This is a genomic window from Micromonospora sp. WMMD1155 (assembly GCF_029581275.1).
Lineage (GTDB): Bacteria > Actinomycetota > Actinomycetes > Mycobacteriales > Micromonosporaceae > Micromonospora.
Genome location: NZ_CP120742.1, coordinates 7,132,043 through 7,189,713, shown reverse-complemented (window position 1 = coordinate 7,189,713; position 57,671 = coordinate 7,132,043). Strand labels below are relative to the sequence as shown.

The 57,671-nt window shown below is 70.9% G+C and carries 49 protein-coding genes (2 of these 49 running past the window's edge); 20 read left to right on the top strand and 29 right to left on the bottom strand.

Annotation, left to right across the window (positions count from 1 at the left end; genetic code table 11):
- Window positions 1-1,051 carry the 3' portion of an asparagine synthase (glutamine-hydrolyzing) gene (gene asnB, locus O7617_RS32795; RefSeq protein WP_282260501.1) on the top strand. It extends 785 nt beyond the left edge of the window, so 1,051 of the gene's 1,836 nt are visible here — the last part of the coding sequence; its start codon lies off the left edge, out of view; the stop codon is at window positions 1,049-1,051.
- 11 nt (window positions 1,052-1,062) lie between these two features.
- Here asnB and O7617_RS32790 read toward each other — a convergent pair whose 3' ends face one another.
- From O7617_RS32790 to mce, 6 genes are all read right to left on the bottom strand, one after another.
- Entirely contained in the window at window positions 1,063-2,601 is a 1,539-nt protein-coding gene (locus O7617_RS32790; RefSeq protein ID WP_282260499.1) for a glutamine synthetase family protein, read from the bottom strand.
- Between the two features lie 13 nt (window positions 2,602-2,614).
- Entirely contained in the window at window positions 2,615-4,015 is a 1,401-nt protein-coding gene (locus O7617_RS32785) for an amidase family protein (protein ID WP_282260498.1), read from the bottom strand.
- Window positions 4,008-5,501, bottom strand: a complete 1,494-nt coding sequence (locus O7617_RS32780; protein ID WP_282260497.1) for a hypothetical protein — start codon at window positions 5,499-5,501, stop codon at window positions 4,008-4,010. Before O7617_RS32780 ends, O7617_RS32785 begins: the two co-directional genes overlap by 8 nt.
- Before the next feature lie 242 nt (window positions 5,502-5,743).
- The gene (locus O7617_RS32775) at window positions 5,744-6,154 is read right to left on the bottom strand and encodes a GNAT family N-acetyltransferase (RefSeq protein WP_282260496.1); all 411 of its coding nucleotides are present in this window, start codon (window positions 6,152-6,154) and stop codon (window positions 5,744-5,746) included.
- Window positions 6,141-7,448 (bottom strand): adenylosuccinate lyase, encoded by a 1,308-nt coding sequence (purB, locus tag O7617_RS32770; RefSeq protein WP_282260495.1) that lies wholly within the window; start codon window positions 7,446-7,448, stop codon window positions 6,141-6,143. Before purB ends, O7617_RS32775 begins: the two co-directional genes overlap by 14 nt.
- Before the next feature lie 164 nt (window positions 7,449-7,612).
- Entirely contained in the window at window positions 7,613-8,059 is a 447-nt protein-coding gene (gene mce / locus O7617_RS32765) for a methylmalonyl-CoA epimerase (protein ID WP_282260494.1), read from the bottom strand.
- Window positions 8,060-8,446: 387 nt separating this feature from the next.
- On the opposite strand from mce, the gene def reads away from it, so the two are divergent.
- A complete protein-coding gene (gene def / locus O7617_RS32760; RefSeq protein ID WP_282260492.1) occupies window positions 8,447-9,166 on the top strand; it encodes a peptide deformylase in 720 nt (239 codons plus the stop codon).
- Between the two features lie 162 nt (window positions 9,167-9,328).
- Here the strand turns inward: def and zwf are convergent, their stop codons facing one another.
- From zwf to O7617_RS32740, 4 genes are all read right to left on the bottom strand, one after another.
- The gene (gene zwf, locus O7617_RS32755) at window positions 9,329-10,822 is read right to left on the bottom strand and encodes a glucose-6-phosphate dehydrogenase (protein ID WP_282260491.1); all 1,494 of its coding nucleotides are present in this window, start codon (window positions 10,820-10,822) and stop codon (window positions 9,329-9,331) included.
- A gap of 272 nt (window positions 10,823-11,094) precedes the next feature.
- A complete protein-coding gene (locus tag O7617_RS32750; protein WP_282260490.1) occupies window positions 11,095-12,018 on the bottom strand; it encodes an AEC family transporter in 924 nt (307 codons plus the stop codon).
- A 45-nt stretch (window positions 12,019-12,063) separates the two neighbouring features.
- Complete coding sequence (locus O7617_RS32745; RefSeq protein ID WP_282260489.1) at window positions 12,064-12,927, bottom strand: TIGR03620 family F420-dependent LLM class oxidoreductase; 864 nt, start codon at window positions 12,925-12,927, stop codon at window positions 12,064-12,066.
- A gap of 202 nt (window positions 12,928-13,129) precedes the next feature.
- Window positions 13,130-13,972, bottom strand: a complete 843-nt coding sequence (locus O7617_RS32740) for a LysR family transcriptional regulator (protein WP_282260488.1) — start codon at window positions 13,970-13,972, stop codon at window positions 13,130-13,132.
- Window positions 13,973-14,044: 72 nt separating this feature from the next.
- Here O7617_RS32740 and O7617_RS32735 point away from each other — a divergent pair, with 72 nt between their 5' ends.
- From O7617_RS32735 to O7617_RS32680, 12 genes are all read left to right on the top strand, one after another.
- Window positions 14,045-15,250, top strand: coding sequence for an MFS transporter (locus O7617_RS32735; protein ID WP_282260486.1), 1,206 nt, complete (start codon window positions 14,045-14,047; stop codon window positions 15,248-15,250).
- Window positions 15,251-15,320: 70 nt separating this feature from the next.
- Window positions 15,321-15,752 carry a DUF6196 family protein gene (locus tag O7617_RS32730; protein WP_282260485.1) on the top strand — a complete coding sequence of 144 codons (432 nt, stop codon included), beginning with the start codon at window positions 15,321-15,323 and terminating at the stop codon, window positions 15,750-15,752.
- 185 nt (window positions 15,753-15,937) lie between these two features.
- Window positions 15,938-17,167 carry a serine protease gene (locus O7617_RS32725; protein WP_282260484.1) on the top strand — a complete coding sequence of 410 codons (1,230 nt, stop codon included), beginning with the start codon at window positions 15,938-15,940 and terminating at the stop codon, window positions 17,165-17,167.
- A 903-nt stretch (window positions 17,168-18,070) separates the two neighbouring features.
- Window positions 18,071-18,832: a DeoR/GlpR family DNA-binding transcription regulator gene (locus O7617_RS32720; protein WP_282260483.1), complete on the top strand. Its 762-nt coding sequence runs from the start codon at window positions 18,071-18,073 to the stop codon at window positions 18,830-18,832.
- Complete coding sequence (pfkB, locus tag O7617_RS32715; protein ID WP_282260481.1) at window positions 18,829-19,737, top strand: 1-phosphofructokinase; 909 nt, start codon at window positions 18,829-18,831, stop codon at window positions 19,735-19,737. The genes O7617_RS32720 and pfkB overlap by 4 nt, the downstream gene beginning before the upstream one ends.
- A 58-nt stretch (window positions 19,738-19,795) precedes the next feature.
- Complete coding sequence (locus O7617_RS32710) at window positions 19,796-20,953, top strand: PTS mannitol transporter subunit IICB (RefSeq protein ID WP_282260480.1); 1,158 nt, start codon at window positions 19,796-19,798, stop codon at window positions 20,951-20,953.
- 2 nt (window positions 20,954-20,955) lie between these two features.
- A complete protein-coding gene (locus O7617_RS32705) occupies window positions 20,956-21,264 on the top strand; it encodes a PTS lactose transporter subunit IIB (protein WP_282260479.1) in 309 nt (102 codons plus the stop codon).
- Window positions 21,257-21,691, top strand: coding sequence for a PTS sugar transporter subunit IIA (locus O7617_RS32700; RefSeq protein ID WP_282260478.1), 435 nt, complete (start codon window positions 21,257-21,259; stop codon window positions 21,689-21,691). Before O7617_RS32705 ends, O7617_RS32700 begins: the two co-directional genes overlap by 8 nt.
- Entirely contained in the window at window positions 21,688-22,728 is a 1,041-nt protein-coding gene (locus O7617_RS32695) for a zinc-dependent dehydrogenase (RefSeq protein WP_282260477.1), read from the top strand. Before O7617_RS32700 ends, O7617_RS32695 begins: the two co-directional genes overlap by 4 nt.
- A 9-nt stretch (window positions 22,729-22,737) precedes the next feature.
- Entirely contained in the window at window positions 22,738-23,013 is a 276-nt protein-coding gene (locus tag O7617_RS32690; protein ID WP_282260476.1) for an HPr family phosphocarrier protein, read from the top strand.
- Window positions 23,006-24,676: a phosphoenolpyruvate--protein phosphotransferase gene (ptsP, locus tag O7617_RS32685; RefSeq protein ID WP_282260475.1), complete on the top strand. Its 1,671-nt coding sequence runs from the start codon at window positions 23,006-23,008 to the stop codon at window positions 24,674-24,676. The genes O7617_RS32690 and ptsP overlap by 8 nt, the downstream gene beginning before the upstream one ends.
- A 278-nt stretch (window positions 24,677-24,954) precedes the next feature.
- A complete protein-coding gene (locus O7617_RS32680) occupies window positions 24,955-26,001 on the top strand; it encodes a hypothetical protein (RefSeq protein ID WP_282260474.1) in 1,047 nt (348 codons plus the stop codon).
- On the opposite strand, the gene O7617_RS32675 is transcribed toward O7617_RS32680, so the two are convergent.
- Entirely contained in the window at window positions 25,972-29,052 is a 3,081-nt protein-coding gene (locus O7617_RS32675) for a hypothetical protein (RefSeq protein WP_282260471.1), read from the bottom strand. The two genes, O7617_RS32680 and O7617_RS32675, sit on opposite strands and share 30 nt — an antisense overlap.
- A gap of 273 nt (window positions 29,053-29,325) precedes the next feature.
- Between O7617_RS32675 and O7617_RS32670 the strand changes: the two genes are divergently transcribed.
- The 3 genes from O7617_RS32670 to O7617_RS32660 all read left to right on the top strand — a co-directional run bounded on the left by O7617_RS32670 (window position 29,326) and on the right by O7617_RS32660 (window position 31,420).
- Window positions 29,326-30,513, top strand: a complete 1,188-nt coding sequence (locus O7617_RS32670) for a trypsin-like serine protease (protein ID WP_282260469.1) — start codon at window positions 29,326-29,328, stop codon at window positions 30,511-30,513.
- Window positions 30,514-30,577: 64 nt separating this feature from the next.
- Window positions 30,578-31,021, top strand: coding sequence for a hypothetical protein (locus O7617_RS32665; RefSeq protein WP_282260467.1), 444 nt, complete (start codon window positions 30,578-30,580; stop codon window positions 31,019-31,021).
- 75 nt (window positions 31,022-31,096) lie between these two features.
- Window positions 31,097-31,420 carry a hypothetical protein gene (locus O7617_RS32660; protein ID WP_282260465.1) on the top strand — a complete coding sequence of 108 codons (324 nt, stop codon included), beginning with the start codon at window positions 31,097-31,099 and terminating at the stop codon, window positions 31,418-31,420.
- Between the two features lie 161 nt (window positions 31,421-31,581).
- Here the strand turns inward: O7617_RS32660 and O7617_RS32655 are convergent, their stop codons facing one another.
- Complete coding sequence (locus tag O7617_RS32655) at window positions 31,582-32,130, bottom strand: GNAT family protein (RefSeq protein ID WP_282260463.1); 549 nt, start codon at window positions 32,128-32,130, stop codon at window positions 31,582-31,584.
- 158 nt (window positions 32,131-32,288) lie between these two features.
- Between O7617_RS32655 and O7617_RS32650 the strand changes: the two genes are divergently transcribed.
- A complete protein-coding gene (locus O7617_RS32650; protein ID WP_282260461.1) occupies window positions 32,289-32,915 on the top strand; it encodes a class I SAM-dependent methyltransferase in 627 nt (208 codons plus the stop codon).
- 3 nt (window positions 32,916-32,918) lie between these two features.
- Here O7617_RS32650 and O7617_RS32645 read toward each other — a convergent pair whose 3' ends face one another.
- A complete protein-coding gene (locus O7617_RS32645) occupies window positions 32,919-33,707 on the bottom strand; it encodes a hypothetical protein (protein ID WP_282260460.1) in 789 nt (262 codons plus the stop codon).
- Between the two features lie 184 nt (window positions 33,708-33,891).
- Here O7617_RS32645 and O7617_RS32640 point away from each other — a divergent pair, with 184 nt between their 5' ends.
- Entirely contained in the window at window positions 33,892-35,193 is a 1,302-nt protein-coding gene (locus O7617_RS32640; protein WP_282260459.1) for a pitrilysin family protein, read from the top strand.
- Window positions 35,194-35,564: 371 nt separating this feature from the next.
- On the opposite strand, the gene O7617_RS32635 is transcribed toward O7617_RS32640, so the two are convergent.
- From O7617_RS32635 to O7617_RS32590, 10 genes are all read right to left on the bottom strand, one after another.
- The gene (locus O7617_RS32635) at window positions 35,565-35,846 is read right to left on the bottom strand and encodes a hypothetical protein (RefSeq protein ID WP_282260458.1); all 282 of its coding nucleotides are present in this window, start codon (window positions 35,844-35,846) and stop codon (window positions 35,565-35,567) included.
- A gap of 148 nt (window positions 35,847-35,994) precedes the next feature.
- Entirely contained in the window at window positions 35,995-36,381 is a 387-nt protein-coding gene (locus O7617_RS32630; protein ID WP_282260457.1) for a hypothetical protein, read from the bottom strand.
- Window positions 36,378-37,667 (bottom strand): NAD(P)/FAD-dependent oxidoreductase, encoded by a 1,290-nt coding sequence (locus O7617_RS32625; RefSeq protein ID WP_282260456.1) that lies wholly within the window; start codon window positions 37,665-37,667, stop codon window positions 36,378-36,380. Before O7617_RS32625 ends, O7617_RS32630 begins: the two co-directional genes overlap by 4 nt.
- Window positions 37,668-37,692: 25 nt before the next feature.
- Entirely contained in the window at window positions 37,693-38,118 is a 426-nt protein-coding gene (locus tag O7617_RS32620) for a DUF393 domain-containing protein (protein WP_282260455.1), read from the bottom strand.
- Window positions 38,111-38,812, bottom strand: a complete 702-nt coding sequence (locus O7617_RS32615; protein WP_282260454.1) for a response regulator transcription factor — start codon at window positions 38,810-38,812, stop codon at window positions 38,111-38,113. The genes O7617_RS32620 and O7617_RS32615 overlap by 8 nt, the downstream gene beginning before the upstream one ends.
- 26 nt (window positions 38,813-38,838) lie before the next feature.
- On the bottom strand, window positions 38,839-39,381 hold the full coding sequence (locus O7617_RS32610; protein WP_282260452.1) for a hypothetical protein: 543 nt from the start codon (window positions 39,379-39,381) through the stop codon (window positions 38,839-38,841).
- Window positions 39,382-39,386: 5 nt separating this feature from the next.
- Entirely contained in the window at window positions 39,387-40,412 is a 1,026-nt protein-coding gene (locus O7617_RS32605; RefSeq protein ID WP_282260450.1) for an alpha/beta hydrolase, read from the bottom strand.
- A 15-nt stretch (window positions 40,413-40,427) separates the two neighbouring features.
- A complete protein-coding gene (locus tag O7617_RS32600; RefSeq protein ID WP_282260449.1) occupies window positions 40,428-42,233 on the bottom strand; it encodes an ABC transporter ATP-binding protein in 1,806 nt (601 codons plus the stop codon).
- Window positions 42,226-43,095, bottom strand: a complete 870-nt coding sequence (locus O7617_RS32595) for a hypothetical protein (RefSeq protein WP_282260448.1) — start codon at window positions 43,093-43,095, stop codon at window positions 42,226-42,228. Before O7617_RS32595 ends, O7617_RS32600 begins: the two co-directional genes overlap by 8 nt.
- A 111-nt stretch (window positions 43,096-43,206) precedes the next feature.
- The gene (locus O7617_RS32590; protein ID WP_282260446.1) at window positions 43,207-43,470 is read right to left on the bottom strand and encodes a hypothetical protein; all 264 of its coding nucleotides are present in this window, start codon (window positions 43,468-43,470) and stop codon (window positions 43,207-43,209) included.
- Window positions 43,471-43,769: 299 nt separating this feature from the next.
- Here O7617_RS32590 and O7617_RS32585 point away from each other — a divergent pair, with 299 nt between their 5' ends.
- Window positions 43,770-45,107: a cation:proton antiporter gene (locus tag O7617_RS32585; RefSeq protein ID WP_282260445.1), complete on the top strand. Its 1,338-nt coding sequence runs from the start codon at window positions 43,770-43,772 to the stop codon at window positions 45,105-45,107.
- Window positions 45,108-45,274: 167 nt separating this feature from the next.
- Here O7617_RS32585 and O7617_RS32580 read toward each other — a convergent pair whose 3' ends face one another.
- The 6 genes in view from O7617_RS32580 to O7617_RS32555 are tightly spaced (at most 5 nt apart) and all read right to left on the bottom strand, a layout consistent with a single transcriptional unit that may run on beyond the window.
- Window positions 45,275-46,729 carry an amino acid adenylation domain-containing protein gene (locus O7617_RS32580; RefSeq protein WP_282260443.1) on the bottom strand — a complete coding sequence of 485 codons (1,455 nt, stop codon included), beginning with the start codon at window positions 46,727-46,729 and terminating at the stop codon, window positions 45,275-45,277.
- A complete protein-coding gene (locus O7617_RS32575) occupies window positions 46,723-48,978 on the bottom strand; it encodes an AMP-binding protein (protein ID WP_282260441.1) in 2,256 nt (751 codons plus the stop codon). Before O7617_RS32575 ends, O7617_RS32580 begins: the two co-directional genes overlap by 7 nt.
- A gap of 5 nt (window positions 48,979-48,983) precedes the next feature.
- The gene (locus O7617_RS32570; RefSeq protein ID WP_282260440.1) at window positions 48,984-51,839 is read right to left on the bottom strand and encodes a thioester reductase domain-containing protein; all 2,856 of its coding nucleotides are present in this window, start codon (window positions 51,837-51,839) and stop codon (window positions 48,984-48,986) included.
- Window positions 51,836-52,567 carry a thioesterase domain-containing protein gene (locus O7617_RS32565; protein WP_282260439.1) on the bottom strand — a complete coding sequence of 244 codons (732 nt, stop codon included), beginning with the start codon at window positions 52,565-52,567 and terminating at the stop codon, window positions 51,836-51,838. The genes O7617_RS32570 and O7617_RS32565 overlap by 4 nt, the downstream gene beginning before the upstream one ends.
- Window positions 52,561-53,745 (bottom strand): acyl-CoA dehydrogenase family protein, encoded by a 1,185-nt coding sequence (locus O7617_RS32560; protein ID WP_282260437.1) that lies wholly within the window; start codon window positions 53,743-53,745, stop codon window positions 52,561-52,563. Before O7617_RS32560 ends, O7617_RS32565 begins: the two co-directional genes overlap by 7 nt.
- Window positions 53,742-57,671, bottom strand: partial view of a non-ribosomal peptide synthetase/type I polyketide synthase gene (locus O7617_RS32555; protein ID WP_282260435.1) — the 3' portion only. Its footprint extends 3,576 nt past the window's final position; only the last 3,930 of its 7,506 coding nucleotides appear in the window; its start codon lies off the right edge, out of view; its stop codon occupies window positions 53,742-53,744. The genes O7617_RS32560 and O7617_RS32555 overlap by 4 nt, the downstream gene beginning before the upstream one ends.

Here is a 57,671-nt window from a genome sequence, read left to right as displayed (position 1 = left end):
CATGCTCTCCGGCGGCCTCGACTCCAGCGCGATCTCGGCGCTGGCGAGCCACGGGATGCCGGGCACGCCCCTGCACACGTTCTCGCTCGAGTACACCCATCACCTGAAGCACTTTCGGCCCGACGAGCTGCACGACTCGCTGGACAGCCCGTACGTGGCGCAGATGGTCGCCTTCCTCGGCAGCGAACACGACGAGCTCCGGCTCGACGCGAGCGACCTCGTAGATCCCGCACAGCACCTCAGCGTCGTGCGGGCGATGGGCCAGCCGGTGGTGGGCCTCGACATGTACGTCGCCTTTCAACGGCTGGCCCAGCGGATCGGCGACATCACCGCACCGGTCTTGGCGGGAGACGGCGCGGACGAGCTCTTCGGCGGCTACATCTGGTTCCAGGACCCGTGGTACGTCAAGACGGCGACTTTCCCCTGGCTCGGCGCCTTCCACCGGATGGAGATGGTGTCCGGGCTCGTCGACCGCACGCTGATGAAGGAACTCGACGTCCCGGAGTACATCAGCGTCCGGTACGAGGAGGCGCTGCGGGAGGTTCCGCTGACCGGCGAGGAGGACGCCACCGAGCGCCGGATGCGTGAGCTGACCTACCTCAACCTCACGCGTTACCTGCGCATCGTGTTGGACCGGCGGGATCGGCTGGGTCACGTCGGCATGGTGCAGGCAAGGGTTCCCTTCGTCGACCACGAGCTGGTCGACTACGTGTACAGCGTGCCGTGGGCGCAGAAGAATTCCGGCGGCCAGGAGAAGTACCTCCTGCGCGCCGCCGTCCGAGAACTGCTGCCGGGAAGCATCCTGCAGCGTAAGAAATCGCCCTTCCCGACCACGCAGGATCCGGTCTACCGGCTCGGTGTACGAGCCCGGCTGCAGGCCATCGTGGAGTCGGGTTCCCCGGTCGTCGACCTGCTCGACCCGGCCCGGGTACGGTCGGTGCTCACCGATCCGTCCTTCGGACTGAGCACCGGCGTCAACCGCATGAGCATCGAGATGGCTCTGCAGCTTCACCACTGGATCGCCGATTGCGGCGTGACCCTCGACGTGTGAACGGTCGACGCTCAGAAGTGGGCGAAGTATTCGCGCTGTTCCCATTCGGTGGCCTGGTTGCTCGCCACCGGCTCATGGTTCGCCACCCATTCGCCGTACCGCTGGATCTCACTACGCTTGAGCGCCAGGAACGCCGTCAGCAGGTGCTCGCCGAGCACCGTGTGATAGAGCGGATCGGCCTCCAGCGCGGCCAGCGCGTCGGCCAGGCTCGTCGGTAGACGGCCGGCCATCGGATCGTGCGGGTTCTGGGTCGCTTCGCCCGGATCGAGCTTGCGGTCGATTCCGTCCAGCCCGGCGGCCAGCTGCGCGGCCAGGTACAGATACGGGTTCGCCGACGGCTCGCCGACCCGATTCTCGAGGTGCGTCGAGGCCGCTCCCGCCGAGCCCAGCACACGGATCAGCGCCCCACGGTTCTCCGGCGCCCACGAGGTGCGGTCCGGGGAGAGCGAGAAGGCGTCGTCGAGCCGCCGGTACCCGTTGATCGTCGGCACCGCCAGAGCCGTTGCCGCCGGGGCATGCGCCAGTAGACCGGCCAGGTAATGCTCGCCCAGCGGCGACAGCAGCCGGTCCGGCTCGTTGGCGGCGAAGATGTTGCCACCGGCGTTCACGTCGAACAGCGACTGATGCAGATGCCACCCACTGGCATCGAAGCCGTCCAGAGCCGGCAGCGCCATGAACGAGGCGTGGTAGCCCAGATCCGCGCAGATCTGCTTGGTCATGCCCCGTAGTAGCAGGATGGCATCGGCGGCGGCCAGTCCACTCATCGGGCTGAACGTGAATTCCAGCTGTCCGGGCCCGGACTCGTGCTCGATCGTCCGTAGCGGGAGCCCGGCCTGCTCCAAGGCCCGCGCCAGCGGGCCGATCACCGGCAGCAGGTCGTCCAGGTAGGCATCCGAGTTGAACTGGTACCCCGGGTTGACCGCCTCGACCGTCGGCGCACTGCCCTGCACTCCGAATCCACCCACACTGTCGACGTCGCGGCTGGTATACCGGGTCAGGTACCACTCCACCTCCAGCCCGACGACGAAGTCCAACCCGGAGTCGGCGAGCCGATCGGTCAGCCGGCGTAGGACGGCACGGCTGGAGAGCGGGTGTGGCTTGCCGCTACGCAGGTATTCGTCACCGATGACCCAGCCGACCCGAGTCTCGCCACGTTGCAGGATGCGGAAGGTGCGGGCGTCGGGGACCACGACGAAATCCCCGGCTCCGGTGAGTTCCGGCAGACCGATACCACCGCCGTCGGCGAAGAAGTCGATCGCGACGGCATGCCCGGTATCGAAGACGAAAGGGCCCGGACTCATATCCATGCCGTTGCGCATCACGGTACGGAAAGCCGCCGGGGTGAGCGTCTTGGAGCGGACCAGACCGTGCGGATCACCGAACACCACACGGATCAGGTCGATGCTGTCCAGTAGCGACAGCAGTTTGTCGGCCGCCTCCTGCTGCGCCTCGCTGAACAGGCCGTGTTCTTCGATGAAATCCACGCTACCGGTGCTGAACGCGGCGTAACGGGCCGCACCGCCGTAGTCGATGATCTTCGAGGCGCTCATAGTCGCTATCTCCTTAGTATCCGCCGGCCAAGTCGTCGTACATGTCGCGCCACGGCTGCAACTGCTCCAGGTGCCCCGCGATACGCAGCACCGACTCGTCCGCCCGCCAACGGCCGACCAATTGCAGGCCGACCGGGCAGCCCTCGGCCGTGCGTCCGACCGGAACCGAAATCGCCGGCTGGCCGGTGAGGTTGGCGGGATAGGTCGCCGGAGTCCAGGCCAGCCACGGGGCCGGCCCTTTAACCGGGGTGTCCGTGGGCTGGTCCAGCGCCACCGGGAACGGTTGACCGGGCACTGTCGGCGTGGCGAGCACGTCGTAATCGGCCATCCACCGCAACACCCGGCCGGTGTAGTCACCGCGCAGCCGTATCGCTTCAGCATGGTCCGTGCCGGGGATTCCGCGGCCGTACTCGATGATGGGTCGTCGGCCCGGGTCGATCAGCGTGTCGGCTGCCTCGTCGTGACCTGCCGCGTCGGCGACGGCGAGGATGGTGGCCAGTATGGGATAGGGGTCCTCGAACGGCCAGTCGGTCTCGACGACCTCATGACCCGCCGCGGCGAGAGCGGCCACGGCAGCCGCGCACGCCTTCTCCACCTGCGGATCAGGTGCCGGGGCGCCGAGGGTGCGGACCCAGGCGATGCGCAGCGGGGCGGTCCCGGCCTCCGCCTGTTCGACGGGCAGCGACCAGGGATCAAGGCGATCCGGCCCCGCCATCGTCCGGTACATCAGTGCTGCGTCCGCCACCGTACGAGTCAGCGGTCCGGCATGGGACAGCAGTTCGGCGCTGGCCGGGACGTATGGGATCCGGCCGAACGACGGCTTGAAGCCGACCACGCCGCAGAACGAGGCGGGGATGCGAATCGATCCCGCTCCGTCGGTGCCGACCGAGCCCACCCCGAATCCCGCCGCCACCGCAGCGCCGGCGCCGGCACTCGAACCGCCCGGAGTGCGGTCCCGCACCCACGGATTTCGCGTACGCCCGACGACCCGGTTGCCGCTTGCTCCGCTCCATCCGAACTCGGAGGTGTTCGTCTTGCCGACGATGACGGCGCCGGCCTCCCGCAGTCGTCGCACCAGCGGCGGGTCGAAGTCCGGCACCCAGTCGCGATGCAGCAACGAGCCACGAGTGGTCCGTAGCCCCCGGGTGGGGATGAGGTCCTTGATCGAGATCGCCATCCCGAGCAGGGGCAGCCGCCTGAAGGCAGCCGGACCCTCTGTCCTCAGCGTCTGCTCCGCCAGACGGGCGGCGAGTAGGGCACCGTCCCGGTCGACCGTCACGAACGCACCGATCGCCAGATCCGTCTCCGCGATTCGGCCGAGCACGTCGGTGACGTATTCGACCGGGGAGACGGCCTTCCGTCCGAACAGGCCGCGCAGAGCCGTGATGTCGGCGTAGACCACATCGTCAGCCATAGAATCGGCGGTACCAGTCGTTGCCGAAGTCCGAGATCAGCGGCGGATCGGCCGCCATCGCCTGGTGCAACTCACCAAGCAGCCGCCCTACCGCGACCGCTGAGCGCAGATCCTCCGTCCGGTAGGCCGGACCATCGGTGCGCATCAACCGCAGATCGAAGAGGCCGGGACGGTAGCCACCGTCGAAGTGGATGCCGATCGGCACCCGGATCGCGTATCGGACGCCGAACATGACATGGCCGGTGTGATGTTGATCCGACCACTCCGTGACGTCCGGCATGGTGGGAGCGAAGAACCAGTCGTCGCGCGTCCGTCCGGTCAGGCCGAACGTGTGCGGCAGGTAGTGCCACGTGTTGTAACGCATCCGGCTGCTGTAGGCCGAGAGCGCTCGGACCAGCTGGTCGCGGTCGTCGGCGAAGCGCCGGTCGAACGCCTCACTCGGCGTCACGCAGCAGTAGAACTCGCTCGTGCCCATTTTCAGCTGCACGTCCGCTGGGGCGGCGGTCCGAGACAACGCGGCGAGGGCGCGCGGGCCGCGGCCCATCGACACGTCCGATGCGGTGCCGTTAGCCACCGCGGTCAGCAACTGGTGCAGGAAATCCTCGAAGGGAGTGGTGAAGTCCTTGACCGCCGGTGCCAGGCGGAAGCCGGCCACGATGGCGCGAAGGGCCTCGCCCGCCGGTCCGAAATCCTTCTCGACCGGTCGGCCGAGAAGGTCGGCCAGAACGGCATGCACCGCCGGCGGCACCTCGGCGTAGGTGATCGGCTCGAGCAGGACGTGTTCCCGTTTGTGCAGCGTCAGGCCGTTGATCGTGCGGTAGAACAATGCCCCGCCGTCGGCGAGTTCATGGCGGAGACGCGAGCAATGCTCGGCCAGCGTGTTGAGGCGGCTCAGTCGGTCGAGGTGGCCCAGGTCCGGGGCCAGCCCGCCGTACGCCTCGATGCGTTCCATCAGGAACGTCTCGACGCGATCCGGAGTGAGCTGGACGCCGTTGAACTCTTCCACGCGTACCGCGGGACCGGAGCGCAGCAGTGCCGACAGGCAGGCGACGAAGACCGCATCCTCCGCCGCCCACTCGGGGACGGGCGTGTCACGCAGGACGTTCAGTAGCGAGGTGGGCGAATTCACCCGGATCGACTTGCCCGGCAGGTTGGAGTAGGCGCCGAGGTTGCTGTACGTGCGGTTGAGCACATAGAACAGCACGGGGGCCATGTGGATCAGTGAGTAACCGATCCGGGTCAGCTCCTCGTGGACCTCCGCCGCCGGCCGGGCAGTCATCGCCCGCGCGATGTCGGTGGAGATCTGGCGTTCCAGATCACGTGCCATCTGCCAGACCCGGTCCGCCTCGGCCATCGCCTTCGGGAACCGGATGCCGCCCAGGATGTCGTCACCCGCCAGGGGCTCCGCCTGCGGCGGCACCACCCGGGCCCGTCCGGTGGCGGTGAGCGCCAGCCGGTATCCGTCACCGTCCGCCTCGTCGAGCACGGCGCCGGCGCCGGTCGCCAGAACCAGCAGGCACTGCTCGGCCAGGGTGAGCGAGGCGGTTCCGATCTCGTCCGGCACCCGGCCGTCGAGCGCCTGGGCGATGCGTACGGCATCGTTCACCGTCGTGCACCCCCGCGCTCGTTCGGCCGCCTCGGCGACCAGCGCCGCGAATCCGTCGGTGCGAAGCGTCATCATGTACGAGCCCCCGCTCAGTCTCAGGTCGTCGGAGCGACGTGACCGGGTTACGATTCGGCGATCGGGTCGAGCACCCAGGCCGAGTTGTGCTGCTTGAACCCCACGCGGGGGTAATATCCGGTGGCGGCTGGCGCTGACAGGAGAACGATCTTGGCGGCGGGCGCCGCCTCCTGAGTGGCGCGGATCAGGTCCTTGCCCACGCCCTGCCGCTGGAAGCGACGGTCCACCGCGATGTCGCAGAGGTACGTCGCGTAGGACCAGTCGGTCAGGCTGCGGCTGATGCCGATCAACTGGTCGTCCTGATAGGCGACCGCGATCAGGTTGGCGTTTCTCAGCATCGCGGTGAACCGCTCCCGGTCGCCGACAGGCCGCCGCTCGGCCAGGGTGGAGGCGACATACAGGGCCGCGACCTCTTCGGTGTCCAGTTTGGTGCCGTCGATGATCTCAGTGCGCCACATCTAGCTCGGACTCCTCAATCAAAGTGTTCAAGCGCTGTCGGAGATGTTCGCGATTGGTCAGGAACCGCTCCGGTCGAAAACCGGATGCCACCACCTCGACGCCGGCTTCCTTCAGGGCGTGAGTGAACTGCTGCCCGTTCGCCGACGCCTGCTTGGCAGCGGACTGAGCCAAACGGTGGGCGACCTCCCGATCGGTACCGGCGGTCACCATGTCCCGATAGGCCAGCGAGCTGTAGATGAGCCCACGGGTCGTGCCGATGTTCTCCCGCATCCGCTCGGTGTCGACCCGCGCTTGCTCGATCAGACCGGCAGCGGTGGACATCTGGAAGTGGGCCACCGTCAGGCTGTCCGGCAGGATCACCCGCTCGGTCGACTGGTGCGTCAGGTCACGCTCGTGCCACAACGCGACGTCCTCGAGGGCGGCGGCCGAGTTGGCCCGCAGCAGCCGCGCCAGGCCGACCAGCCGTTCGCTCGTGGATGGATTGCGCTTGTGCGGCATGGCAGAGGATCCCTGATAGGCAACCGTCCGAGGCTCCTCCACCTCTGCCACCTCGGTGCGCTGCAACAGGCGGAACTCCAGTCCGATCTGTTCGACGACGGCGCCACCGACCGCTATCGCCGACAACAGCTCCGCGTGTCGGTCCCTGGCGACGACCTGCGACGGGATCGGCTCCACCGTAAGGCCCAAGGCTCCGCACACGTGTGCCTCGACGGCGGGCGGAAGATCCGCGTACGTGCCCACCGGGCCGGAGACGGTGCCGACCGCTACCGATGTCCGGGCCGCCGCGAGCCGCCGCAGGCTGCGCTGCACGGCGAACGCGAACAGTGCCATCTTCTGGCCCCAGGTTGTCGGCTCGGCATGCACACCGTGCGTGCGTCCGATGCAGATCGTGTCCCAGTGCTGCACTGCCTGACCGGCCAGCGCGGTGAGTAACCGGCGCCCTTCGATCAGCAAGAGATCGCAGGACGCGGCAAGGGTGTGACCGAGCCCGGTGTCCACCACGTCATAACTGGTCAGACCGTGGTGCACCCAGCGCGCGGTGCCGGCCGGCATGGCCTCGGTGTAGGCGGCGAGGAAGGCGAGGATCTCGTGGTCGCGCAGCTTCTCGTTGCGCCGGACCGCTTCCACGGCCGGGGCCGGGGTTGATCGGATGACCTCGAAGGCCTCGGCCGGAATCATCCCCGATCGCGCCTGCGCCTCCGCGACCAAACTCTCTATACGAGCCCATAGAGCATATTTCGTCTCGTCGCTCCAGAGCCGCACCATCGCTGGCAGAGAATAGCGCTCAATCACGGCAGGACTCCACTGATTACGACATTCTCAGCTGAAGACGGTTGCGCACTCTTACTGATCTGAATCAACAATCCGCTCCAGATCGGGAATCGATCATCAGGCGTTGCCGGCCACCGCCTACCGACGGGGAGCGCCGCACATCCGGGCGGCCGGGAAATCTCGCCTCACCCCCCGGCCCTCGGGGCCGCCGCCGGTTCGACCAACTCGACCAGCACCCCGCCGGCGCGTCCTGGATGGATGAAGTTGACCCTCGAGCCCGCTGTTCCCAGCTGCGGTGAGGCGAAGAGCAGGGGGATGCCCATCTGCTGTAATGCCCGGCTGGAGGCTTCGACGTCGGCCACCTCGTAGGCGATCTGCTGGAGCCCGGGCCCGCGGCGGTCGAGGAACCGCGCCACCGGTGACTCCGGACCGGCAGGTGCCAGTAGCTGGATCCGAGCGCCCGGCGTGTCGTCACCGACGACCAACGTCGCCTCGTGGACGCCACCGACCGTGTTGGTCTCCCGGTGCTCCAGCCGCATCCCGAGAACGCGCTGGTAGAAATCGATCGCCTCGTCCAGGTCCGCTACGGCGATTCCGACATGGTCGACGCGCAGAAGCCCGGCCGATTGCAAGGCGGATTCGGAAACCTGAATCAAAGCTTCCCCCGTGAGATAGTCACCGGAACGGTCCGAAATTGTTGCCATAAAGCCGGACTCGAATCTGATCCATCGACCTTCGTTATAGTAGCCGTAACTCGATCAACCGCCAACCCCGCCCACTGGCGGACCTCCGCCGATCGCGCTCGCAGGCGCCGCTTCGACAGGATGATCGGTCGGCGGAACGGATCCGTCGAGGGCCTCGATCTGCCGGTGGGGGCTCCCACTCCGAAGTGGACGAGCGTCCGGCGCGGTGCGGGCAGCCGGTAACCTGGTCTTCGCTGCGGTTGATGGCAAACTGCCTAAACAGCACTTATTGTGATGAGTCAACCGTCGCCATGCCAGCCCGAGGAGGCCCGAAACATGTCAGTCCAGCGAACCTCTGGCGACGCCATCGACCGGCGCGTCCGCTTGCTGGGTCAGCCGGTCGACGAGTTCCCGGAGCTGGCGCCGGGCAGCGAGCACGGCCGCATCCTTCGGATCACCGAGGCCGGCGAGACGATCCTGAGCCGCCGCTGCCAGGACGTGACCGAAGTCGGCACCCCTGAGCTCGAGCAGTTGATCGCCGACATGTTCGCGACCATGTACGCGGCACAGGGCGTCGGCCTCGCCGCCAACCAGGTCGATGTCGACCTGCGCCTGTTCGTCTACGACTGCCCGGACGACTACGGTATCCGCCACGTCGGACACATCCTGAATCCGGACATCGAGCTGCCCGCCGACGGCTCACGCCGGCTCGTGGAGGCCGTGGAGGGCTGCCTGTCCGTGCCGGGTGCAGGGCATTCCGTCGCCCGTCCCGATTGGGCGGTGGCGCACGGCATCGACCTGCACGGCAATCCGATTCGCATCGCCGGGACCGGCTATTTCGCCCGATGCCTGCTGCACGAGACGGACCACGTCGACGGGACGCTCTATATCGACCGGCTCAGCAAGCGCAACCGCCGGGCGGTGATGCAGGAGATGAGCGTGAATAGGGACCAGGTCCTGGCCGAACGTGCTGCCCGAGCGACGGCTATGGGCAAGGAGCCGGCTGAGGCCCGGCCCTGGCCAGCGGTGTCGTCGAAGGACCCCAGTGTCAGTTGAGACCCGGGCGTGGCGAGCCGGAGGTGTGCTGGCGTCGGTCCCGACCAGACCCGGTGTCCAGCGGGCCGAACCGACCCCGGCCCACTGAGTGGACCGCGCCGCGCCCCGATGGGAGACCGAGAGACTGGGCTCAGCGGCGCGGTCACATTCGTCGTGGCGGGGTCACGCGGAGTTGCGCCACTTGCGACCGTGGCGGCCGATGAGCCGGTCGGCGTCGGTCGGGCCCCAGGAGGCGGCCTCGTAGGTGGGGATCGGTGAGTGGTCCTTCGCCCAGTTGTCGATGATCGGGTCGACGATCCGCCAGCACTGCTGCACCTCGTCACTGCGGATGAACAGCGACGCGTCACCGATCAGCGCGTCCAGAAGCAGGCGCTCGTACGCCTCCGGAGACTCCTCGGCGAACGTCTGGTCGTAGGAGAACTCCATCGTGGCGGTGCGGACCCGGAAGGAGTGGCCCGGGACTTTGGCGCCGAAGCGCAGCGAGATGCCTTCGTTCGGCTGGATCCGCAGGATCAGCGCGTCGGCGTCGAGGCCGGTGAGCTGGTCGGTCGGGATCGGCAGGTGCGGCGGCCGCTGGAACTGCAGTGCCACCTCGGTGAGCCGGGCCGGGAGGCGCTTGCCGGTGCGGACGTAGAACGGAACCCCGGCCCAGCGCCAGTTGTCCACGTTGAGCCGCATGGCGGCGTAGGTCTCGGTCCGCGACAGGGGGTCGACGCCGGTCTCCTCGCGGTAGCCGGCCATCAGCTCTTCGCGGGTGCCGCCCCGGGTGTACTGTCCCCGGACCGCGGCCTCGGCGATGTCCCGGTCGGTGGGGAGTCGGATCGCCTGCAGCAGCTTCACCTTCTCGTTGCGCAGGCCCTCAGCCTCGAATGAGGCCGGTGGCTCCATCAGTGCCAGCGCGAGCACCTGGAGTACGTGGTTCTGCACGATGTCCCGCATCGCGCCGGCGTCCTCGTAGAAGCCGCCGCGGCTGCCGACGCCGAGGGTCTCGGCGACGGTGATCTGCACGTGGTCGACCCAGGAGCGATCCCAGATGGGTTGGAAGATCGAGTTCGCGAAGCGCAGCGCCAGCACGTTCTGGACGGTGTCCTTGCCCAGGTAGTGATCGATGCGAAAGACCTGGTGCTCGTCGAACGCGCTGTGCACGACGCCGTCGAGCTCGCGGGCGGTGACCAGGTCGCGCCCGTACGGCTTCTCGATGACCAAACGGGCGAAGGAGCCTTCGCGTGGCCGGTTGAGCCCGACACCGGCCAGTCCGTTGATCACCGGCTCGAAGGCCCCGGCCGGGGTGGACAGGTAGAAGAGCCGGTTGCCGGACGTGCCCCGCTGTGCGTCCAGCTCGTCGAGGGTCTCCACCAGTCGCTTGTAGGTATCCGCGTCGTCGTAGCCGCCGGCCACGTACCGCACGCCGCCCTGGAGCTGACGCTTACTGGCGAGGGTGCGTTCGCCGAGGACGCTCTCGGCGAACTGCTCGTCGGTCATCGACGTACGCGCGACACCGACCAGCGCGAACTGGTCCGGGAGCCGCTCGTGCCGAGCCAGGCTCTCGACTGCGGGCAGCAGCTTGCGTCGGGTCAGGTCACCGGAGGCCCCGAAGATCACGAGCGTTGCCGGCGGAGCACTCCGCTCCTGGATGAGCTGAGGTGCGTGGTCCATGGTCTGCGTTCCTCCGGGCACAAGGGGTGTGGGATGGGGGTGCCGTACTGTCATGCCAGGGTTTGTGCGGGTATAGCGGTACTGTCCGGGGCCACCCGGCGTGGCCCATTGGTCGCGGACCTTGAGCGTCGCATGCCGGGCTGACGGGTAGGCGACTCGGTGACGATTCGGTGCGGCCTGCCGACGGACGAGGCGGTGGTACGAATGAGACCCGACTTCGCCGCTCTGCGCAGCGGGTGAGGTTCGCTGAGGGTGTGACGACACGCGTTCGGCTACCCGAGCAGCGTCGCCGCCGCGGCCAGGGTGGCCAGCGACAGGGTCGTGGTCACCACCACCGCCCGGTTGACGATCGTTTCTCCGACGCCGTACTCCTGGCTGTAGATGAATGTGTTCTGCGCTGTCGGCAGGCCCGCGCACACCACCACCGCGAGCAACTGCGGCGCGGACAGGTGCAAGGCCAGCCCGGCCGCGTACGCGATGACCGGCTGTGCGATGAGCTTCAGCGCGGTGATCACGGCCAGCTCGGCCAGCCGGGTCGGCTCTGCCCGCGACGGCACCGTGTGGTGCAGTGACGCGCCGAGCGCCACGAGGGCGGCTGGAACCGCGGCGCCCGACAGCAGGGTGAGCGACGCGTCGGCTGCCGACGGCAGACGCAGGCCGGCAGCCGAGCACGCGACACCGAGCAGCGACGCCAGGATCACCGGGTTGCGTACCGGCAGGGAGGCGATCCGGCGGACTCGTACCCGCCCGGCCGGGTTGCTGTGCCGGTCCAGGGCGACCAGGATCACTGGTGTCACCACCAGCACCTGCAGCAGCACCACCTCCGCCAGGAACGACACGTCGCCGAGGATCTGCGTGGCGATCGGGATGCCGAGGTTCGCCGAGTTCACGTAGCCGGCGGCCATGCCCCAGATCGGCCGTTCGCCGGGGGTACGACCGAACAGCCGGCTCGCGCCGACCCACCCGAGCCCGACGACCGCGGCGGTGCTCACCGCGAAGGCGAGCAGCGAGCGGTCGGCGAACCCGGACACCGGCATTCGGGACAGGGCGAGGAACAGGGCGGACGGCATCGCGAGTTGGAACACGAATCGGCCGAGCACCGACGCCGCCGCCTCGCCCAGCAGGCCCCAACGACAGGCCGCGTAGCCGACCGCGGTGAGGAACCAGATCGGTACGAACGCCGACGCCAAGCTCATCCGGACCTGCACGGCCGTCGCTGCGGACGTGGGGTTGTCGGGAAGTCAGATCAGGGCCGCGGCGAGAGCGCGGAACGCGTCGGCGGGGAACGTCGTGGCGTCGCCGCCGTTGAGCACCTGGATCGCCACCTCGTCCGCGCCGGCCTGGTAGTGCTTCTCCAACCCGGCCGCCACCTTCTCGACGCTGCCCCAGGGGATCAGGGCGTCGATGAGGCGGTCGCTGCCGCCACCGGCGAAGTCCTCGTCGGTCCACCCGAATCGCCGCAGGTTGTTGGTGTAGTTCGGCAGCGCGAGGTAAAGGCGTGCGTACTGGCGGGCGGTGGCGCGCGCCGTGGTGGCGTCCGCGTCCAGGACCACCGCGACCTCGGGAGCGAGCAGCCGGTCGGGCCCGATCGCCGCCCGAGCCTCGACGGTGTGCTCGGCGGGGACGAAGTACGAGTGTGCCCCGGCGGAACGGTCGCGGGAGAGGTCGAGCATCCGCGGGCCCAGTGCGGCCAGGATGCGCTGCTCGGGTGAAACCCCGGCCGCGTCGAGGCCGTCGAGGTAATTCACCATTCTCGAGTACGGCTTGCGATAGTCGGTGCCGCTGCCTTCCACCAGCACCGCGTGGCTGGCGCCGAGGCCGAGCAGGAACCGGCCGGGGTGCGCCAGCTGCGCGTCCTGGACGAACGCCGCCACGTCGGAGGGCGACGAGTGCCAGATGCTCACGATCCCGGACGCGACCCCGATGCGCGTCGTCCCGTCCAGGATCTCCCGGAAGCGCGGGGCGACGTTCTCTCCGAAACCCCCGGAGAACCAGATCCGTGAATAGCCGAGTTCTTCCAACTCGGTCGCGGCAGCGACGGCAGCGCCGTGACTCTCGCTGGACAGAAAGAACGGTTGCCACACGCTGACGAGTCGTTGTGCCATACCGGAACCCTACGACCTGTCAGCCGTCGACGGCACCGTCGCCACGTGCGACGCCCGCCATAGGGCCGACTGCCCCGACCGGTGGCCTCCTGGTGGCGGGCGTCCGGTCAGACGTCGCGGCGCAGCAGGGTGGTGACCGCCGCTGCCCAGGTCGAGGCCGAGCCACGGCTGCCGATGGCCGGCCGATGACGAGGGCGCGGGCTCAGACGATGCGACGCAGCGCCGCCTCCACCGCGTCGATGAGCGGATCACCCTCGGTCCGGGGGTGCCGGGCCAGACCGAACTCGACGTCCGGCAGGACGGGCAGGGCATTCGCGTCGCGGCAGATCATGACCGGTTCGAGGTTCGCGGGCATGAGCGCCGCGACGCCGAGCCCGGCCCGTACCGCGGCCAGCACCCCGACCAGGCTGTTGCTCTCGAAGGCCACCCGCCAACGCCGATCGGCGCGTTCCAGCGTGTCCAACACGGACGTACGCCAGGAGCACGGGTTGGAGAACAGCACCACCGGCAGTGGATCTGCGGCCACGTCCACACCCTGCCCGGTCGCCCAGGTCAGCGGGGCGCGCACCGTCCAGCGCGGCGGCCCGGGAATGTCCGGAACCGCGTCCAGCACGAGTTGGACGCGGCCCGCGTCGTAGGCCTCCCGCATGGCGGCGTTGGAGCAGCTGAGCACCTCCAGCGTCGCACCGGGATGTAGCCGGGCAAGGTCGGCGAGGGCCTGCGTGAGTTGCGACGCGGCGAGGTCTTCGAGCAACCCGACGCCGCAGTGGCCGGTGAGCGCGCCTCCGGTTTCGGCGAGTGCCTGGGCGGCGAGGGAGAGGATGCGTTCGGCGTACGGCAGGAGTTCCTCGCCCGCCCGGGTCGGCGAGACACCGGACGACGACCGGTGCAGCAGCGGACGGCCGACGATGCTCTCGAGCTTGCGCAACTGCTGGCTGAGACCGGGCTGGCTGTGCCCGAGGGCGGTCGCGGCGCGGCTGATGCTGCCCTCCCGCACGGCGGCGACGAACGACCGTAGGAGGGCGGTCTCCAGATCCCTGGCCATAAGCATTGATTATGCCGACCGCAACAAGATGGCGTCTTCTTATGGGGCGCCAGCGGAATTACCGTCATGTGGGTGACCGGATATCGCCAGGTGCTCGCCGTGCCAGGGATGGCACCGCTGCTGGGCGTCTCCCTGGTCGCCCGCACCGCGATCACTGCGGACGTGATGGCGTTGACCCTCTTCGTCGTCCTCGGCCTGGAGTTGACCTATGCGGCGGCGGGTGGTGTGGCGGCGGCCCTGACCGCCGGAGTGGCGCTGGGCGGACCACTGCTCGGTCGCTTGGTCGACTCGCGGGGCCTGCGCTTCGTCCTGCTGCTGACCGTCACCGTGCAGGCCGTCTTCTGGCTGAGCGTGCCGGTCCTGCCGTACGGGCTCCTGTTGGGAGCCAGCTTCGTGGCGGGGCTGCTGATGGTGCCGGCCCAGGCGCTGAGCAGGCAGGCGATCGCCGCGATGACGACGCCGGAGCAGCGTCGGGCCGCGTTCGCGCTGGAATCGGTGCAGGGCGAGCTGTCGTACATCGTGGGGCCGGCGGTGGTGATCGTGGGCGCGGCCGCGGTGTCCCCCGACGTGGTGGCGTGGGGGGTCGGCGCCGCGATCCTGGCCGGCGGCGTCGGTATCGCCGTGCTCAACCCGCCCCTGCACGCCGAGGACGAGGCGGCCGCCGCCGCGGCGGAACGCCCCCCACGGAGGCAGTGGCTCAGCGCCGAGATGATCGCCGCACTGACCATGGCATTCGGGACGACGACGCTGCTCAGCGGCGTCGACCTCGCCATCGTCGCCACGTTGCGGGAGGCAGGTCAGGTGTCCTGGGCCGCCGTCGTCGTCGTGGTGTTCGGCGTGTCCTCCGTCATCGGCGGCCTGACCTACGGCGCGCTGACCCGACCACTGCCCACCTGGCTGCTGCTCGGCCTGCTCGGGCTCGTGACGATTCCCGCCGGGCTGGCCCGCGACTGGCCCTGGCTGTGTGTGGCCGTCGTCGGTAGCGGGTTACTCACCGCGCCGACCCTCGGCCGGGTGGCCGATGCGGTGAGCCGGCTGGCGCCACCCGAGGTGCGGGGTGAGGCCATCGGTCTGCAGTCGTCGGCGCAGAGCGCCGGGTTCGCGCTCGGAGCCCCGCTCGTCGGCGTGGCGATCGACCTCTCCGTGCCGGCAGGCGGTTTCGCGGCGGCCGGGCTTGCCGGCCTCACCGCCGCGGTGACCGGATATCTCCTGGCCCGTCGGTCGCCCGCGCGGACGGCGGTGCTCCATCATCCCGGTCCGGCAGATCTCGGATATTGAGCGGAGTGTGACCCTCGGTGGTGTGTCGAGGGCGACTGCGGTGCCTGGCCTCATCGGGCAGGATCGTCGCATGGTCAGCATCAGCCAGGAGTCCCGTGACGAGACCGAGCAGCGGCTTCGGCGGGTGATCGCGGCCGCGGAACTGGTCGTGTTCGATGGTGAGTGGGCGTTCTTCGAGGCGCCGCTTGATCAGCCACCGGCCCTGACGGCTGACCTGCTGGCCGTGGTGCGGGACGAGGATCGGTGGTCGTGGCTGGCGCCGGGCGGCGGGACCGACGGTGAGCGCTTCGCGGTGTTCTCGTTCCACTTCCCGCCCGACCTGGACAACAGCGGGTTCGTCGGATGGTTGGCCACGGAGTTCAAACGCCGGATGGGCACCGGTGTGTTCGTCATCTGCGGGCACAACAGCGCCCGCGGTGGCATCTACGACTACTGGGGTTGCCCGGCGCAGCTCCGCACCGAGGCTGTACGGGTTCTTCGTGAGCTGCGCACCGGTCGATAGCGGTGGACACCGCTCGTCGCCTGCCGGCCATCACCTCGGGGCGGAGCAGTCGTGGGTGAGGGGTGAGGGTCCGACGGTTCCACCAGAGTGCCGCTATGACATAGATGAGATTACATGTCTTGCGTGATCTCAGGTATGAAGGCCGAAGGCACGTCTCGGTGCTGATTCCTGAGAAGGAGCGACGGATGAAACATGCCCTGCGCCGCCTACGAACGGGGGCGGTCGCGATCGCTGCCTGCACACTCGGGCTGAGCCTCCTGTCGGTACCCGCCGCCGAGGCGTACTCGGTCGCCCCTCTCGTGCCACGATCCGAGCGGGCACCGGAGTCGAACCAATTCTCGGCAGAGGGCGTGACCACGATCGGTGAACTCCGCACCGTCGACAGCCTCCTGTCCTACGCTCCCGACGGCGGAACGCAGATCATCCAGCACCCCGGCGCCACCTACGTCAAGGTGCACTTCAGCTCGCTGCGACTGGCCCAGGGCGACTACGTCACCGTGTCGAGTCGCGACGGCAAGGAGAGCTACCGGTACGACCGCCACCTGAACCGGGCGACCGGTTCGGACTACACCACCGACGGGCAGCCGGGTTTCTGGGCGATGTCGGTGGAGGGCGACACGGCCGTGGTGACACTGCACAGCAGCCGCCCCGCACGTGGCAGCGCCGCCACCATCGACCGGTTCTGGCGCGGATACGACCGCACGGAGATCGCCGCGCACAACTTCTCCACCCAGTCCGTGTGCAGCACCGACGCCCGCCGGGACGTGGTCTGCTACCAGAACAGCCACCCGACCGAGTACGCCCGCGGCAGGGCGGTGGCGCGCCTGCTGATCAGCGGCGGTGGACTGTGCACCACCTGGCGGGTCGGCGACACCAACCGGATGCTGACGAACAAGCACTGCTTCTCGACGCAGTCCGCCGTGAGTGGCAGCGAGATGCAGTTCAACTACCAGTGCGCCACCTGCGGCGGCGCGAATCCCGGTGCCGGCACCAAGGTCAGCGGTGCCACCCTCTACCGGGTGAGCAGCGGTGGTTCCAGTCAATTGGACTACGCCCTGTTCTCGGTCAACAACTTCGCCGCCATCCAGGGATTCGGCACGCTGTACCTGGCGACCACCGCCACCAGCAACGGCACCCGGATCTACATCCCCGGGCACGGCGACGGCAGCCCGAAGCGGCTGTCGATCTTCGAGGACACCCAGAACGGCACGACCTGCGCCGTCCGCAACGCGAACTACAACACCTACAACATCAGTTACAGCTGTGACACCTCCGGCGGCAACTCGGGTTCACCCGTACTCAACGCCAGCCACCGGGTGATCGCCCTGCACCACCTCGGCGGTTGCCCGTCCAACCAGGGCGCGAAGGCGCACCTGATCTACAACGAGATCGCCAGCCTGATCGACAACGGCTGAGACGGTGGGCCGCCGATGCGCTCTGCGCCTCGGCGGCCCATCGGCACCCCGTCGCTCGACCTCGGCGGCGTCGCCGGGCGACGCCCGGCATCGTCGATGTCCGACGCGCGCGTAAGCCGAGCGGTCCACGTAGTTCGGTAGGGCCGACGGGTCCCGGCCTCTGACGTGTAGATCCCGACAGGACAGACCCGCGTCACCGCACCGCGGTGGCCGGTGGGTGAGCGAACGATTCGAGGCCGCGGAAGGTGGACAGCGAGTAGCCGCGCTATTTGCGCGCCGACGACGTCCGAGGGCTTGGTCGGGTTCTCCTCGGACGGGCGACAGCCTTGACGCATGCCCTTCCAGTCGCCCCCACGGCTGGACTGTCGCGCCGGTAGAGGAAGACGCTAGGGCTGTAGTGCCGGTCTGAGTGGTCCACCGGGCGCCACAGCACCTGCCTTGGTTCGGGGCCGTCGGGGCCGGAATAGTCCGGGATGTTCAGCTCCGCGACCGGGACCGGCGGGGTGGGATCCTCGATCAGGTCGTCCAAGTCGAGCGCGTCGGCGGCATCGAGTTCGGCTCGCTCCCGCACAGGCAAGAAATCCCTGCCCGGCAACGGCTCCCGGGCCTCTGCGGTCGCGACGATCTTCCTCCTGCGATGAAGGGCGGCCGGGGTCGTCACGGCTCGTGCGCCCCGGCGTCGTCGCAGAACGGCCATGCCTCGTCGGCCGCCAGAGCAGCGTCCGTCGACCGAGCTGTCCGCAGCGGCCCGAGCGCCGGGCCGGGACTGCAGGCACGTATCCGTGTCCATTCGTCCCGCTGAACTACGGGCCTGTGTGGCTTTCTGTGGCCTCGCCCTTGACTTTCACCAAATCCGGGCGTAAACACAGCACAAGCAAAACGAAACGGCGGTGAAACAACACGATGTACGCCGAAGAACGGCAGCAGGAGATCCTTCGCCTCGCCCGCGAGGTGGGCCGGGTCGAGGTGGCCGGCTTGGCCGATGGGCTCAACGTGACATCGGAGACCATCCGCCGCGACCTCACCATCCTGGAGCGGGCAGGGGTGCTGCGCCGAGTCCACGGTGGAGCGATTCCGGTCGAACGGCTCGGGTTCGAGCCCGCGCTGGCGGCGCGTGACGCGGTGCTCATCGAGGAGAAGGAGCGCATCGCCAAGCTCGCCCTGAGGGAGGTGCCGGAGGAGGGCGCGATCATTCTCGACGCCGGCACCACGACCGCCCGGCTGGCCCAGCTCTTGCCGGTCGACCGAGAGTTGACCGTCGTGGTCAACTCGCCGGTCATCGCCACGACCCTCAGTACCTACGCCAACCTCAACGTCCTGCTGTTGGGTGGACGGGTCCGCGGGAGGACGCTGGCGACCGTCGACGACTGGGCGCTGACGCCGCTGGCGAACCTCTACGTCGACGTCGCGTTCGTCGGGACCAACGGCATCTCGGTCGAGCGTGGACTGACCACCCCCGACCCGTCCGAGGCGGCGGTGAAGCGGGCGATGGTCCGATCGGCCCGTCGAACGGTGGTGGTCGCCGATCACACGAAGCTCGGCAACGATTATCTGGCCCGGTTCGCCGAACTGGCCGACGTCGACCTGCTCATCACCGACAGCCGTGCCGACCCCGACCTGGTCGGTGACCTGGAGTCCGCGGGCGTTCGGGTGGTACGCGCATGATCGTCACCGTCACCCTCAACCCCAGCCTCGACCGGGCCGTGGAGGTCGACTCACTCAACCGGGGCGAGGTCATCCGGGCTGCCGAAGCTCACCTCGACCCGGGTGGCAAGGGCGTCAACGTATCCCGTGCCCTGCTGGCCAACGGGGTGCCGTCGGTGGCGGTGTTGCCGTCCGGCGGTGACGAGGGCAACCAACTCATCCGCCTGCTCGAGGCGGAAGGTGTGGAAGTCCTCGCCGTGTCGATCTCCGGTCGGACCCGTTCCAACATCACCCTGGCCGAGCCCGACGGCACGGTCACCAAGATCAACGAACCTGGCCCGGCGATGTGTCGCGCCGAGTTCGACGAGGTGATCGACCGTGTGCTCGCCCGCGCCGGCGGCGCCGACTGGGTCGTGCTGTGCGGCAGTGTCCCGCCCGGCCTGCCCGCCGACGCCTACGCTCAGTTGTGCCGGAAGCTGCGCGCGGCCGGCGTCAGGGTCGCCGTCGACACCAGCGGTCCTGCCCTGCGCGAGGCCGCCCTGGCCGGGGCCACCCTACTCAAGCCCAACCGCGACGAACTGGCCGACGTGGTCGACACCCCGCTGAAGGACCTCGGCGACGTGGTCGATGCCGCCCAGTGCCTGCGGGCATGGGGAGCCGGCACCGTCCTGGCCAGCCTCGGCGCTGACGGCGCTGTCCTGGTCGACGCCGAAGGGGTCCGCACCGGCACCTGTCCGGTCGCCCGGCCCCGGAGCACCGTCGGCGCGGGCGATGCGCTGCTCGCCGGGTTCCTCGCCGCGGGCGCGCAGGGTGCCGTCGCCCTCGCTGAGGGCCTGGCCTGGGGCGCCGCCGCGGTGAGCCTGCCCGGTAGCCGGATGCCGGGCCCAGCGGACCTGTTCCGCCACGACGTCACCATCCACCCCTAGCCGGACGAGCTTCCTCCCCCGAGGCCGTCTGGACCGCCCCTCATCAAGGAGAACCCCCGTGACCTCCTCCTACACACCAGAGGTAAAGGGCCAGGGCCTCAAAGCCACAGTGCAACGCCTCGGCGGCTACCTGGCCGCGATGGTCATGCCCAACATCGGCGCGTTCATCGCCTGGGGCCTGATCACCGCACTGTTCATCCCGACCGGCTGGATCCCCAACAAGACCCTGGCCGAGTTGGTCGGCCCGATGATCAGCATCCTGCTGCCGGTGCTCATCGGCTACACCGGCGGCCGGCTGGTCCACGGCCAGCGCGGTGCCGTCGTCGGCGCGGTGGCGACCATGGGCCTCGTCGTCGGCGCGGATGTGCCGATGATCCTCGGCGCGATGCTCATCGGGCCGCTCACTGCCTATCTCCTCAAGCTCTTCGACGGCCTGATCGAAGACAGGATCCGTCCCGGCTTCGAGATGCTGGTCGACAACTTCAGCGCGGGCATCATCGGCGCCGCGATGGCCATCGGCGGTGTCTACGGCATCGGCCCCGTGGTCGAATGGCTCACCAAGCAGGCCGGCTCGGGCGTCGACTGGCTCGTCGGCAAGGACCTGCTGCCGCTGACCTCGGTGCTCGTCGAACCCGCCAAGGTGCTCTTCCTCAACAACGCCATCAACCATGGCGTGTTCGGCCCGCTGGGCATCGCCGAGGCGGCCGACAAGGGCAAATCGGTCCTGTTCATGATCGAGTCGAATCCCGGCCCCGGCCTCGGTCTGCTGCTCGCCTTCATGATCTTCGGTCCTCGCGCGCTGCGTCCCAGTGCCCCGGCCGCGATCATCGTGCAGTTCCTCGGCGGCATCCACGAGATCTACTTCCCGTACGTGCTGATGAAGCCGAAGCTGATCCTCGCCATGATCGCCGGGGGTGCGGCCGGCGTCGGCACCTTCGTGATCACCGGTGCGGGCCTGGTCGCCACCCCCTCGCCGGGCAGCATCTTCGCGTACCTCGCGGTCACCCCCAAGGGCAGCCACTTCGGAGTCATCCTCGGCGTCGTCATCGCCGCCGCCGTCACCTTCGCGGTCGCCTCGGCCCTGCTCGGCTTCGGTCGCGGCGAGCCCGCCGCAGACGCTGTCGGCCCTGACGAGGAGGCAGTCGTCCGCCCAGACGAGGAAAGGGCCGGCCACCTCGACGAGACCCTCGACAAGTCGGCCAAGCAGGAGGTCTGAACATGTCCACAATCAACGGCAGTGAGATCAAGAAAGTGGTCGTCGCCTGCGACGCCGGCATGGGCAGCAGCGTGATGCTGGCCAGTCAACTTCGGCGGCAACTGGCGAAGAACGCGGTGACCGTCGAGCACACACCGGTCAACTCGATCCCCGCCGACGCAGACGTGGTCATCTGCCACCAGGGGCTCGCCGCGCGGGCCCGGGTCAGCGCGCCCGACACGGTGATCGTGCCGATCCAGGTGTTCATCGGCGACCCGGCCGTCAGCAAAGTGGTGAACGCGGTGCAGCGCGGCGGTGAGCTGAGTGGCTGAGCTACTGGCCCGCAACGCGATCCGGCTCGACGAGCGGGCCGGATCGCGGGAGGAGGCGATCAGCCGCTGCGGCGCGGTACTCGTCGAGGTCGGCGCGGTCGCCCCGGCGTACGTGGACGCGATGCTCGCCCGCGAGCAGAGCGTCTCCACCTACATCGGGGAGGGCGTCGCCATCCCGCACGGCACGCTGAACAGCAAGGAGTCAGTTCAGCGCGACGCCCTCGCGGTGCTGCGCTTCCCCGACGGCGTCGACTGGGACGGCTTCGACGTGCGGGTCTGCGTCGCCATCGCCGCGGCCGGCGACGGGCATGTGGACATCCTCGCCCAGCTCGCCTCGGTGCTGATGGATCCGGTGCAGGCACAGCGGCTCCGAGAGTCGACGTGCGCCGATGACGTGATCACTATCCTCGAAGGGAAGCCCTCGTGAAGGTTGTCCGATTCCACGCACCCGGTGACGTCCGCATCGAGGACGCACCCGAGCCCACGCCGGGCCCCGCCGAGGTGAAGATCCGCGTCCGCGCCTGCTCCACCTGCGGCACCGACGTGAAGATCTCCCGTTTCGGCCACCACCACATCGCCCCGCCGCGCGTCATGGGTCACGAGATCGCCGGCGAGATCACCGACGTCGGTGGCGACGTGACGGGCTGGCAGCCGGGCGAGCGGGTTCAGGTCATCGCCGCCATCCCGTGCGGCACGTGCGCCGAGTGCCGGCGCGGCCGGATGACCGTGTGCCCCAACCAGGTGTCGATGGGATACCACTTCGACGGCGGGTTCGCCGAATACCTGGTCGTGCCGCACAACGTCCTCGCCGTCGACGGGCTCAACCGGATCCCCGAAGGGCTCAGCTTCGCCGAGGCGTCCGTCGCCGAGCCCCTCGCCTGCGTCCTCAACGGCCAGAACCTCGCCGGCGTGGGGGAGGGCGACGACGTGGTCGTCGTGGGCTCCGGGCCGATCGGCTGCCTGCATGTGCGCCTGGCTCGCTCGCGCGGCGCTGCCCGGGTGTTCCTCGTCGACCTCAACCGCGAACGCCTCGACCTGGCCGCGAACCTGGTCCAGCCGGACGCGGCGATCTGCGGCGCCGAGACCGACGTCGTCGACGCGGTGCTCAAGCTCACCGAGGGCCGGGGTGCCGACGTCGTCATCACCGCCACGGCCGCCGGCACCGCCCAGGAGCAGGCGGTGCAGATGTCCGCGCGGCAGGGCCGGATCAGCTTCTTCGGCGGGCTGCCGAAGGACAAGCCCGTCATCTCCCTGGACTCCAACCTCGTGCACTACCGCGAACTGACCATCGTCGGTGCCAACGGCTCCAGCCCGGAGCACAACAAGGAGGCGCTGCGACTCATCGCCGACGGCTCCGTGCCGGTCGCCGACCTCATCACCCACCGCCTACCGCTCGACCGGGCCCTCGACGCCTTCGGCATCGTGGCGCGCGGCGAAGCGATCAAGGTGACGATCGAGCCTTAGGAGGATCCGTTGGCCACCAGAACAGTCCTCGTCGGCTCCGCCAGCGGGCTGCACGCCCGCCCGGCGGCGCTGTTCGTCGCCGAGGCGGCGAAGCAGCCGGTGCTGGTCACCATCCGCACCGGCGACAAGAAACCCGTACCGGCCCGCAGCATGCTCGCCGTGCTGTCGCTCGGCGCCAAGAAGGGCACCGAGGTCACCCTGGAGGCCGACGGCGACGACGCGCAGGCCGCCGTCGACACCCTGGCCGACCTCCTCGAACGTGATCTGGACGCCGTCGATGCGTGAACTACGGGGGATCGGGGCCAGCCCCGGTCGTGCGGCGGGGCCGGTCTACCGGCTGGCTCCGCCCCCGGTCCTGCCGCCAGCGGTGGAGGTCGTCGATCCCGACGCCGAGAAGACGGCCGTCCGGGCCGCGGTCCTGGCCGTCGCCGCCGACCTGACCCGTCGCGCCGACACCGCCCTGGACGCGACCGCCGCCGAGGTCCTGCGCGCACAGGTCATGATGGTGCAGGACGAGACGCTCGTCGAAGCGGCCGACATCGCCATCGACGGCGGTGCGGACGCGCCGCACGCGATCACCGACGTGCTCGCCGAGCACCGGGCGGCCTTCGAAGCCGCGGGCGGATACCTCGCCGAGCGGGTCAGCGACCTTGACGATCTGCGGGACCGGCTCGTCGCGGCGTGCCTCGGGCAGCCGATGCCGGGCGTGCCGGACCCGGGACATCCGTACCTGCTCATCGCCCGCGACCTGGCACCCGCCGACACCGCCGGCCTCGAACCGGCCCTGGTGCTGGGATTGGTCACGGCCGAGGGCGGGCCGACCAGCCACACCGCGATCCTGGCCCGGACACTCGGTATCCCGGCCGTGGTCCGCTGCGCGGACATCCTGGACGTGAACGACGGCGCGTTGGCCAGTCTCGACGGTGCGAGCGGCGTCGTGGTGGCCGGCGTCTCCGCGCAGACGGTGGCCACCGTCAACGCGGACCGGGTCGCGGAGATCGAACGCCGCGCCCGCTCCCACGGCCCGGGGCGGACCGCGGACGGGCATCCCGTCGCGCTACTGGCCAACATCGGCTCCGCCCGGGACCTCATCGGCGAGGTGGAAGGCGTCGGTCTGTTCCGCACCGAGCTGCTCTACCTCGACCGTAGCGACCCGCCGTCGCACGACGAACAGGTCGCCGCGTACCGCGACGTCTTCGCCGCGCTGCCCGGCCGCAAGATCGTCGTACGCACCCTCGACGCCGGCGCCGACAAGCCGCTGCCGTTCCTGCGTCTGGCCGACGAACCCAACCCCGCGCTGGGCATCCGCGGTCTGCGCGTCTCGCGGCAGACACCTTCCGTGCTCAGCACGCAGTTGGCCGCGATAGCGGCGGCGGCCGCCGCGACGGACGCCGACGTGTGGGTGATGGCGCCGATGGTCGCCACGGCGGCGGAGGCGGCGGCGTTCGCTGAGTCCTGCCGTGAGCATGGCCTGCCGACCGCCGGCGTGATGATCGAGGTGCCGGCGGCGGCCCTGCGCGCCGGCCAGGTGCTGCACCACGCGGACTTCCTCAGCATCGGCACCAACGACCTCAGCCAGTACACGTTCGCTGCGGACCGCATGTGCGGCGACATCGCCGACCTGCTCGACCCTTGGCAGCCCGCGCTTATCACGCTCCTCGCCTCCTGCGCGGCAGCCGGCATCGAGGCGGGCAAGCCAGTCGGCGTGTGTGGAGAGTCCGCAGCGGATCCCGACTTCGCTCTTGTGCTGGCCGGACTGGGCATCACCAGCCTCTCCATGGCGCCCCGCAGCATTGCGGCGGTGCGCGAGTCCCTGGCCGCGCACACCCTGGACGAGTGCCGTCGGATCGCCGAGGCAGCCCTTGCCGCCCCCAGCCCGGAGGCGGCCCGGGCGGCGGCTGGTGCATTGCGCCGACTCCGGGTCGGCCAGGGAGTGTCAGCGCGGTGATCCGGTAACCGTGCGTACGACAGCCCCGAAGCGGCGGACACCCATGGACGCCGATTCCCGATAGTGTTCTCTATCACACTGTCCGTGCGTCCTGAAGGGTCTCTGCCATGAGCGTTGGTCGTCGGCGGCTGTCGCGAACTGTCGCCGTTGCGCTGTTCCTCCTCACCGGGGTGGCCCTTCCCGCGGTTCCCGCCGAGGCGGCGAGGACCGGTCCGGACCTCGCGGTCGATGTGTCCGGGACAAGGATCTCCCTGGGGGTCGAGAAAAAGGTTGTCTATGTGAAGGTCAGCAATCTGGGGGACGAGACCCCGAGCGACGTGGTCGTCAATGTCCGCCAGCCGCAGGGGGACCCGGACCCCAAGCCGGTCGCTCTGCTGTGGCATGCGGGGGGTGGGGGCGAGTGCGACGGCGATGTCGGCGGCTTCTACTGCCGACTGATACCGGAGATGGTTCCGGCACCGGGCGAAACCGTGGACTTTCCCATCGACGCGCTTGTCTACGGGACGGCGCCCTACGAGGGCAGGTTCGAAGTCTCGGTCAGCGTCCGGCCGGACGTCGACGCGAATCCGGCCGACAACACCAGATGGTTCCCACTGATGCTGGTCGACAAGCCCAGTGCGGACCTCTCGCTGGTCGCCCGGGACGTGAAGCAGTCAGTGCGGACCGGCGCCGACGGCACGCCCATGCCCACCGGAACGCTGAACCCGGGTGAGACGGGTGCGGTCTGGCACACTGTCGCCAACCAGGGCCGCGAAGCGGTCAGCGGAGTGCGGGTCACGCTGCGTCTGCCCAGGGGCGTGACCTTCACCAGGCAGCCGCCCCAGTGTGTGCTCAGCGACGCCGGGCGGTCGGCCGTCTGCACCTACCCGAGCCTCACACTCGTTCCGGCCGTCGACGACACCGATCCGCACGACGGGATCTATTCGGCGGTCGAGCTGTACAACCTGGTGACGACTGCGCCATCCGCCACCGCGCCGGCGACACTGCGGGGCGGAACCGCGCGGGTGGAGGGCCTCGCCGCGCAGTCGACGAACAACCGATCCACGCCTGCGCGAAACGAGCTTCCGGCGAACGCCGTCGTCGTCCGGATAGCCGACGCGGATCCCAGTGACAACCAGGACGGGTTCGCCGTGGTGCTGGCCGCGAGGAGCGGCGGTGGCCCCGGTGGCGGTGGCGATGGCGGCGGCGGAGGGTTGCCGGTCACCGGGCCGCGGGCCGGGCTGCTCGGCGGAATCGGCATCGCGGCGTTGATGGCCGGGGGTGTGTTGCTCCTCGCTGCCCGTCGGGTCAGGGCGTCAGGTGGAGAGCCGGCGGCGGCCGAGTGACAGGAGCAGGCCGGTGGCGGCCAGGGCCAATCCGGCGGCGGCCGTGTATGCCGGGAGTTCGGTGGGGATGCCGAGGTGGACGGTGATGCCGAGGATGCGGGACAGACCCCAGGGCAGCAGCGCGAGCTGGTCGTTCCACACCGTCAGCGCGCGCTCCAGGCCCACTACCCAGACCAGGGCGGACAGTACGCCGAGGGGCACACCCGCGGCGGTGAGGGTCAGCCCGACGGCGGTTCGGCGGCGCAGGCCGTACCGGTCCCGCAGGATCACGGCGACGACCACGAACAGCCAGCAGAACGCCGCGAACGCCACGGTGACGTACGCCGCGCGCAGACCTGGGGCGGTCCAGAAGGCGAACCAGTAACCGCCCGGTCCGCGCCCTGCGAGCGCCGCCAGCAGCAGCACGCTGCGCAGCAACGCGACACCGCCGACCGCGGCCCACAGGTGGAACGGATCCCGCCGGCCGACGACGAGGCGTACGACGAGGGCGAACAGCGCCCACCCACCGAGGCTGACCAGCAGGTGCGCCGGCGCGGCGAACCAGGTCGACACGAGCCTGCTCGCCACCAGCACCACGGCCGGGATCAGCCACACCAACACCCGGTCCGCCCGCGTCAGGGGCGTCGGCAGCGCGGCGACCCGCCACGGCCGGAGCGCGCCGAGCAGCAAGCCGCGCGCGGCGGCTGCGCCGAACCCGCGCCCGTACCGGCCGAGCAGCACCACCAGCAGGATCGACGCGAGTAACGCCCGGGCCGCCCAGGCCATCGCGGGATCCCGGTCGGCGCGCAGCGCCCCGAGGTCGGCGGCGGTGAAGTTGTACGCGGGCAGGTCCAGGTCGGCGCCGTAGCGCTGCCGGTGCGCGTCGCGCGCGTCGTGGTACGCCGCCGCGGCCAGCCGCCAGTCGTGGCGGGCGGCGGGGGCACCCGTGTCCAGCCACTGCGCGTGCCGCAGCACCATGGCCCGGTACGCGCCCAGCGTCTCGAACAGGTCGACCTGGTAGTCGAGAGTCGCGATGAAGCGGCCCCGCAGTTCGGCGTCCCGCCAGGTCGCCGGTTCGGTCGCGGCGATGAGGTCGCGCATGCGTCGGGCCAGCACGACGGCCTGCGTGCCCTCCTCGATCGCCTCGTCGACGCGGCCGCCGGTCACCGCGTAGATGCTGTCCAGCGCCGCGGAGTCGCCGGTCGGGATGTCCCACTCGAAGATCCACATCATGGGCGGCGGTTCCAGCCCGAGCGCCCGCACCGACCGGTCGGCGTACGGGCCGATGTAGAGGCCCTTGGTGACCGCCTGCCGAGACAGCGCCATCGCCTGCCCGATCGCGGCGACGGTGGCCGGGTCGCCGGAGAACGTGCGATACGCCCAGTCCGCCGTGACCTGCGCCGGGTCGGCGTGCGGGTCCCAGGCCAGACGGCCGACGGCGTACGTGTTGAGGTCGTAGAGCTGCCAGAAACCGGTGCGCAGGTACAGCGACATGGGCCCGGCGCGCAGCGGACCGCCGTCCTGGGTCCAGTTCCAGACACCCTCGACGTTTCCGTTGGCGGCGAGGAACGCGCGCAGCGCCTGGCGGTGCAGCGGGCCGAGGTCGTTGGGCAGCGAGCCGAACGCCTCGAACTCGCGTCGGGCCTGGAACTCCACGATGCGGCGGTGCCCGCCGCCCAGCAGGGTGGTGTTGAGTGGTAGGTGGCTGTAGAAGTCTCCCAGGGTGTACTTGGTGGACACGATCAGGTGCCTGTCGTCGAGCCCGTCGAGGACCTGCGCGTACGACTCCGGGTTGGTGTGCAGGTCGCCGACGGCGCCGACGCCGACCGTCCAGGTTCGGAAGATGATCTCCTTCCCGGCTTGGCCCGCGGTGTCCAGCAGGGCCCGCAGCATCGTGCGCACGGACGCTTCCGTGGTGACCGCGAGCCGTGACGAGTAGTCCCAGCCGGTCCCGGCGTACACCTCGCCGCCCTCGCCGACGCGGACCATCAGGCCGTCGACGAACGGCATGCTCTCGAACAGCTCGGCCAGACCGGCCTGGTAGACCGCCCACAGTCGGGGGTCGGCCGCGTCGAGGCCGCCGACGGTCCGGGTCAGGTACTCCTCCAGCGGAGGTGACACCGCGAGCATGTCGGTCAGCAGGAAGACCCGCACGCCCATGTCCTCGGCGTACCGGAAGACGGGGCCGAACGCCGCGACCATCGCCCGTGCGCGGTCGACGTGCGGGTCGCCGGGCGGGTAGACCGCGTGCCCGTCGCCGACCTTCGCGAACGTGACGTACTCCAGGAAGCCGGGCACGACGATGCCGTTGAACCCCTGCGCCACCGAGTGGTCGACGAACTGCCGAAACTGCGCGTCGATGCGGGCCACCGCGGCGGCGTCCACCCACGGCGCGCGAGGCAGCACGCCCGACCCGACGATGTCGGTGTTCAGGCCGTAGTCGTCGCCGGCGGCGAAGACGGCCGGGTCGGGCTCGCGCCCCACCGAACCCGCGTCGGTCAACCGCAGGCCGAGCCGGGGCGTGACCACCCGACCCGCGTCCGCCGCGGGGAGCACCTCGGCACCGGAGCGGATCCGGTCGGCCAGCCGGTACATCCCGGCCGCCATGCCCGCGACGTCGCCACCCTGGACGGTCAGCTCGGTGCCGTGCACGTCGAGCCGGTACGACTCGGGGGCCCCGCCGAGAGTGGCCAGCAGGCCCGCCCGCAGCGTGTTGACCGCCGACAGGTCCGTGACCGTGGCGGTGCCCGGCGCGGCCGTGGCGGACCTGCCGGACGCGACCGGGGAGAGCACCGGCCGGGGCAGGCCGCGGGTGACGACCGCGTCGGCGACGGCGGCCGCGGCCTTCCTGACGCGCGGCTCGTCGGGCACGACGAGTGATGCCAACGGCGGGACCGGTGCGGGTGTCCGCTCCGGCGCGGCGACGGCGTCCTCGCGCGGCACCGCGGCGGGGGAGTGGCTCAGCCCCAGCGCGTCGCCGACGCCCCAGGCCACGGCCGCGCCGAGCACCAACAGGACCGCCACGGCGACGAGCAGCGGGTACGGCCTGCGGTCCGGGGCAATGTGAGCCACGCTCGCATGGTAGTAGCCGCATCGACCGCCGTCCTCGGCGTGCGGCAGTCATCCGCGCTGCCGCCGGCGGCGACGGCGCGGTCGTCCGCAGTCGGTCCAGAGTGTGATCACGGCGGCGATGGTGGTTGACACCACAAATATCCATCCGCAAGTATCGATGGATATTCGTGGTGCACGGAACGTGCGCCGTATCGGGGGACGTCTGTGTCCCAAGAACGGGGAGGTCGGATGAGACGAGAGCATCGACGTTTTCTGGGCGCTCTGGCGACCGGCGTGATCGTCGCCGGCGGGTTGACGACTCCGGCTTCGGCGTCAGCGGATGATCCGGAGGGCGGCCGCAACGCGGGGCAGGCTTCGGGGCTCGTCAGGGCGACGCCGGCGCAGGAGGTGGCGGCGGAGATCGGAGAGATCGCCGAGCGCGGCTACCGCGACATCTTCGCCGGTTTGAAGATCGACAGGGACGCGGGCAGGGTCACTCTCCACGTCACCGATCGCGGCAAGGCCGACCAGCTCGTGGGGCGCGCACTGGCCGACGTCTCGGCCGCACAGCGTGCCACGGCGCCTGTCGATATCCGTATCAGTCGCTACTCGCGCGTACAGATGGAGAAGGCGAGCAGTCAGATCTGGAAGGCGGCGAGCACCCACCGCGCGACGGGCCTCAAGGTGTACTCGATCGTGCTGCCCAGTGACGGCCGGGGCCTTCAGGTGCGGGTGAACGATCCCAAGGCGGTCGGGCCGCTCTCCCAGACGGTCGCGGCAGCGGTGGGCAGCGCGATGGCCGCGGCGGACATCGAGTATGTGGCCGGCAACCCCATTCACAATGTGAGTAGGGAGAGTCCCAGCGCGCCGTACCCGGGCGGAATCCCGATCAGATGGGGCTGGGAAGCCTCCGGCTGGACCTGCACGGCGGCCTTCGGCGTGCGCAACCCATCCGGCACCGAATATCTGCTCACCGCCGAGCACTGCTACGACAACGGTGACGACATCGAGTCGATGGACGGCGACAACATCGGCGAGATCAAGGCCGAGAACGACCTGAACGACGCCGCCATCTTCAACGTGAACACCTCCTCGGGCGTCTGGGTCAACGACGACTACGTCTTCGACGTCCGCTCGGGCCAGTACTCGTGGGACGGCGAACTCGTCTGCCAGAGCGGATACACCAGCTACCCGAACCGCTGCCAGATCGAGGTGGTGAACGAGTACGTCCAATGGTCGGACGACACCGGGAAGGTTCGCCAAGGCGTCGAGGGTCATCGGTGCGCGGGATGCTCGTCCGTCGCGCACGGTGACAGCGGCGGACCGGTATGGTCGATCCGGTCGGACGGGTTCGTCGCCGCGCGTGGCATCGTCAGTGCCGGCAGTGTGCCGGTTCAGGAGGGCGTCTCCTACGAGTACATCCTCTGGACCGAGGTACCCCCGGCGTTGACGGCGCTCGGCGTCTCACTCCAGACGTCGTAGGAAGCAGACTGGTTGGGCGTGGCGGGCCTGATCCCGCCACGCCCAGCGTCAAGGAGGTCGATCCATGACGAGGAACGTCGCACTCTCCGCAGCCGTCGTCGGTGCCGTCGGAAGCCTGGTCGCCATCGTCGCTCTTCCCTGGGCCGACTACGGCGACATCGCGGTGCCGCTCAGCAGATTCCCCGGTTGGGGTTTGTACGTGGGCAGTGTGGTGGCGCTGCACGCGTGTGTCGTCTGGGCCGTACTCGCTCGGACCGCCCGACAACCACTCACCCTGGCAGCCGTCGCCGTCCTGAGTCTGGTCGCCGTCGGATCGGCGATCCTCCTCCTGCTCGGCTACGACGACGCGTCGGCCTTGTTCAGTGGAGCGGTGCCCACGGTAGTGGCCCGGCCGGGCCTCGGTGGCATCGTCGCGGTCCTGGCGATCCTGGTCAGTGCCGGTGCGGCGGCGGTCAGCGGCGCGGGTCGTCGCACGACGGCGGTGGCGCCGGCGCAGGCTCGCCCGTAGCGCCGACACGGCGGGCGAGAGCGAAGCCCGACCGAGGGGGAGCCGGACACGACGTCCACTGCCTAGGATGCCGACGTGAGTAGTGATTTCGGTTTCTGGAAGCGCGGTCTGGGTGATCCCGAGGAGATCTTCGACAGGCTCGCCGAGGGCGACACCAGCGACCTGCTCTCCAGCTCGGACGTGGGACGGTTCCGAGACGGGCTGCTCGCTCGCTGGGCGGACCTCGAAGACGTGTTGGAGCCCTCGGAGTTCGACCTCGCGGACAGCCCGGATGACGCGCTGAAGTATGTGCTGCTGACGCTGTCCGTCCGCCAACTCGACTATCTGCCAGAGGTCCTGTCCATGGCGAAGGACAACGGCCTCGTCGGGTTCAGTGGCGTGGCCGGCGAGCCCATCTAGGGCGTGTGTCAAGCCCCTGGCCGGCCTGCGGCGGGCCCAGACGACGCCCGGCTGCGTTGGAGATGGGCCCGGACACAACACCGGTATCCGAGCCCATCTCCGCCTTGCCGGATCGCCGCCTGGACTCCGCCTCGGCTCGACCGAGGGCCTTGACACACGCCCTAGGCGTTCTGCCACTGCTCCAGGTACTCCTCGGCGGTGATGCCGAGCAGGACGATGTCGTGCTGTCGACCCCGCCCGAAGTGGCTGCGGCGTCGGCGTCCCTCCTCGACGAAACCCAGGCGTTCACAGAGCCGCAGTGACGGGCGGTTGAACGGCAGCACCTCGACGTTGCACTTCTGGTAACGCCGCTCGCTGAACATGTAGCGCAGCAGGAGGACGGCCGCCTCGGTGGCGTGCCCCCTGCCGCGCCGCTCCGCGTCCAGCGCGATGCTCGCGCCGAAGGTGCCGTTCCAGGGTTGCGCCATCCGGGTCGACACGGTGCCGAGGACCTCCTCATCCTGGGTGTCGACGATGGCGAGGGTGAACTCGTCGTCCTCGCGGGCGGTGATCTCGGGGGAGGTGCGCCGCTGGAACACCGTGGCCGGCCGGGGTGGTACGACGCCGCCCTGTTCGGCGTAATCGGCGTCCTCGGCGATTCGGCGCAGGACCGGCCAGTCACTCGGCTCCAGGGCGCGTAGCCGGACGCTCGTACCGGTCCACGGATGCATCGTCGTCACCTCTCCGTCGAGCCGTCCCTGAGGGAAGCTCAATATAGGACGGTTGAGTGACGGAAAATACCACCAAATAGATTGTTGGGGCCTAGATCGTCCGGAAGTCACTGAAAGTGTCACGTGTGGTACTCCCAGGCCATGACATAATCACCGCGATGGATGAGCATGGCCGTGAAGCCCAGTCGGTGGCCCGTTTCAACCAGTGGGCACCGAGCTACGACGACGATGGCGTGCAAAGGATCTTCGCACCCCTGCATCGGACCACCCTCGACTGGGTGGCCACGTTGACGACCGAGCCGGCGTCGCTGCTGGATGTCGGCTGCGGCACCGGGGCCCTGCTGGAGACGGCGGCGTCCCGCCTCCCCGGCGCGCGCCTGGTCGGCGCCGATCCGGCCGAGCAGATGGCGCGCATCGCCCGTCGGCGACTACCCGTCGGCGCGCAGGTGGTCTGCGCCGGCGCCGACCCGCTGCCCTTCGCCGACGGCACCTTCGCCGTGGTGGTCAGCACCATGGCGTTCAACTTCTGGCCGCGTCCCGTCGAAGGGCTGCGGGAGGCGGCCCGGGTGCTCGCCCCGGGTGGGCTGCTGGTGATCGCCGACCTGTTCGCGGTGGGCTGGCTGCGTCCCGTCGCACCGATGGTGGGTGCCGGTAACCGGCCGCGCAGCCGACCCGCGATGGGCCGGCTGCTGGCCGATGCCGGCCTGCGGGTCGTCGGGTGGCGCGCGGTGAGCCGGCGTGGGCCGGTGCCGATCCTGCACGCCGTGGCGGCGACCCGCAGGTGACGCTCAGCTCGCGGTGATGGTGCTGCGCCAGCCGCCCCGGCGGAACGCGATGTCGCCGGCGTAGTCGGGCGGGAGGCCGAACTCGGCCAGCCGGGTGCCGGCGTCGATCGTCACGTCGACCGTCGCCACGCTGGAGGGGCGCAGGGCGTTCTGGTACGCCAACGTCACCTCGCCGCGGCGTCCGGCGGCGTAGATCGGAGCGCTCGGCACCTCGGTGACCGGGGTGGCCGCCGGTTCGGTGACCAGGGCGGTACGCCTGTGGTCCAGCCCGGCGCCCTGAAAGGCCATGGTGATCCGGCTGCGGCCCTCGGCGTCGGCCACGACGGACTGGGTGGCGGCCACCGGCCGTACCTTCAGGCCGAGCAGCTGGGCCTGCGCCACCAGCGACAGGTTGGTGGTGCCGTACCAGAGCTGGAAGAACGCCTCCTGGGGTACGCCGTCGCGCGATTGCAGCAGCGTCAGGCCCATGGTGCTGACGTGCCGTCCGGGCCACCGGTGACCGTTGACCTCCACCCGTCCGCAGTGGTGGTCGGAGACCAGCAGGTAGCCCAGGTCCGGGCTGGGTGGGAACGGTGCGATCTCGTAACGTGCGGGCACCGCCGCGCGCAACTCGGTCAGCGGCGCGAGCAGCATCTCGTTGAACTCGTAGCAGTCCTGCTCCACTGTGGACACCAATCGGGTGCTGGTGGTCGCGGACGCCGCGGACGCGTGGAGGGCCACGGCGGCCGCGACGACCAGCGGGCACAGTGCGATGGCGACGGCGCGTAGCGCCGCCCGTGGGTATCTGGTCATGGTTCCCGCCCTTCGGTCCGACCCGGGTCGGGTCCGTCACCTCCGAATTCTTCAGCGCCGCCGGCTGTGGGCGGCAGACCAACCGACCTGACCGATGGGCCAGCGCCGGTCGGGGTCGCCGAACGGGCAGGGGCCGGACGGGCACCCGATGTGCGACGGTGGGGTGCGAGGAAGGGAGGGCGGCGTGGTCGACGAGAGCCAGCTGGCGGCGACGATCCGGGAGACCACACTGCCCGGCGGGCTGCGCGTGATCACCGAGACCGTGCCGTCGATGTCGTCGGTGGCCCTGGGCGCGTTCGTCGACGCCGGCTCCTGCGACGAACCGGCCGCCCTCGGCGGCCTCTCGCACTTCCTCGAACACCTGCTCTTCAAGGGCACCCAGCGACGCGACGCCCTCCAGGTGGCCCGTGCCATCGACGCGGTGGGTGGCGACTCCAACGCGCAGGCGTCCAAGGAGCTGACCTTCTTCCACGTGCGGGTGCGCGACACCGAGCTGCCCCTCGCCGTCGACCTGCTGCTCGACCTGCTCACCAGCCCACGACTGGAGGCCGACGACGTCGAGGCCGAGCGGCGGGTCATCCTCGGTGAGCTGGCGATGCAGGAGGACGACCCGGGCAACGTGGTACGGACGCTGCTGGGCCGGGCGATATTCGGCGACGGCTCGCTGGCCCGCCCCGCGGTCGGCACCCGTGAGTCCGTCCTGGCGATCGACGCCGACGACGTGCGCGACTTCTACCACCGGCACTACCGGCCCGACCGGGTGCTGATCGCCGCGGCCGGCAACGTGCGCCACGACGATCTGGTCGAGCTGGCCGCCGCGGCGGTGGACCGCGCCGGATGGCGGGGCACGGCCGCAGGCGTGGACGCCGCCGCCGTCGACGTCCGGATGCGCGACGGCGGGCCGCGGGTGCGGGCGCTGCACCGGCCGTGGGAGCAGGCGCACGTCACGCTCGGCGTGCGCGGCCTGGGCCACACCGACCCCCGGCGGTACGCGATGACGGTGCTCGGCACGGCCTTCGGTGGCGGCCTGTCCTCGCGCCTCTTCCAGGAGGTACGCGAGAGGCGCGGACTGGCCTACGCGGTCGGCTCCTACGCGACGAGCTACCGGGAGACCGGCACCTTCGTGCTGTTCGCGGGGTGTGCGCCCGCGAAGGTCGACGACCTGCTCGCCTGCCTCGGTGAACAGGTCGTCGACCTGCGGGGGCGCGGCCTGACCGGCGATGAGCTCGACCGTGGAAAACGGCAACTGGCCGGCAAGTTCGTGCTCGGCCAGGAGGACACCTATTCCCGCATGACCCGGATCGCGAGCAGCCGGCTCTTCACGGGCGTCGCGGAGTCGGTGTCCGAGGTTCTCGACGGTATCGCCGCCGTCCGCGCGGAGGACGTCGACGCGGTGGCGGCCGAGCTCTGGGACGTCGGTCGGTCACGCCTCGCCGTCGCCGGGCCGATGGACCCGGACCACGACTTCGCGGCGGTGCTTCCGTGACGAGCCGGCGCGGCGCAGCGTCGGGTCGTTCCGCCAGTCGTGGGTCGTGGGCTCCGATCCGGGTCGCGGCCCGTTGGTCGCCACCCTTGCGGTCGGAGACGGCGTACGCGAGACTGAAAGCCCTCGTCGCCGCCGGGGATACGGCCGGTGCGGCGGGGCGGTCGCTGTCGGCGCGGTGGAGCGTGCCGAAACGAGCTGCCACAGCTGGCCACTGTCAACACGGGCCTCTGAATCCGCGACGACGGTCTCGATGCGGTTCATCGTGATATTCCGTGACGCGGACGGGCACGGGCCTGACAGTGGACGGTGTGGCAGGGTTCCCGTCGGCCGGGTGGAGCCGGCCGACGGGAACCCAGAAGTGCCCTACCGGGTCAGGAAAGCCCGCCGATGGCGGCCTGACGGGTCGCGACCAGCTCGTTGACCGGCATGTCGACGAAGTTGCCGCGCACGCCGGTGAACGTGCCGTAGCCGGCCTCCGGGCCGTTGAACACGGCCTGCATGAACTGGTAGCCGGCGCCGACGCCGAGGATGAAGCCGGCGACGGTCGGGCAGGTCATCGTCGGGACGGTGGCCTGCACGGACTCCAGCGGCCGCAGGTAGTCGCTGTCGACCTCCGGCAGCAGGTTCTGGGCGACGGTCTCGATGCGGTTCATCGTTCTTCCTCCCTTGGTAGGTGTACCGGTGTTCCGGTGACTTCTACGTTAGGAAGGCGAGGAGGGAGAATCATCCCTCATATTGTTGGTTTGGATCGGGGCCTGCCGGGGGCATGATGGTCGATCGCCCCCGACAGGCCTGGACTCCTCAGCCGCGCGTCACCCGGGCGGCGCTGACCAGGCACACGGCGGCCGGCAGCAGCCCGACGACCCAGGCCCAGTCCTGGTCTCGCAGCAGGTAGTAGCCCACCAGCGCGGCCACCAGCGCGATCCCGTAGACGTTCAGTGTCGCCGTCGCGGCACGGGCCGGCTCGGTGTCGGCGCCGGAGCGTCGGCGCTGCGACGAGTTGAGCCACACCAGCGCGCCGACGAAGAAGATGACGCTGAAGCCGAGGGCGGTCTGCACACCCGACGGCAGGCGGCCCGCGCCGACGAAGATGAGGACGGTGACCGCGGCCAGGGCCAGCAGACCCGCCACGTAGCGGGTCCGGGCCGAGTCGCGAGGTCCACCATGGGCATCGGGTCGTGCGGTCATCCGCGTTCTCCTTCCGCTGTCGCGGCCACCGGGGTCGTGTCGGGGATGTCGAAGTAGGTCGACATCGCGGCCGTGCCGGAGATGACGGCGATGAACGCCTCCCGGGCCGACCCCAGTTGCTCGTTGAAGGCCATCATCGCCTCCGCCTGCTGGAAATAGTCCTCCACGTCACGATCGGGATTGTAGAAGAACCGGACATACTCCAAGAAACCGGAAATCATTTCGTGATAGCCGGCGTGGTACCCCTCCAGTGCCCGCTCGGCCAGGTCGGGCCGGCGCACCGCGACGTCGGCGGCCCGCGCGGCCGGGTGGGAGGCCAGGATGGACAGGCAGACCCCGCCGGAGAACAGCGGGTCGATGAAAGCGCCGGCGTCACCGACCGCGAGCCAGCCGGGCCCGGAGAACCGATCGGTGAGGTACGACCAGTCGCGCGTGGTGCGGAACTGGTCGACCTGCTCGGCGCCGGCCAGCAGGTGCTTGAGCTGACGGCTCTCCGCGATGCCGCGCGCGTACAGCTCGGCGATGTTGACGTCGGCGGCCTTGACCGTCTCGGTGGGCGTCACGAAGCCGACGCTCAACGTCGGCGGCGTGGTGCCCACCGGGATCGCCCAGAACCAGCCGTCGGTGACCTTCTCGACGAGGATGTTGCCCTCCTGCCCGGCCGGCAGGTCACCGGTGGGGGAGAAGTACGTCCAGTAGGCGAGACTGCGCAGGTCCTCCTGCCAGCTGACGGCGGCCAGGTGCCGGGTCAGCGCCCGGGCCTGCCCCGAGGCGTCGACCACCAGCGCCGCGCGCACCACCCGGGGCGCCGAGTCCCCGATGGTGTACGACACGCCGACCACCCGGTCGTCCTCGATGACCGGCAGCCCGACGGTGGCCTGGAACCGCACCTCCGCGCCCAGCTCGACCGCGCGGTCCAGCAGCAGCTTGTCGAATTCGGCGCGGCGCACGTGGTACGAGTACGGGTAGGGCCCGCCCAACTCGGCGAAGTTGACGTTCCACAGCTCGCGCTTGGCGCCCCAGACCAGGCTCAGCCCGTTCTTCTTGGGAAAGCCGTAAGCCTCCAGGCGTTCCAGCAGCCCCAGGTCCTCCATCACGCTGAGCATGCCGGTGATCAGCGACTCGCCGATGTGGTAGCGGGGGAAGGTCTCGCGTTCCAGCACCAGCACGCGGTGCCCACGCTGGGCGAGCTGGCCGGCGGTGCACGAGCCGGCGGGACCACCGCCGACGATCACCACGTCGAAGAACTCGTCTCCGGCGGTTCCCGATCCGGTCGGATCTGCCATGGGAAGTCTCCTTCGTTCTCGGTTCTCAGGCTTCGGAGGTGGGCGGACGGGGGATCGCGCAGGCCGCGGTGCCGCCCGGCAGTCGCGTCCGGTTGTCGGCCACCAGGCGGTAGACGCCGGCGGCGAGCCAGCGGGTCGGGGGCAGGGCCAGCAGCACGCCCACCGGTCGCCAGGCCGGCCGGCCGACCCGCAGCAACCGCGCGAACGCCTGCGCGCCACCGTGCACCCGGCCCGCGGCGTCGATGTAGAGCACCTCGTGGTCGGCGCGCTCGGCGGTCACGCCCAGCGGTGCCAGGTCGACGGTCTGGTACGCGGCGATCGTCACGTCCGGCCGCACCCAGCCGCTGATCCGGTTGATCGACTGGGTACAGAAGCCGCAGTCGCCGTCGTACAACATGATCGGCCCGGCCGGGGCGGCCGGGATCCGGCGGGGGGACGCGTGGTCAGCCAACGGGACCTCCGGTGGGTTGTGGTGCCAGCGCGCCGAGCGCGGCGTGCCCCTGGCACAGCAGGCCCTGCTGCTGGGCGAAGACCACGGCCTGGGTGCGGTTGTTGACGCCGAGCTTGCGCAGGATGCTCAGCACGTGGCTGTGCACGGTGGCCGCGGAGATGAACAGGTTCTGCGCGATCTGCTTGTTCGGATGGCCCTGGGCGAGCAGGCTCAACACGTCCAGCTCGCGGTCGGTCAGGGAGTAGTCGACTGTCGACTTCGAGTGCGCGCAGGCCAGTCGGCACAGGGCCGTGGCCAGGGTGGCCAGGATCGACGGCGGCACGAAGGGGTGACCGGCGGCGACGGCGCGTACGCCGATCATCACCTCCTCGGGTGGGCTGTCGAGCAGTAACACGCCGCGGGCGCCCGCCGAGATCGCCTGCGCCATCTCACCGGCCGACTCGAAGGCGGTCACCACGATCACGCCGCCGTGCCGGCCACGGTTGCCGGGGGCGGTCGCCAGCCGCGAGAGGTCGCCGGCGGACAACTCGATCGGCACCAGGCCGACCGCGCCGAGCGCGCCGCGCAGCCTCATGCACATGACGTCGACCGAGTTCACGACGACGACGTCGTGGGCCAACCGCGGCGCGCGAAGCACGTCGATGATCCGGTCGAACGTCGTCGGGTATCCATCCAGGACGATGACGGTGGTCACCGCGGCCTCCCCGCTGTGGGTCCAGGTCAGGCAATTGGGTGCCGATTGGACAGGAAGAGCATCACCGGCTCCTCGTTGACGTCCCGGCCGGACGATCGGGCGACCAGGAACTGGGTCCGCCTCGCCCCGGTGTCGTGGCGCTGGCTGTGCGTGATGTAGTTCAGCAACGTCAGGTAGGCCACCGAGACCTGGATGTCCTCCTTCTCCAGTGCGGACTCCTGGGTGATCTTGATGATCTCGTTCATGGTGTCGAAGACGATCTTCTCGCCGCGCCGGTTCGGGTGCCAGAACGCGTGCCGCAGCGTGCGCTCGCTGGCGACCAGCACCTCCTTCCACTCCGTGACTCCGCCGTCGGCCAGCTCGTCCCGGAAGAGCAGGTGGTTGTCGTAGGTGCCCGGCTGCGGCGCGAAGAAGCGCCAGTCGGGCAGGAACACGCCGTGCGGGTCGAACCGCTCGGACAGCTTCGACTTGCGCGTCGGGTCCTGCTTGATGGCACTCGCCACGAACCAGGTCCCCAGCACGCCGTAGAGCGCCATCCTGCGGATCGCACCCCGGTTGATCCGACTCATCTCGATCACCGCTCCCTTCCGGACTGGTGGTCCGCCGGATGCAGCGTCCGCTGCTCCCGGACGGCCCGGACGACGCTCTGCACCGCGGCGACCACCCGCGCCGCGGGCTCCTCGTGGGTGATCAGCTCGATGTGCTCGACGTCGTCGACGATCTCGTGCACCGCGTCGTCGGAGAGCCGGGCCAACTCCTCCTGCAACTGCAGGTGCACCGGGTCGCCGGTGACCGTCGCGCCCGCCGTCAGCACGTACAGCCGGCACTGCGGCGGCAGCTTCGCGTCGCGTACCTCGGCGTTGACGTCGCTCTGCCACGCCTCGAACTCGGCGTACGAGCCGTGCCACATCTGCCGCGTGCAGAAGGCCGCCTTCGCCGACAGGCGTGCCTCCTCGGGCAGGCCGTCGATGCGGAAACGCCGGTCGCTGTTCGGGTTCAGCCGGATCATCCCGATGGTGCTCTGCCACATCGAGTCGCGCAGGTACTGCTCCACGAACGGCAGGCCGACGCGCTGGCGCTGCGAGCGCACCAGCTCCTCCGGATGCGCCACGTCGGCGAGGACCAGGCCGGCCACCCGCTCCGGGTGCCGCTCGGCGAAGTGCCGTACCAGCAGACCGCCGTACGAGTGGGCGACCAGCACGTACGGCGGCCGGGCGCCCACCGCGTCGAGCAGCGCCTCCAGGTCGTCCGTCGTGCGCTCGGCCGTGCGCGGCAGCTCGCCCGGCGCGCTGCGGCCGATTCCGGCGCGGTCGTAGGCGACCGTGGGCGCGAACCCGGCCACCCCCTCCTGGATCCACGCCCACAGCTCCAGCGGGGTGGCCATTCCGCTCTCGAACACGACGGTGGGCCCGGGCTGCTCGCCCAGGCCGGTGGTGTGCACCCGCAGGGTGCGGCCACCGATGTCGACGTCGCCACCGGGGCCGGGGATCAGGCGGCGGTCGCGGCGGGTCGCAGCCGCCTGGTAGACGGCCCCGGCCACCAGGGCCACGGCGCTGACGCCGAGCCCCGCGGCCAGGATTCGCGGCATCGTGGTGGGCATGGCGGTCCTCCGGTCTCAGGAGGCGGTGGACGCCGACAGCGCCGGCACCGCGGTGAACTGCGTACGCACCAGCCGCTCGTAGAGCGTGTCGGTGGCGAGCAGGTGGGCGTGGGTGCCCTGGGCGCGTACGGCGCCGTTCTCCAACACGACGATGTGATCGGCCTGCACCACCGTGGACAACCGGTGGGCCACGGCCACCACCGCCCGGCGTTCGGCGATCTCCGCGACCGCGGTCCGCAGCGCGAACTCGGCCTCGGCGTCGAGTTGGGAGGTCACCTCGTCGAGCAGCAGCACGTCGGGGTCGGGCACCAGCATCCGGGCGATGGCGATCCGCTGCCGTTGACCGCCGGAGAGCGTGCGGCCCTCCTCACCGACGGCGGTGCCCAGGCCGTCCGGGAGGGTGCCGATCCAGTCGGTCAGGCTGGCCTGCCCGACGGCCTCGGCGACCCGGGCCGCCGGCGCGTCCGGCTCGGCGAAGCGGATGTTCTCCTCGATGCTGCCGTCCATCACCCGCGACTCCTGCTCGACGAACCCGATGCGGCTGCGCAGCGTGTCGAGGGGGATCTCCCGCACATCGGTGCCGTCGAGCAGCACGCTGCCGGCGGGCGGCTCCCACAGCCGGGTCAGCAGGCCGAACAGCGTCGACTTGCCGGAGCCGGACGGGCCGACGATCGCCACCAGGCCCTGCCGAGGCACGTCGAAGGACACCCCGCGCAGCACCGGGCGGTCCGGCAGGTAGCCGAACCGCAGGTCGCGTACCCGCAGCAGCGGTGCGCTCGGCGCGGCCGGCATGGCCGGGGCGGGCGACACCGGGGCCGGCGGCGTGGTGGCGTCGTCCTCCTGCGGGAAGCGCAGCAGCATGTCGATCCGGCTCACCGAGGCGAGCCCCTGCTGGAGTTGGCCCATCGCCGCGAAGAAGCTGACCAGCGGCGCGATCAGGTAGAACAGGTAGAGCAGGAAGGTCGCGAACTCGCCGATGGTCAGCGCGCCGGAGCCCATCCGCACCGCGCCGACCGCGAAGACCACAGCGAACGAGCCCTGCACACCGGCGTCGGCCGTCGGCGCGAGCAGGGCGTTGAGTCGTACCGTACGCATGCCGGCGTCGTGCGCGGCGACGGCCTTCTCGTTGACCCGGTCGGCCTCGCGCTGCTCGGCGCGGCTGAGCTTGATGGTCGTCACCGCCGCGAGCGCCCGTTGCAGGTCACTGCCCAGCTCGCCCACCCGCGACTGGGTGGCCTCGGTGGCGATCCGGATCCGGCGGGCCAGCGCCACGCTGCCGCTGGCGGCGACCAGGACGCACAGCAGCGCGGTGAGGCTCAGCACCGGGTCGATGACGGCCATCAGCACCACGGTCGCGGCCACCGTGATGCCGGTCAGGAAGAGCACGGCCAGGCTCTGGGTGAGCGCGGTCCGCAGCAACGACGTGTCGGCGACCAGCCGGGTGAACAGGTCACCGCGTCGGTGCTGCCAGTGCGCCGGCAGGGTGGCGCGCACCAGCCGCATCACGATGGTCCGCCGTACGGCGAGCACCACGTGGGTCCCGGAACGCCCGATGATGTAGGACTGGAAACCGGCGAGGGCGGCCTCGACGACGAACAGCGTGATCAGCACGAGCAGCGTCCCCACCGCGAAGCGCTGCGCGGTGAGCTGCCCGACCAGCCTGCCGATGACGATCGGCTGCACCAGGGCGGCGGCGGAGCCCAGCAGGCCGAGCAGCACCGCCAGGGCCAGCCCGAGGCGGTGCGGCCGCAGCAGGCGCATGGTCACCCGCAGCGGGCCGACCGGCTCTGCCTCCCGGTCCCGCCGATCCCGCTCAGCCACGACGCAGCTTGCGGAAGAAGTCACCGAGCAGGTTCACGTCGCTGGCCGACATGTGCTTCGCGACGTGGACGATGGCCGGGTAGGTGCCGACGAACGAGTACACGAACCGGTTGAGACCCATAAAGACGGCGTTGCCGACGTGGAAGCCACCGCCCATGCCGAGCATGGCCCACGCGGGCAGCTTGGGGGCGGCCATCATCAGCGGCATCGCCAGCTCGCTGGCCACCACACCCCAGCCGGCGGCCTTGGCGAGCCGCGGTCGCGACTTGAGCAGCTCGTAGACGCGCTTGTCGCCGTACACGGTGGTGCGGAAGATGCCCGGCATCGCCATGCCGTTGCGCCACGGCGCGCCGACCAGCTTGGACAGGCCGGCGGCGAAGTACGACAGGTTGGTCTGGCCGGCGAGGAACCAGGCGCAGGCCTCCTTGGCCTTCTCGTCGTTGGCGAAGATCCGACTCGCGGTGAGGGTGGCGTAGGTCAGCAGCGACATGTGCTCGGTGCCGTCGGTGCCGTAGCGGATCCGGAAATGCAGCAGGTAGTTCGTCGCGGCGATGTAGGCGACCGAGACGTCGCGCACCTTCTTGCTGCTGTACGGGTTGATCAGCGCGACCGCCGCGGCGAGGCGGAGCTGGTAGATGAGGTAGATGCCCGGCGGCTTGAACAGATAGTCCAGCAGGTCGCCGAGCTTGCCGGCGGTCAGCTTGTGCCGAGACCGCTCGACCTGCCAGCTCAGCAGGCCGGTGTCGGTGAAGACCTGCGGCTGCGTGAGGAACTCCAACGACGCCAGCGCCAGACCGAGCGAGGAGATCTGCTCGACCTGCTTGAGCGCCTTGTCGACGGGGACTACTTCGTTACCGGCCATCGGCTTCTCCTGCCAACGTCGATCGGGTGGGGGTCGGGGTGCCGAGGCCGCTTGCGACGCCGACGCGCCGGGGAGTCTGCGCCGACTCCCCGGACACGTGGCGAGGTCCTACTAGCGCGTGACCGCCAGGCGGCGGCTCTGCACGAGCTCGGAGACGGTCATCTGGTCGGCGGTCTCGCTGTCGAGGCGGTAGCCGGTCGGGGTCTCCTCGGCACCGCCCCACTTGTGGTACGCGTAGAGGCCGGCGCCGACGGCGACTCCGACGGCGAACGGGGTGAGGACCGGCGCGGCAACGCCGACCAGCTCCAGCGGCTCGAGAACGCCCTCGCCAACGGCGGGGATGTGACGCTCGGCCGCAGCCTCCATACGGTTCATTCAGTCCTCCTGTGGATAGAACCGGCTGTTGTCGAAAACTCTATTCTTCGATCGGTTCCTTCGACTCCACCAAAGTGCTGAACAATGAGCCAAGTATGGTTCGGCGCGGTAATCACGGTAAATACCCGAGTGGGCTGACGGCCTGGTCACATCCGGGTATAGCCAGGTGGCTAGGCCCCCCCTAGCCACCTTTCCGGCCCGTCGGGTACGGTCATTGGAATAGCACCAGAAAATGGGCGTGGATCTATGATTTGTTGCCGGTTCGGGCTGGTTGTGAAACTGCCGAAAAGGAGGCGACCGTGCCGAATTCCGTCGCGTTGACAACCCATCTGCTGGTGCAGTTGGCCGTGGTGCTCGGCGCCTGCCGACTGGCCGGCGCCCTGCTCGGCCGGCTCGGCCAGCCACAGGTGGTGGCCGACATGATCGCCGGGTTCGCGCTCGGCCCGCTGGCACTCGGGCTGCTGGCCCCACCGGTGCAGCAGGCGCTCTTCCCCCGCGAGCTGGAACTCGCCGGCGCCACCGTCGCCCACCCGTCGGCCCAGATCCTGCACGTGCTCGGCCAGCTCGGCGCCACCCTGTTCATGTTCCTGGTCGGCCTGTCCTTCGACAGCGGAGGCGCCATCCGCCACCTGCGCACCGCCACCACCACGGCGGTCGCCAGTCTCGCCGCGCCGCTGGCGGTGGGCGGCCTGCTCGGCCTGGCGATGGCCGGCGGCGCCTTCGGCGTCGCCGCGTCCGACGACGGCTGGTTCGGTCCACACATCCCCGGCTGGCAAGCGGCATGGTTCCTCGGCCTCGCCGTCGCCGTCTCCGCGTTCCCCGTGCTGGCCCGCATCCTGGAGGAGACCGGCGCCACCCGCACCACCGTGGGCACCGTGTCGCTGGCCTGCGCGGCCACCGACGACGCGGTGGCCTGGATGATGCTGGCGGGCCTGATGGCGACCGCCGGCGCCGCCGCCCACCTCGGCGTCCTCGCCGTCGCGGGCGGCCTCGCCTACGTCGCGGTGCTGGTCGCCATGCGTCCGCTGCTGCGGCGCTACGCCCGCTGGGCGACCGAGGGCGGCCACGCGCTGCGCCCCGCAGCCGTCGGCGCGGCCCTCGTGCTGCTGACCGCCTGTGCCGCCACCACCGAGGCGATCGGCCTGCACGCCGTCTTCGGCGCGTTCGTCTGCGGGATGGTCATGCCCCGCGAGCTGCGCGAACACCTCACCGGGCGCATCGCACCCCTGACCACCACGCTGCTGCTGCCGCTCTTCTTCGCCTCGGCCGGCCTGCGCATCGTCACCGACACCCTGCTGGAACCGAGCGGTTGGCTGGTGCTGGCCGCCGTGGTGCTGGTCGCCGTGCTGAGCAAGGGCGGGGTGAGCGCGCTGGTGGCCCGCTGGTCCGGGCTGAGCTGGTCGCAGTCCGCGTCCGTCGGCGCGCTGCTCAACGCCCGCGGCATGATGGAGCTGGTGCTGATCGACGTCGCGCTGCGCGCCGGGCTGATCGGCCCGAAGCTCTACACCGTACTGGCGCTGATGACCATGGTGACCACGTTCGCCGCGGCGCCGGTCTTCGTGCTGACCCGCCGCCGCTGGCCCGCGTCACCCGCGGCCGTCGCGCCGGTGGCCGTCTCGCGGGTGCCCGCCGGATAGCGCCGCCCGGGCGGCGGCCCCGTGACGCCGGCCGCCGCCCGGGACGAACGAGGGGGTCCGTCGACCGAGTGGGCGACCGCCGCAGATCGGCGGGGGGTCCGCAGACCGCCCCGGGCCGCCGCCGCAGACGGACGAGGCGGTCCGTCTGCGGCGGCGGCAGCGCCGACTCACCGTCCGACCAGTGCCGCCAGGTCGACCTTGTCGTGGGCGGTACGCGGCAGCGCCGCCATCCGGCGGATCCGGCTCGGCACCAGGTGGGCGGGGAGACATCCCGCCACGTGGGCCCGTACCTGCTCGGGCGCGAGGTCGGCGCCGGCGCGCGGCACGTAGTAGGCGACCAACTGCAACTCGCCGAGCTGGTTGGCCTCGGCGAGCACCGCGCACTGGGCCACCGCCGGATGGGCCGCGACGGCCGCCTCCAGCTCGCCCAACTCCACCCGGAACCCGCGCAACTGCACCTGGCGGTCGCGGCGACCCAGGTAGTGCAGCCGCCCCTCGGCGTCCTGCCGTGCCCAGTCGCCACTGCGGTAGTACCGCTGCCCGTCCAGTGTGACGAAGCGTTGCGCGGTCAGCTCCGCGCGCCCCAGGTACCCGTGCGACACCGACGCACCGGTCACCAGCATCTCGCCCGCCGCACCGACCGGCACCGGGCGCAGATGCTCGTCGACCAGGCGGACCCGCAGGTGCGGCAGCGGTCGGCCGATCGGCGTGGCGCCGGGCAGCGTGGCCGCCTCGTCGTCCAGCGCCGCGAACGTGACGTGCACCGTGGTTTCGGTGATGCCGTACATGTTGACCAGCACGGCCCCCGGGGCCACGGCCAGCTCCCGCCAGGCCCGCACCGCGCCGGTGTGCAGGGCCTCGCCGCCGAAGACGACGTAGCGCAGCTCGGGCAGCGGCTCCGGGTGGACCTCCAGCTCCGCGACGAGGTGCCCGAACGCGGTGGGCACCTGGCTGAGCACGGTGACCCCCTCGTCGGCGAGCAGCTCGCCGAACGCGCGCGGGTCGGCCGCCACCCACGGCGGCACGATCACCACCCGGCCGCCGTGCAGCAGCGCACCCCACAGCTCCCAGACGCTGAAGTCGAAGCTGTGCGAGTGGAACATCGTCCACACGTCGGCGGCGGACAACGTGAATCGCTGCGCGCAGGCGTCCATCAGCGCACCCACGTGCGCGTCGCCGACCACCACCCCCTTCGGCGTCCCGGTGGAGCCGGAGGTGTAGATGACGTACGCCGTGCCGGGCGGCACCGCGCGCGGCGGGCCGCCGCCGGTGCGGACCACCGTCGGCCGCCCGGTGTCCGGGTCGACCTGCACCAACGCGTCGATCCCGGCGTCGGCGACGATGTACTCCTGCCGGGACGCGGGATACGCCGGGTCGATCGGCACGTACCCGCAGCCGTGCTCCAGGATGCCGAGGATCGCCACGACCACCTCGGCGCAGCGGGGCATCCGCAGCCCCACCAGGGTGCCCTCGGGCACCCCGGCGTCGGCGAGGTGGCGGCGCAGCTCCCGCGCGGCGGCCGCCAGCTCCCCGTAGCGCAGTTCCCGGTCCCCGTCGGTCACGGCTACCGCGTCCGGGTCACGGGCGACCTGCTCGGCGAAGCGCCGCGCCAGCGTCAGCACGGCACGGCCCGGCGTCGCATCGATGCCTCCCCGACCGCGCCCACCAGTGCTGCGGGGGACCGGGTGAACAGCAGATCCACGCTGCCGTCGGTGGCGCCGTCGGACCAGCCGATCGTCACCTCGTAACCGGCGTCCTCGCCGAGCGCCGCCAGGCCCTCCGGGTCGACGGCGTCCCGGTCGCCGTCCAGCCGACGCCGGCAGGCCGCGACGGGCATGCCGGTGGCGAGGGCGAACGCCGCGGACACCTCTCCGGCGAGGCGGGCGTTGACCAGACCGGTGACCCGGACGGCCGGCACGCCGTCGGCCAGCGCCGCCGGTAACCCGGCGAGGTCGCAGGGCACCGGGGGAGTGCCGGAGCGGACCGGCGCGGCGGTGTGCAGCACCACGTCGTACCGGTGCCGGGTCAGCTCGTTGTGGAACCGGCCCCGCTTGACCCGGACGTCGACGCACGCCACCCCGTCCAGCCGCGTCGTCGCCTCGGCGAAGAAGTCCGGATCCACCAGCAGCTCCTTGTCCAGCGCCACCGCGCGGGTGACGTCGGCGCGGATCTGCGCCGGGTCGTCACCGGGGGCGGCGCGCAGCAGCCGCACCGCGGTCTGCATGGTGAAGGCCAGGCGGGCGTTGCGGACGTCGCCGACGAACACCGCGCCACCGGGGCGCAGCAGCCCGACGACGCGGGCCAGGACGGCGTCGAGGTAGTCGAGGGTCGGGAAGTACTGCACCACCGAGTTGAGCACCACCAGGTCGAAGGACGCGGCGGGCAACCCGCTGACGTCGTGCGCGGCCTGATGACGCAGCACCACCCGATCGCGGAGATCCGGGCGGGCGGCGGTCTGCTCGGCCAGGCGCCGCACCACCGCGCCGGACAGGTCGGTGGCCCAGTACGCCTCGCACTCCGGTGCCAGCCGACCCAGCAGCAACCCGCTGCCCGCACCGATCTCGAGCACCCGTTCGGGGCGCAGGGCGCGAATACGGTCCACTGTGGCCTGCTGCCACTCGCGCATCTCGGCCAGCGGGATGGGCCGGCCGGTGTAGCTGCTGTTCCAGCCGGAGAAGTCGGCGCCGAGCCCGTCGCCGCCCTCCGCGTACAGCTGGTCGTAGATCGACTCCCAGTCCCGGACCACCGCGGCGTCACCGGTGTCCACCGGCGGGGCGGACCGAACGGCCGCGCGGCCCACCAGGTCGACGCAGCCCTCCGGCCGACGTCGGCCCAGATCCCCGGTGCGCCGCAGTCGGGTGCCGAACGGGTCCACCACCACGTCGGTCGGCTGGCCGCCCGCAGGATCGACGGCGGGAACGGATTCGCCGCCGACGTAGAGTTCGCCGACGTCCCCGGCGGGCGTGGGGTGCAGGTCGGGGTCGAGTAGGCGCAGGGTGGTGCCGGGCAGTGGCAGGCCCACCGGCGGCCCGTCCGGCAGCGGGGCGCCGGCCGGCAGGCGCAGCGCCGCGCAGCCGAGACCGCCCTCGACGGGGGCGTACTCCCAGGTCAGCGCCGTGCCCGGGTGCCGCTGACGCCACCGCGCGACCTCGTCGCACGGCAGCCGCGGCCCGGTGAGCACCAGTTCCCCGGTGGGGGACGCCTCGTCCGGCAGCGCGGTCAGCGTCGCCAGGTCAGCCGGGGTGAGCTTGGCGAAGGTGGGTCGCCAGCCGGACCAGGCGGCGTCCTCCAGCTCGCCCAGCTGCACACAGCCGCCGGCCAGCAGCGGCACCAGCAGGGCGGCCAGTTCGCCGGCGGTGCCCGGCAGCGCCGGGAGCACGGCGACGCCGGCTGCGGCGGGATACGCGGGCAGCGCCCACCGCAGGTACGCGCTCAGCGCCCGCCCGCTCAGCGCGCCGTCGTCGCCGAGCAGCACATCGTCCTCGGTGGTGCCGCCGAACACGACGCGCAGCCCGTCGAGCGCGGGCGGAGCGGTCGGCGCGGTCCCGAACGGCAGGATCACGGTGGTGCCCGCCGGGTGGGCGCCCGGGTCGGCGGTGAGCACGACGGCCGGCGCGGTGCCGCCGTCCCGGGGGGTGTAGGCGGCGCCGACACGCAGCGTGGCGAGCAGCGCGGCCACCGCCCCCGGGACGTCGTCGTCGACGGCGATGCCGACCGGGGTGCCGGGGCCGACGCCCCGGGCGCGCAACGTTTCGGTGAGCTGTCGCGTCCAACCCTCGAGCCGGCCGTGGGTCACGGTGTCGGTGTCGGTGACGAGGGCGGGACGCTCCGGACAGGCGTGGGCGACGGTGAGGCAGCCGGAGTCGGTCATGGCGCTCACCCCCGCACCGGCTCGGCGTCCACGCCCGCCGAGGGGGCGGGCACGTGGCCGATGGCGGCGAAGTAGTCCAGGCACCGCCCGATGAACGCCCGACCCACCTCGGGGGCGGGCACGTCGTCGCCGAGGACGGCGCGCGCCCGACTGGTGTCGTACAACGGTTCGTGCCACCCGGCGGCGTTGGCCCGTACCCAGGGGCCGAGCACCGACAGCACCAGATCCCACCGGCCGTCCGGGTCGCGGCGGGACAGCCGGACCAGTTCGGCGTACCACTGCTCCAGCGACACCCCGGCGGTCCGGTAGCCCCGGTCGGACAGCGCCCCGGCCAGCTCGTCGAAGGTGAACGGCGACGCCGCGGTCAGGTGGAACGCCTGGCCGAGGGCGTCCCGGCGAAGGGAGAGCGCCGCCACGCCGGCCGCCACGTGCTCGACCGTGGACACCGGCAGCGCGATGCCGCTGTCGGGGACGAGGCCCAGGGCGACGCAGCCGCGCACGATGTCGCTGACCACGTCGCCGACCTTCCACCGCCCGGTCACCGGGCTCCCGATCAGCCGGGCCGCCCGGGTGACCACCACCGGTACGCCGCGTGCCGCCGCCTCCCCGACGATCCGGTCGGCCACCCACTGCGACTGGATGTAGCCGTTGTAGAGGTGCGGCGGGGGAGTATCCACGAAGACCTCCCGACCGGCCCGCTCGGCGTCGGCGAGGTCGGTGACCTCCGCCGGCGACACGTAGTGCACCGGGATGGTTCCGGCGCTGCCGGACGTGGCCAGCCGCAGCACCTCGCGGGTACCGCCGACGTTGGTCGGCCGGACCCGCCGGTACGGCGGCAGGATGTTGACCACCGCGCCCAGGTGGTAGATCGTGTCGAGGTCGTCGGCCAGCGCCGCGAAGGTGTCCGGGGCGAGACCCAGGCGCGGCTGCGACAGGTTCCCGGGCAGCACCTCGATCCGGGCGTCGAACGCGTCGTTCCAGCGGCCTGCGGCGGCCAGCGCCTCCCGCACGCGGCGGCGACCGTCGGCCGGGTCCAGCGAGCGGACCAGGCACACCACCGTCGCGGGCGTGTCGCGCAGCAGCCGTTCCAGCAGGGCGCTGCCCAGGTAGCCGGTGCCGCCGGTGAGCAGCACCCGGCGCGGCTCGGCCGTCCACCGCACCGGCCCCCGGAGGGTGATGTCCTCGTCGAGCACCGCCTCGCGGAGCACGTCGACGTGGCCACGGGGGTCCCGGGCCCGGTCGTCGGCGACGCCGCCGGCCTCGATCAGGGCCGCCAGGCGGGCCACTGTCGGCCCGGCGAACAACGCCTGCAACGGCAGCAGTGTGCGCCACTCGTCGTGGATCCGGTTGGCCGCGCGGGTGCCGAGCAGCGAGTGCAGGCCCAGTTCGACGAGGTTGTCGTCGCGGCCGACGTGCTCCAGTTGGAGCAGGTCGGCGAAGAGCGCACTCAGCGCCGCCTCGGTCTCCGTCCCGGCGGCCGGCGCGGGGGCGCCCGGTGCGGGGCTCGGGTCCGCCGCCTGCCCGGTCGACGGCTGCGCCGGGGCGGCGACCTCCGGGATGTCGCCCAGGCGCGCCGGTTCGTCGCGCACGATCGCCGCGAGCACGTCGTGCACGCCCGCGACGAGTGCCCGGGCCCGGGCCGGGTCGACGCGCCGACGGTCGTGGATGAGGTGCAGCGGCAGGTCGTCGCCCGGAAGCACCATCAGCACCAACGGGGTGTGCGGGCGGGTGTGCAGCTGGAAGCCCTCCAGACCCAACCCCTCCTCGCCGAGCGTGAACGGCGGCAACGGCATGTTCTGGAAGCCGACGATGCTGTCGAAGAGGTCGGTGCCGGCCGGTGCGCTGCTCCACCGCTGGATGTCGGCCAACCCGGTGGCGGCGTTGTCCCGAACCGCGATGATGTCGTCCTGGATGGCCCGCAGCCACGGCACGACCGCGCGTTCCGGGCCGAGCGTGCTGCGTACCGGCACGGTGCCGACCAGGCAGCCGACCATCGACTCCGCGCCGGGCAGGTCACCGGGACGGTGGGCGAAGGTGGTCCCGACGGCCACGTCGGCGCTGCCGGTGGCCCGCCCCAGCACCAGCGTCCACGCTCCCTGCACGAGCGTGTGCAGGGAGAGCCGGTGCCGCTGCGAGTACCCGCGCAGCTCACCGGCGAGGTCGCCGAGGGAGAGATCGACCCAGTCGAAGGCGGGCCCGTCGGCCGGAGCCGCGCCCCCGTCCAGGCGCAGCGGCGCAGGCTGGTAGCCGGCCAGGTAGCGGCGCCAGAACGGCCCCACCGCCTCCGGGTCCTGACGCTTCCACCAGGCCACGTAGTCGCGGAAGCGGCCCGGCGCCAGCAGCACCGGCTCCCGGCCGCGTACGTACGCCTTGTAGGCCGCGGTGAAGTCGGACATCATCAGGCCGACCGACCAGCCGTCCACCACCAGGTGCGACAGGCGCAGCGCGATCTGGAAGCGGTCGTCGGCCAGCAGGCACAGCCCGACCCGCATGATCGGCGGGGTCTCCAGGTCGAAACCGCGCCGACGCTCGTCGCGCAGCAACTCCTCGAGCAGACGATGCTGCTCGGCGGCCGGCCGGGCCCGCCAGTCGTGGGTCTCCCGGGGCAACGCCACCCGGGCGTGCACCGCCTGCACCGGCTTGGCGATGCCGTCCCAGCGAAACGCGGTCCGCAGCGCCGGGTGGCGGTCCACCACCAGCTGCCAGGCCCGCCAGAACGCCTCCCGGTCCGGGCTGCCGGTGAGGGTCAGCACGGTCTGCTCGACGTAGAAACCCTCGTCCGGCGCGTACAGGTGGTGGAAGAGCATGCCCTGCTGCATCGGGGTCAGCTCGTAGACGTCGTCCAGGTTGGTACGGCTCATGCCCGCCTCCGTAGCGGTGTCGGGCCGGCGATCGCGGCTAGCGTGCCGGACAGGCGCCACAGCAGCTCGTCCCGCGCGGTACGCAGGAAGAAGTGGCCGCCGGGGAACATCTCAAGGGCGAACGGGCCGGTGGTGCAGCCCGTCCAGGCGGTGAGCGCGTCGGGGTGGACACCGACGTCGTCGAACCCGCCGAACGCCGTGACCGGGCAACTCACCGGCAACCCGTGGTACGAGTAGTCGTCCACCACGGTGAAGTCGGCCCGCAGCACCGGCAGCAGGATCTCCATCAGCGCGTCGTGCTCCAGCACCTCCGGCGGCGTACCGCCGAGGGAACGGATGTGGTCGCGGAAGAGGTCGTCGGGCAGCGCCGACACGGGCGGTTCGACCCGGGGTACGCCGGGAGCCCGCATCGCCGCCACGAACAGGTGCTCGGCGACCAGCCCGTAGTAGTGCTCCAGCCGCCGGCACAGTTCGAAGGCGAGCAGCGATCCGTAGCTGTAACCGAGCACCGCGAAGCGCTGCCCGGGCCGGGACAGCACCGCGCCCAGCAGTTCGGCGACCAGGGGCTCCAGCCGGTCCACCGGATCCTCGTGGAAACGCAGGCCGCGTCCGGGCAGTTCGAGCGCGTCCACCGTGACGCCGGGCGGCAGGCTGTCGGCCCAGTCGGCGAACACCCGCGCCGAGCCCCCGGCGTACGGGAGACAGTAGAGCGCCAGCGGGGTCACCACGGCCGTTCACCTCCCGCACCGACCAGGATCGCGCCGATGGTCCGGAACTGGATGTTGGAGGTGCCCTCGTAGATCTTGCCGACCTTGGCGTCCCGGTACAGCTTCTCCACCGGGTGGGCGGTGGTGAACCCGTTGCCGCCCAACGTCTCCACCGCCTGCGAGGCGGCGCGCTCGGCCACCTCCGACGCCAGGTACTTGGCCATCGCGCTGACCCGCAGTCGGTCGGTCGGCGTGCCGTGGTGCAGCACCCGCACCGCGTCGTAGAGCAGGACCCGGGCCGCCTCCAGCTCCGCGGCGAGCCGGGCGAGGGGGAACAGCACCCCCTGGTACGCCACGATCGGCTCGCCGAACTGCTCGCGCCGCTGCGCGTAGCCGAGCGCCTCGTGCAGGGCACCACGGGCCAGACCGACGAGCTGCGCCGCGATGCCCAGCTTGCCGACGTTGAGCGTCTCCATCGCCAGCAGGTCGGCGGCGCCCACCCGGCCCAGCACGTTCTCCCGACCCACCGGCACCCCGTCGAGTCGCACGTCGCAGGTGGAGCTGGCCCGGATGCCGAGCTTGGACTTGGGCGGGCCGACGGTCAACCCCGGCGAGTCGCGGTCCACCAGGAACGCGGTCAGCCCACCGGCCGCGCCGTCGACCCGCGCGAACACCAGGAACAGGCCGGCCTCGGCGGCGCTCGTCGTCCAGCACTTGCGCCCGTGCAGGAGGTACCCCTGACCGCTGGGCTCGGCCCGGGTGGTGAGCGCGAAGGCGTCGCTACCGGCCTGCTCCTCGGAGATCGCGTACGCGCCGGCGAGGCCGGTCGCCAGCCGGGGCAGGTACCGGCGCTTCTGGTCACCGGTGCCGTGGCGCAGCACCGCGCTGGCCACCAGTGCGTTCTGCACGTCGACGAAGACGGCGACGGCCGGGTCGACGGCGGCCAGTTCCTCGATCGCGATGAGCACCGCGAGCAGGTCCTGACCGGCGCCGCCGTACGTGCGGGGGATCTCGATGCCCATCAGGCCGGCCGGTACCAGCTTCTTCAGCAGCGTCGGGTCGAGGGCCGACGCGGCGTCCATCTCGCCGACCAGCGGGCGTACCTCGGTATCGGCGAAGTCGCGGACCGCGTCCCGCCAGGCGGTGTGCCGCTCGGACAACGCGGTGACCGGGCGGGCGATCGTGTCGGTGGTCGTCACAGCTCCTCCTCCATGTCGTCGAGCACCGCGGCCAGGTCGTCGGTGCCGAGGTCGGCCAGCGGGAAGTCGCCCGCCGACACCTGGCCCGACCCGAGGTCGCGGCTGTGCGCGGCGATGTCGCGCAGGGCGGTCTCGAAAGCGTCCGCCAGGCTCGGCAGGTCGACCGTCGGGTCGGCGCTGCTCCAGTGGATGTGCAGGGCACCGGCGTAGTCGACGACGGTGAGCCGTACGGCCGCGCCGAGGCTGTCCCGCTCCCAACGGGGCCAGGGCGCCGGATTGCCCGGTGGCAGCAGTCGGGCCAACCGGGACCGCTCGCCGAAGCGTTCCAGCACGTGCAGGGCGAGCCGGCCCGGCCCGTACGCTCCGTCGGCGGTGGAGCGGCTCCACTGCTTGACCGCCGGGAGCAGCACGGCCAGGTCGTCGGTGTTCAGCGTGCCGGGAACCTCGGCGACGGACAGGACCGCGCCCACCGTCCGGGAGGTGTCGACGGTGCCGTCGTCGCGCCGGTCACCCACCACCAGCAGCGGACCGTCCAAGCCGGTGCGCCGGGCGGCCACTGTGAGTGCCGCCAGGGCGGTCTCGGTCAGGCTCAGCCGGTAGCCGCGCCGGACCGCGTCGGTGAGCCGCTCGGTCTCGTCGGCGGTGAGCCGGCTGACGGCCTGGTGCGGTGTCACCCCCGGCACCACGGCCGGCTCGACGGCCACGACCCCGGCCTCCTGCGGGGACTGCTCGGCCCACCTGGTGAACGGGTCGGTGGGCGGCGCCAGCACGACGCTGTCACCGTTGCGCAACTGCTGGGTGATGCTCAGGAACTCGGAGACCACGACCTCCCACGAGGTCGCGTCGACCACCAACTCCGAGCCGAGCAGGGTGAGCACCCGGCCGTCGGCGCCGAGGTCGAACACCGCGGCGGCGAAGACCATGCCGCGCTCGACGTCGAGTTCCTCACGCATCTCGTCGACCATCTGGGCGACCGCTTCGGCCCGTACCTCGGCCGGCAACGTGCCCAGCTCGATGACCGGCAGGTGGGCGGAGACCTCGGCGGCCGGCACGGCCGCCTGGCACCAACCGTCGTCACCGGTCACCGCGAAGCGGGTACGCAGTGCCGGGTGCCGGGCGACGATCTGGCGGACCGCCTCGCGGGCCGCGTCGAGGCACAGATCCGCCTCGACGTGGAGGTCGACCCGGTGGGCTCCGGCCGGTAGGCCGGGTGCGGCCACCGCGAGCAGGCGCCGCTGGAACGGCGTCACGCGGGTCGCCGCGACCCCACCGCCCGGCGCCGCCGCCACGGCGCCGCGCGCCTCCAGCCGCTCGGCCAGGTCCACGATGGACTGCGCCTCGAAGAGATCCTGGAGCCGCAGGTCGATGCCCTGGTCGTTGACCTGGGTGATGATCCGGACGCCGATGATCGAGTCACCGCCGAGTTGGAAGAAGTTCGCCCACGGGTCGACCTCGTCGACGCCGATGGCGTGCGCCGCGATCTGGCACAGCCGTACCGCCAGCGGCGTCAGCTCGCCCCGCTCCCGCTCGACCGCGACCACCCCGGGTTCGGGCAGGTTGTTGCGGTCGACCTTGCCGTTCGGGGTGAGCGGCAGGGCGTCCAGGACGGTGATGGTGCTGGGGATCATGTACGGCGGCAGCAGGGTCGCGGCATGCGCGCGCACGCCGTCGGCGAGGTCCGGATCGTCGACGTGCTCCGGCCCGGCGACGACGTACGCGGCCAGCCGACGGTGGTGGCGGTCGCCGGTGGCGATCGCCACGGCGGCGTCCACGCCGGGGTGGCTGGCGAGGGCGTGTTCGATGTCGCCGAGTTCGATGCGGTAGCCGCCGATTTTGACTTGGTGGTCGTTGCGGCCGGCGAATTCGATGGTGCCGTCGGGGTGTCGGCGGCCGAGGTCGCCGGTGTGGTAGAGGCGTTGGCCGGTGGTGGGGTGGGTGATGAAGGCGGTGGTGGTTTTGTCGGGGTCGTTGTGGTAGCCGTCGGCGAGGCCGGTGCCGCCGATGTGGAGGTGGCCGGTGACGTGGGTGGGGCATTCCTGGTGGCGGTCGTTGAGGACGTGGATGGTTTGGTTGGTCATGGGTTTGCCGTAGGGGATGGAGTCCCAGGTGGGGTCGATGTGGTCGATGTCGTGCAGGATCGACCAGATGGCGGCTTCGGTGGCTCCGCCGAGTGAGGTGACTTGGGTGTTGGGGGCGGTGGTGTGGATTCGGGTGGGGAGGTCGGTGGGGATCCAGTCGCCGGAGAGGAGGACGCGGCGCAGGGTGGGGGCGGTTTGGTGGGTGGCTTCGAGGTGTTCGACGAGCATGGCCATGAGGGCGGGTACGGAGTTCCAGATGGTGATGTGGTGTTCGGTGATGAGGTGGTGCCAGCGGGCGGGGTCGCGGTTGGCGGCCGGTTCGGGTAGGACGAGGGTGGCGCCGGTGGCGAGGGCGCCGAAGATGTCCCAGACGGAGAGGTCGAAGCTGAGGGCGGAGAGTCCGAGGACGGCGTCGTGGGCGGTGATTGTGTAGCGGTGGTTGACGTCGACGCAGGTGTTGACGGCGGCTTGGTGGCTGATGGCGACGCCTTTGGGTCGGCCGGTGGAGCCGGAGGTGTAGATGATGTACGCCAGTTCGTTCGGTTGGACCTGCGTGGCGACGGCCGGTGGGTCGTCCGCCACCGCGGCCTCGTCGTCGGCGTCCACCACCACCACCGGTAGGCCGGCGTCCGGGTGTTCGGTAGCCCCGACGCGCAGCAGGACGGCGGCGCAATCGGCGTGCGAGAGCACGAACTCCTGCCGGTCGGGTGGGGTCGAGGGATCTACCGGTACGTAGGCTGCTCCGGCGAGGCCGACCGCGAGGACGGCGACGATCTGCTCGACCGACTTGTCGATGACGACGGCGACCCGATCACCCCGGGTCACACCGGATTGGACGAGCCGGTGCGCGACGAACGACGCCCGGGTGAACAGCTCTCCGAAGGTCAGCCGTCGGCCGGAGGCCACCACGGCCAGCCCGTCCGGGTCGGCCTTCGCGTGCTCGACCAGACGGGTCCACAACAGCCCGGACGGTATCGGGGCCTGCGTCGCGTTCACCCCGGCCACCAACTCGGCCAACCCGGCGGGCGACACCTCGGCCGGACCGGTCCACCCGCTGCCCGAACCCAGCCGCCGCAACACGTCGACGAACCCGCCGAACATCTGCTCCACCAACCCGTCGGGGAACAGCTCGTCCACGCTGGGCCAGCCGACCACGAGACCGGCCTCCACCTCCAGCGCCGCGGCGTCGATCCACACCTGCGGAGTCTGGATCACCTGGTGCTCCAGCTGCCCGAGCCAGTCCACCATGGACGACTCGTTGGCCTCGCTCTCGTTGACCAGGGTGCTGGTGAACACCGCCGGCATCATGGCGGCGTCGGTGCCGCCCCGTTGACGGGCCAACTCGCGGAGGATGTCGACGCCGTTGACGTAGCGGTACTCCAGGTCCTCCCAGTTCTGCTCCTGCAACCGGCGGGCCACCCCGAGGATGGAGTCGTCCTCGACCAGGTCGACCGGCAGCAGTGTGAAGGACGCGAACCCGCCGACCAGGTGCTCCACGTCGGGGTGCACGGGCAGCCGGATGTTGGTGGTCACGTTCAGCGTGAACCGGCCCGAGCGGGTCCACCCGCCCAGCACGCAGGCGTACGCGGCCAGCAGCACCGCCGAAGGAGTGACGCCGTGCGTGGCGGCCTCCCGCTTGATGGCGTTCCACTCCACCGCCGGGATCAACGCGCTTCGGGGCACGAACTTCGGCTCCCGTACCAGCTCCGGCGAGGTGGCCAGCGGCAGCTCCGGCGGCGAGGGCAGAGTGGCCACCCGCTCCCGCCAGTAGTCCATCGACCGGCGGTAGAGCGAGGTCTCCTTGAGCTTCTCCGCGGCCAGCCGGTAGTCGCGGAAGGAGATGCCCAG

Coding starts and splice junctions, on each gene's coding strand:
- O7617_RS32790 (WP_282260499.1), bottom strand. CDS start 2,601: ATGAGCGCCTCGAAGATCATCGACTACGGCGGTGCGGCCCGTTACGCC.
- O7617_RS32785 (WP_282260498.1), bottom strand. CDS start 4,015: ATGGCTGACGATGTGGTCTACGCCGACATCACGGCTCTGCGCGGCCTG.
- O7617_RS32775 (WP_282260496.1), bottom strand. CDS start 6,154: ATGTGGCGCACTGAGATCATCGACGGCACCAAACTGGACACCGAAGAG.
- def (WP_282260492.1), top strand. CDS start 8,447: ATGTCAGTCCAGCGAACCTCTGGCGACGCCATCGACCGGCGCGTCCGC.
- zwf (WP_282260491.1), bottom strand. CDS start 10,822: ATGGACCACGCACCTCAGCTCATCCAGGAGCGGAGTGCTCCGCCGGCA.
- O7617_RS32750 (WP_282260490.1), bottom strand. CDS start 12,018: ATGAGCTTGGCGTCGGCGTTCGTACCGATCTGGTTCCTCACCGCGGTC.
- O7617_RS32745 (WP_282260489.1), bottom strand. CDS start 12,927: ATGGCACAACGACTCGTCAGCGTGTGGCAACCGTTCTTTCTGTCCAGC.
- O7617_RS32740 (WP_282260488.1), bottom strand. CDS start 13,972: ATGGCCAGGGATCTGGAGACCGCCCTCCTACGGTCGTTCGTCGCCGCC.
- O7617_RS32730 (WP_282260485.1), top strand. CDS start 15,321: ATGGTCAGCATCAGCCAGGAGTCCCGTGACGAGACCGAGCAGCGGCTT.
- O7617_RS32725 (WP_282260484.1), top strand. CDS start 15,938: ATGAAACATGCCCTGCGCCGCCTACGAACGGGGGCGGTCGCGATCGCT.
- O7617_RS32720 (WP_282260483.1), top strand. CDS start 18,071: ATGTACGCCGAAGAACGGCAGCAGGAGATCCTTCGCCTCGCCCGCGAG.
- pfkB (WP_282260481.1), top strand. CDS start 18,829: ATGATCGTCACCGTCACCCTCAACCCCAGCCTCGACCGGGCCGTGGAG.
- O7617_RS32705 (WP_282260479.1), top strand. CDS start 20,956: ATGTCCACAATCAACGGCAGTGAGATCAAGAAAGTGGTCGTCGCCTGC.
- ptsP (WP_282260475.1), top strand. CDS start 23,006: ATGCGTGAACTACGGGGGATCGGGGCCAGCCCCGGTCGTGCGGCGGGG.
- O7617_RS32665 (WP_282260467.1), top strand. CDS start 30,578: ATGACGAGGAACGTCGCACTCTCCGCAGCCGTCGTCGGTGCCGTCGGA.
- O7617_RS32655 (WP_282260463.1), bottom strand. CDS start 32,130: ATGCATCCGTGGACCGGTACGAGCGTCCGGCTACGCGCCCTGGAGCCG.
- O7617_RS32650 (WP_282260461.1), top strand. CDS start 32,289: ATGGATGAGCATGGCCGTGAAGCCCAGTCGGTGGCCCGTTTCAACCAG.
- O7617_RS32645 (WP_282260460.1), bottom strand. CDS start 33,707: ATGACCAGATACCCACGGGCGGCGCTACGCGCCGTCGCCATCGCACTG.
- O7617_RS32635 (WP_282260458.1), bottom strand. CDS start 35,846: ATGAACCGCATCGAGACCGTCGCCCAGAACCTGCTGCCGGAGGTCGAC.
- O7617_RS32630 (WP_282260457.1), bottom strand. CDS start 36,381: ATGACCGCACGACCCGATGCCCATGGTGGACCTCGCGACTCGGCCCGG.
- O7617_RS32625 (WP_282260456.1), bottom strand. CDS start 37,667: ATGGCAGATCCGACCGGATCGGGAACCGCCGGAGACGAGTTCTTCGAC.
- O7617_RS32610 (WP_282260452.1), bottom strand. CDS start 39,381: ATGAGTCGGATCAACCGGGGTGCGATCCGCAGGATGGCGCTCTACGGC.
- O7617_RS32605 (WP_282260450.1), bottom strand. CDS start 40,412: ATGCCCACCACGATGCCGCGAATCCTGGCCGCGGGGCTCGGCGTCAGC.
- O7617_RS32595 (WP_282260448.1), bottom strand. CDS start 43,095: ATGGCCGGTAACGAAGTAGTCCCCGTCGACAAGGCGCTCAAGCAGGTC.
- O7617_RS32590 (WP_282260446.1), bottom strand. CDS start 43,470: ATGAACCGTATGGAGGCTGCGGCCGAGCGTCACATCCCCGCCGTTGGC.
- O7617_RS32575 (WP_282260441.1), bottom strand. CDS start 48,978: ATGACCGACTCCGGCTGCCTCACCGTCGCCCACGCCTGTCCGGAGCGT.
- O7617_RS32570 (WP_282260440.1), bottom strand. CDS start 51,839: ATGAGCCGTACCAACCTGGACGACGTCTACGAGCTGACCCCGATGCAG.